Source organism: Paraburkholderia sediminicola (genome assembly GCF_046027355.1).
Classification (GTDB): domain Bacteria; phylum Pseudomonadota; class Gammaproteobacteria; order Burkholderiales; family Burkholderiaceae; genus Paraburkholderia; species Paraburkholderia sediminicola_B.
This window is the reverse complement of sequence record NZ_JAQQEK010000005.1, coordinates 1-57,671: the sequence shown is the minus strand read 5'-3', so window position 1 is coordinate 57,671 and position 57,671 is coordinate 1. Positions and strand designations below refer to the sequence as shown.

The 57,671-nt window shown below is 62.3% G+C and carries 50 protein-coding genes and 3 pseudogenes (1 of these 53 running past the window's edge); 23 read left to right on the top strand and 30 right to left on the bottom strand.

Annotation, left to right across the window (positions count from 1 at the left end; genetic code table 11):
- Positions 1-466, bottom strand: partial view of a sigma-70 family RNA polymerase sigma factor gene (locus PQR42_RS10450; protein WP_408391443.1) — the start only. 521 nt of this gene lie to the left of the window's left edge; only the first 466 of its 987 coding nucleotides appear in the window; it begins with the start codon at positions 464-466; its stop codon lies beyond the left edge, outside the window.
- A 300-nt stretch (positions 467-766) separates the two neighbouring features.
- On the opposite strand from PQR42_RS10450, the gene clpP reads away from it, so the two are divergent.
- Both clpP and PQR42_RS10440 read left to right on the top strand, forming a co-directional pair.
- Complete coding sequence (gene clpP / locus PQR42_RS10445; protein WP_408213826.1) at positions 767-1,414, top strand: ATP-dependent Clp endopeptidase proteolytic subunit ClpP; 648 nt, start codon at positions 767-769, stop codon at positions 1,412-1,414.
- A 243-nt stretch (positions 1,415-1,657) separates the two neighbouring features.
- Positions 1,658-3,100 carry an NYN domain-containing protein gene (locus PQR42_RS10440; protein ID WP_408391441.1) on the top strand — a complete coding sequence of 481 codons (1,443 nt, stop codon included), beginning with the start codon at positions 1,658-1,660 and terminating at the stop codon, positions 3,098-3,100.
- A gap of 289 nt (positions 3,101-3,389) precedes the next feature.
- On the opposite strand, the gene PQR42_RS10435 is transcribed toward PQR42_RS10440, so the two are convergent.
- Both PQR42_RS10435 and PQR42_RS10430 read right to left on the bottom strand, forming a co-directional pair.
- Positions 3,390-5,165, bottom strand: a complete 1,776-nt coding sequence (locus tag PQR42_RS10435) for a PQQ-binding-like beta-propeller repeat protein (RefSeq protein WP_408391439.1) — start codon at positions 5,163-5,165, stop codon at positions 3,390-3,392.
- Positions 5,166-5,425: 260 nt separating this feature from the next.
- Positions 5,426-6,001 (bottom strand): glycine zipper family protein, encoded by a 576-nt coding sequence (locus PQR42_RS10430; protein WP_408213818.1) that lies wholly within the window; start codon positions 5,999-6,001, stop codon positions 5,426-5,428.
- A 757-nt stretch (positions 6,002-6,758) separates the two neighbouring features.
- Between PQR42_RS10430 and PQR42_RS10425 the strand changes: the two genes are divergently transcribed.
- Positions 6,759-7,295, top strand: a complete 537-nt coding sequence (locus PQR42_RS10425) for a hypothetical protein (RefSeq protein WP_408391436.1) — start codon at positions 6,759-6,761, stop codon at positions 7,293-7,295.
- Positions 7,296-7,782: 487 nt separating this feature from the next.
- Here PQR42_RS10425 and PQR42_RS10420 read toward each other — a convergent pair whose 3' ends face one another.
- The 6 genes from PQR42_RS10420 to PQR42_RS10395 all read right to left on the bottom strand — a co-directional run bounded on the left by PQR42_RS10420 (position 7,783) and on the right by PQR42_RS10395 (position 15,106).
- A complete protein-coding gene (locus tag PQR42_RS10420) occupies positions 7,783-9,363 on the bottom strand; it encodes an aldehyde dehydrogenase (NADP(+)) (protein WP_408391457.1) in 1,581 nt (526 codons plus the stop codon).
- Entirely contained in the window at positions 9,363-10,361 is a 999-nt protein-coding gene (locus PQR42_RS10415; RefSeq protein ID WP_408391433.1) for an amidohydrolase family protein, read from the bottom strand. The genes PQR42_RS10420 and PQR42_RS10415 overlap by 1 nt, the downstream gene beginning before the upstream one ends.
- Complete coding sequence (locus tag PQR42_RS10410) at positions 10,339-11,286, bottom strand: YncE family protein (protein ID WP_408391431.1); 948 nt, start codon at positions 11,284-11,286, stop codon at positions 10,339-10,341. The genes PQR42_RS10415 and PQR42_RS10410 overlap by 23 nt, the downstream gene beginning before the upstream one ends.
- 93 nt (positions 11,287-11,379) lie before the next feature.
- The gene (locus PQR42_RS10405) at positions 11,380-12,672 is read right to left on the bottom strand and encodes an MFS transporter (protein WP_408213807.1); all 1,293 of its coding nucleotides are present in this window, start codon (positions 12,670-12,672) and stop codon (positions 11,380-11,382) included.
- 148 nt (positions 12,673-12,820) lie between these two features.
- Complete coding sequence (locus PQR42_RS10400; RefSeq protein WP_408213805.1) at positions 12,821-13,993, bottom strand: L-rhamnonate dehydratase; 1,173 nt, start codon at positions 13,991-13,993, stop codon at positions 12,821-12,823.
- Between the two features lie 66 nt (positions 13,994-14,059).
- Positions 14,060-15,106 (bottom strand): 4-hydroxythreonine-4-phosphate dehydrogenase PdxA, encoded by a 1,047-nt coding sequence (locus PQR42_RS10395; RefSeq protein WP_408213803.1) that lies wholly within the window; start codon positions 15,104-15,106, stop codon positions 14,060-14,062.
- A gap of 172 nt (positions 15,107-15,278) precedes the next feature.
- On the opposite strand from PQR42_RS10395, the gene PQR42_RS10390 reads away from it, so the two are divergent.
- From PQR42_RS10390 to PQR42_RS10350, 9 genes and pseudogenes are all read left to right on the top strand, one after another.
- Positions 15,279-16,226: a LysR family transcriptional regulator gene (locus tag PQR42_RS10390; protein ID WP_408391429.1), complete on the top strand. Its 948-nt coding sequence runs from the start codon at positions 15,279-15,281 to the stop codon at positions 16,224-16,226.
- Between the two features lie 132 nt (positions 16,227-16,358).
- Positions 16,359-16,535, top strand: a complete 177-nt coding sequence (locus tag PQR42_RS10385; protein WP_408213799.1) for a hypothetical protein — start codon at positions 16,359-16,361, stop codon at positions 16,533-16,535.
- Positions 16,536-16,753: 218 nt separating this feature from the next.
- Entirely contained in the window at positions 16,754-16,921 is a 168-nt protein-coding gene (locus tag PQR42_RS10380) for a hypothetical protein (RefSeq protein WP_408213796.1), read from the top strand.
- Positions 16,918-17,136 carry an aldose epimerase family protein gene (locus PQR42_RS10375; protein ID WP_408213793.1) on the top strand — a complete coding sequence of 73 codons (219 nt, stop codon included), beginning with the start codon at positions 16,918-16,920 and terminating at the stop codon, positions 17,134-17,136. Before PQR42_RS10380 ends, PQR42_RS10375 begins: the two co-directional genes overlap by 4 nt.
- Positions 17,137-17,466: 330 nt before the next feature.
- The gene (locus tag PQR42_RS10370) at positions 17,467-18,780 is read left to right on the top strand and encodes a tryptophan leader peptide (RefSeq protein ID WP_408391427.1); all 1,314 of its coding nucleotides are present in this window, start codon (positions 17,467-17,469) and stop codon (positions 18,778-18,780) included.
- 464 nt (positions 18,781-19,244) lie between these two features.
- A pseudogene (locus tag PQR42_RS10365) lies at positions 19,245-19,409 on the top strand (NAD(P)/FAD-dependent oxidoreductase); the annotation flags it as partial.
- Positions 19,410-19,589: 180 nt separating this feature from the next.
- Complete coding sequence (locus PQR42_RS10360) at positions 19,590-20,756, top strand: leucine-rich repeat domain-containing protein (protein ID WP_408391424.1); 1,167 nt, start codon at positions 19,590-19,592, stop codon at positions 20,754-20,756.
- Between the two features lie 465 nt (positions 20,757-21,221).
- The gene (locus PQR42_RS10355) at positions 21,222-22,580 is read left to right on the top strand and encodes a hypothetical protein (protein WP_408391422.1); all 1,359 of its coding nucleotides are present in this window, start codon (positions 21,222-21,224) and stop codon (positions 22,578-22,580) included.
- A 392-nt stretch (positions 22,581-22,972) separates the two neighbouring features.
- Complete coding sequence (locus PQR42_RS10350) at positions 22,973-23,143, top strand: hypothetical protein (RefSeq protein WP_408391420.1); 171 nt, start codon at positions 22,973-22,975, stop codon at positions 23,141-23,143.
- A gap of 91 nt (positions 23,144-23,234) precedes the next feature.
- Here PQR42_RS10350 and PQR42_RS10345 read toward each other — a convergent pair whose 3' ends face one another.
- Positions 23,235-26,066, bottom strand: a complete 2,832-nt coding sequence (locus PQR42_RS10345; protein WP_408391417.1) for an ATP-binding protein — start codon at positions 26,064-26,066, stop codon at positions 23,235-23,237.
- Entirely contained in the window at positions 26,063-27,193 is a 1,131-nt protein-coding gene (locus tag PQR42_RS10340) for a substrate-binding domain-containing protein (RefSeq protein WP_408391414.1), read from the bottom strand. Before PQR42_RS10340 ends, PQR42_RS10345 begins: the two co-directional genes overlap by 4 nt.
- Before the next feature lie 108 nt (positions 27,194-27,301).
- Here PQR42_RS10340 and PQR42_RS10335 point away from each other — a divergent pair, with 108 nt between their 5' ends.
- Entirely contained in the window at positions 27,302-27,601 is a 300-nt protein-coding gene (locus tag PQR42_RS10335) for a 3-hydroxyacyl-CoA dehydrogenase family protein (RefSeq protein WP_408391412.1), read from the top strand.
- A gap of 132 nt (positions 27,602-27,733) precedes the next feature.
- Positions 27,734-27,964, top strand: a complete 231-nt coding sequence (locus PQR42_RS10330; RefSeq protein ID WP_408391409.1) for a hypothetical protein — start codon at positions 27,734-27,736, stop codon at positions 27,962-27,964.
- Here PQR42_RS10330 and PQR42_RS10325 read toward each other — a convergent pair.
- Complete coding sequence (locus tag PQR42_RS10325; protein ID WP_408391407.1) at positions 27,957-29,177, bottom strand: NHL repeat-containing protein; 1,221 nt, start codon at positions 29,175-29,177, stop codon at positions 27,957-27,959. The genes PQR42_RS10330 and PQR42_RS10325 overlap by 8 nt on opposite strands.
- Before the next feature lie 373 nt (positions 29,178-29,550).
- Complete coding sequence (locus PQR42_RS10320) at positions 29,551-30,060, bottom strand: DUF1269 domain-containing protein (RefSeq protein WP_408213769.1); 510 nt, start codon at positions 30,058-30,060, stop codon at positions 29,551-29,553.
- A gap of 383 nt (positions 30,061-30,443) precedes the next feature.
- Here PQR42_RS10320 and PQR42_RS10315 point away from each other — a divergent pair, with 383 nt between their 5' ends.
- Positions 30,444-33,194, top strand: a complete 2,751-nt coding sequence (locus tag PQR42_RS10315; protein WP_408391405.1) for a UPF0182 family membrane protein — start codon at positions 30,444-30,446, stop codon at positions 33,192-33,194.
- 551 nt (positions 33,195-33,745) lie between these two features.
- On the opposite strand, the gene dhaK is transcribed toward PQR42_RS10315, so the two are convergent.
- The 14 genes and pseudogenes from dhaK to xseA all read right to left on the bottom strand — a co-directional run bounded on the left by dhaK (position 33,746) and on the right by xseA (position 46,246).
- Complete coding sequence (dhaK, locus tag PQR42_RS10310) at positions 33,746-34,735, bottom strand: dihydroxyacetone kinase subunit DhaK (protein ID WP_408220700.1); 990 nt, start codon at positions 34,733-34,735, stop codon at positions 33,746-33,748.
- Between the two features lie 14 nt (positions 34,736-34,749).
- Complete coding sequence (gene dhaL, locus PQR42_RS10305) at positions 34,750-35,388, bottom strand: dihydroxyacetone kinase subunit DhaL (protein WP_408391403.1); 639 nt, start codon at positions 35,386-35,388, stop codon at positions 34,750-34,752.
- Complete coding sequence (locus PQR42_RS10300) at positions 35,385-36,431, bottom strand: ABC transporter ATP-binding protein (protein WP_408220696.1); 1,047 nt, start codon at positions 36,429-36,431, stop codon at positions 35,385-35,387. Before PQR42_RS10300 ends, dhaL begins: the two co-directional genes overlap by 4 nt.
- On the bottom strand, positions 36,424-37,527 hold the full coding sequence (locus PQR42_RS10295; RefSeq protein ID WP_408391401.1) for an ABC transporter ATP-binding protein: 1,104 nt from the start codon (positions 37,525-37,527) through the stop codon (positions 36,424-36,426). Before PQR42_RS10295 ends, PQR42_RS10300 begins: the two co-directional genes overlap by 8 nt.
- 3 nt (positions 37,528-37,530) lie before the next feature.
- Positions 37,531-37,725, bottom strand: coding sequence for a hypothetical protein (locus PQR42_RS10290; protein ID WP_408220692.1), 195 nt, complete (start codon positions 37,723-37,725; stop codon positions 37,531-37,533).
- Entirely contained in the window at positions 37,722-38,675 is a 954-nt protein-coding gene (locus PQR42_RS10285; RefSeq protein ID WP_408391399.1) for a carbohydrate ABC transporter permease, read from the bottom strand. The genes PQR42_RS10290 and PQR42_RS10285 overlap by 4 nt, the downstream gene beginning before the upstream one ends.
- Positions 38,672-39,628: a carbohydrate ABC transporter permease gene (locus PQR42_RS10280; protein WP_408391397.1), complete on the bottom strand. Its 957-nt coding sequence runs from the start codon at positions 39,626-39,628 to the stop codon at positions 38,672-38,674. The genes PQR42_RS10285 and PQR42_RS10280 overlap by 4 nt, the downstream gene beginning before the upstream one ends.
- A gap of 71 nt (positions 39,629-39,699) precedes the next feature.
- A complete protein-coding gene (locus tag PQR42_RS10275; RefSeq protein ID WP_408391395.1) occupies positions 39,700-41,031 on the bottom strand; it encodes an ABC transporter substrate-binding protein in 1,332 nt (443 codons plus the stop codon).
- A gap of 113 nt (positions 41,032-41,144) precedes the next feature.
- Positions 41,145-42,164: a LacI family DNA-binding transcriptional regulator gene (locus PQR42_RS10270; protein ID WP_408391454.1), complete on the bottom strand. Its 1,020-nt coding sequence runs from the start codon at positions 42,162-42,164 to the stop codon at positions 41,145-41,147.
- A 461-nt stretch (positions 42,165-42,625) separates the two neighbouring features.
- Complete coding sequence (locus PQR42_RS10265) at positions 42,626-42,835, bottom strand: hypothetical protein (protein ID WP_408493628.1); 210 nt, start codon at positions 42,833-42,835, stop codon at positions 42,626-42,628.
- 104 nt (positions 42,836-42,939) lie between these two features.
- A pseudogene (locus PQR42_RS10260) lies at positions 42,940-43,412 on the bottom strand (helix-turn-helix transcriptional regulator); the annotation flags it as partial.
- Positions 43,413-43,445: 33 nt separating this feature from the next.
- Positions 43,446-43,595 (bottom strand): annotated as a pseudogene (locus tag PQR42_RS45830) (hypothetical protein); the annotation flags it as partial.
- A 473-nt stretch (positions 43,596-44,068) separates the two neighbouring features.
- Entirely contained in the window at positions 44,069-44,647 is a 579-nt protein-coding gene (sodB, locus tag PQR42_RS10255) for a superoxide dismutase [Fe] (protein ID WP_408220684.1), read from the bottom strand.
- A 219-nt stretch (positions 44,648-44,866) separates the two neighbouring features.
- Positions 44,867-46,246 carry an exodeoxyribonuclease VII large subunit gene (gene xseA / locus PQR42_RS10250; RefSeq protein WP_408220682.1) on the bottom strand — a complete coding sequence of 460 codons (1,380 nt, stop codon included), beginning with the start codon at positions 46,244-46,246 and terminating at the stop codon, positions 44,867-44,869.
- 567 nt (positions 46,247-46,813) lie between these two features.
- On the opposite strand from xseA, the gene lpxK reads away from it, so the two are divergent.
- The 5 genes from lpxK (at position 46,814) to PQR42_RS10225 (ending at position 50,878) form a co-directional block, all read left to right on the top strand.
- Complete coding sequence (gene lpxK, locus PQR42_RS10245) at positions 46,814-47,830, top strand: tetraacyldisaccharide 4'-kinase (RefSeq protein ID WP_408391393.1); 1,017 nt, start codon at positions 46,814-46,816, stop codon at positions 47,828-47,830.
- Positions 47,811-48,014 (top strand): Trm112 family protein, encoded by a 204-nt coding sequence (locus PQR42_RS10240; RefSeq protein ID WP_007180583.1) that lies wholly within the window; start codon positions 47,811-47,813, stop codon positions 48,012-48,014. The genes lpxK and PQR42_RS10240 overlap by 20 nt, the downstream gene beginning before the upstream one ends.
- Positions 48,015-48,163: 149 nt before the next feature.
- A complete protein-coding gene (gene kdsB / locus PQR42_RS10235; RefSeq protein WP_408391391.1) occupies positions 48,164-48,964 on the top strand; it encodes a 3-deoxy-manno-octulosonate cytidylyltransferase in 801 nt (266 codons plus the stop codon).
- Between the two features lie 214 nt (positions 48,965-49,178).
- On the top strand, positions 49,179-49,844 hold the full coding sequence (adk, locus tag PQR42_RS10230) for an adenylate kinase (RefSeq protein WP_134457969.1): 666 nt from the start codon (positions 49,179-49,181) through the stop codon (positions 49,842-49,844).
- 275 nt (positions 49,845-50,119) lie between these two features.
- Entirely contained in the window at positions 50,120-50,878 is a 759-nt protein-coding gene (locus tag PQR42_RS10225; protein ID WP_408391389.1) for a 3-hydroxyacyl-CoA dehydrogenase, read from the top strand.
- Positions 50,879-50,988: 110 nt separating this feature from the next.
- Here the strand turns inward: PQR42_RS10225 and PQR42_RS10220 are convergent, their stop codons facing one another.
- Complete coding sequence (locus tag PQR42_RS10220; RefSeq protein WP_408220674.1) at positions 50,989-51,831, bottom strand: SirB1 family protein; 843 nt, start codon at positions 51,829-51,831, stop codon at positions 50,989-50,991.
- 5 nt (positions 51,832-51,836) lie between these two features.
- Positions 51,837-53,387 (bottom strand): murein biosynthesis integral membrane protein MurJ, encoded by a 1,551-nt coding sequence (gene murJ / locus PQR42_RS10215; RefSeq protein ID WP_408220672.1) that lies wholly within the window; start codon positions 53,385-53,387, stop codon positions 51,837-51,839.
- Between the two features lie 524 nt (positions 53,388-53,911).
- Between murJ and rpsT the strand changes: the two genes are divergently transcribed.
- Positions 53,912-54,190: a 30S ribosomal protein S20 gene (rpsT, locus tag PQR42_RS10210; protein ID WP_012434165.1), complete on the top strand. Its 279-nt coding sequence runs from the start codon at positions 53,912-53,914 to the stop codon at positions 54,188-54,190.
- A gap of 212 nt (positions 54,191-54,402) precedes the next feature.
- Here rpsT and PQR42_RS10205 read toward each other — a convergent pair whose 3' ends face one another.
- Positions 54,403-54,747 carry a DUF3579 domain-containing protein gene (locus tag PQR42_RS10205; RefSeq protein ID WP_408220670.1) on the bottom strand — a complete coding sequence of 115 codons (345 nt, stop codon included), beginning with the start codon at positions 54,745-54,747 and terminating at the stop codon, positions 54,403-54,405.
- Positions 54,748-55,197: 450 nt separating this feature from the next.
- On the opposite strand from PQR42_RS10205, the gene argF reads away from it, so the two are divergent.
- The gene (gene argF, locus PQR42_RS10200) at positions 55,198-56,127 is read left to right on the top strand and encodes an ornithine carbamoyltransferase (protein WP_132373351.1); all 930 of its coding nucleotides are present in this window, start codon (positions 55,198-55,200) and stop codon (positions 56,125-56,127) included.
- Between the two features lie 250 nt (positions 56,128-56,377).
- Positions 56,378-57,604, top strand: coding sequence for an argininosuccinate synthase (locus PQR42_RS10195; RefSeq protein ID WP_408220666.1), 1,227 nt, complete (start codon positions 56,378-56,380; stop codon positions 57,602-57,604).
- Positions 57,605-57,671 lie beyond the last annotated feature (67 nt).

Below are 57,671 nucleotides of genomic sequence, written 5' to 3'. Positions count from 1 at the left end.
GGACGATCTGCCGGCACGCCGCCGGCGTTCGCTCGAGAATGGCCGCGATCTCCGCGTAGTCACAATCAAAGGCTTCGTGCAGGACGAACGCCGCCCGTTCGTCCGGTTTCAGGCGCTCGAGCAGCAGCATCACACCGTAGGACATTTCCGCCGCACGCAAGGCCAGTTCCTCCGCCGATGGCGCCACCTCGTCGAGCCACGGCTCAGGCAACCAGCCGGTGGCCTGCGACGCGCGTTCGCGCTGCACACGCCGCAGCCGGTCGATTGCCACGCGCGTGGTGATCGTGGTGAGCCAGGCGACAGGTATCTGTACCTCCTGCGTGTCCGCGAGGTGCCATTTCAAGCCGACGTCCTGCACCACGTCTTCCGCTTCGGCGCGGCTGCCGAGCATCCGGTACGCCAGCGCGAGCAGGCGGGCGCGCACGGCCTCGAAGCTGGATGCCTTGTCGATTCCTTGTTCCGTCATACGTAGACCTCCAGATCGTGCGTGGTGAAAAGCGCGCGGCGCCCTGCCTGCGAAATGATCCGGGCGCGCGCCGACATCCTGACTCTTTTCGTCTTGACGGCTGGGCATCGAACGATGTGACAGCCTCGCCAAAAAATATTTCTGTCACGTCGCCCGGTGTCGCGTCGTCATAGGGACAACAACCGGCGCAATGGATGCGCGGGTTCCGGATCGGCCAAGGCGCAGCCTTGAGGCTTCGTGCCATGAAACCACGCGCTCCGCACACATCACGGTCACCCAGACCGCATACACGAGGTCAACATGCATTCGAGCTATCCAAACATCACCGGCTTGGGCCTCGTGCCCACCGTGATCGAACAGTCCGGCCGCGGCGAGCGCGCCTACGACATCTATTCGCGCTTGCTGCGCGAACGCATCGTGTTTCTGGTCGGGCCCGTGAACGAGCAATCGGCCAGTGTGATTGTCGCGCAGTTGCTGTTTCTGGAATCCGAGAATCCCGACAAGGATATTTCTTTTTACATCAATTCGCCGGGCGGTTCGGTGTACGACGGCCTCGCGATCTACGACACCATGCAATTCATCAAACCGGAGGTATCGACCTTGTGCACCGGCTTCGCCGCGAGCATGGGCACCTTTCTGCTGACAGCCGGTCAGCGCGGCAAACGGTACGCGCTGCCGAACGCGCGCATCATGATTCACCAGCCGTCGGGCGGCAGCCAAGGCACGGCGGCGGATGTCGAAATTCAGGCGAAGGAAGTGCTCTATCTGCGAGAGCGCCTGAATGCCATAACGGCCGAGCGCACCGGGCGCAGCATCGAGGAAATCGCCCGCGATACCGACCGCGACAACTTCATGTCAGCACAGGCCGCGAAGACGTACGGTCTCGTCGATGAGGTGCTGGAAACACGTGCGGCGCTGAATGTCGCGCCGTATCACCAGGATAGGTAGCACGGTGGCCTGCGTGGTCGATCCACCGCGAACCAACACCGAAGGGCTGTGACCCTGAAACTGTTCAGGCACAGCGTCGACGAGCCTGCAAAGCCTTGGAGGACGTCACAAAAAGCGCGCGCCGTCGCGGGTTCGCGCCGCCCGCATCGGTGCGCCCGGAACACAAAAGCTGATCACCTCCGCTGGAATCGCTATCATGGTCGCGATTCGTCGAATTCGACGATCGCTTCAATGGAGATACACATGGCGTCATCCAACGAAACCGTCAGCATGGCGCTATTCTGCGACTTCGAAAACGTCGCGCTCGGCGTGCGCGACGCGAAGTACGACAAGTTCGATATCAAGCTGGTGCTCGAACGTCTGCTGCTCAAGGGCAGCATCGTCGTGAAGAAAGCGTATTGCGACTGGGACCGCTACAAGAGTTTCAAAGGCGCGATGCACGAAGCCAATTTCGAATTGATCGAAATCCCGCACGTGCGCCAATCGGGCAAGAATTCCGCCGACATCCGGCTCGTGGTCGACGCGCTCGACCTCTGCTACACGAAATCGCACGTCAATACGTTCGTGATTATCAGCGGCGACTCGGATTTTTCACCGCTGGTGTCGAAGCTGCGTGAGAACGCCAAGCAGGTGATCGGCGTCGGCGTGCAGCAATCCACGTCCGATCTGCTGATCGCGAACTGCGACGAGTTCTTCTTTTACGACGACCTGGTGCGGGAGAGTCAGCGCACGGTCGCCAAGCGCGAGTCGTCGCGCCCGCAACAGTCCGCTCAGCCGGCGGCCAAACGCGCGCCCGACGAGGAGAAGACGCGCAACAAGGAAGACCTCGAAAAGCGCCGCACCAAGGCGGTCGAGATCGCGGTGCAAACGTTCGACGCGCTCGCGTCCGAACGCGGCGACAGCGGCAAGATCTGGGCGTCGGTGCTGAAGAACGCGATCAAGCGCCGCAAGCCGGATTTCAACGAGACGTACTACGGCTTTCGCGCTTTCGGCAATCTGCTCGAGGAAGCGCATGCTCGCGGGCTGCTCGAGTTCGGCCGCGACGAGAAGTCAGGCGCGTATGTGTATCGAAGCACGGCCGCGAATGTGGCCGGCGACAACACGGGCGAAGCTGTCGAAGTCGTGGAGTCGGCGGAACAATTGTATGAGGCGCAGGTCGCCGAAACGGTGATCGCCGAGTCGGGCGGCAAACACGAGTCGCGCCGTCGAGGACGAGGCAATCGCAAAGCAGGACGCGGCCAACAGGAGACCGTTCACGAAGGGCGTACGACCGTCGAGCAGGGCGGCGGCGCGCAGGCTCAAACGGACGACCTGCGCGCGCAAGCGCCGGAAAATGCCGAGTTCGTTTTTGAAGTGCCGCAAGCGCCTTTCGCGGAGCCTGAAACCGCGATCGCTGAAGAATCCGGTGGCTCGGAGAACCCAGCGGAAGCAGACGAACGAGATACGAGCGGCAAGCAGCCCAAGCGCCGCAGCGAACGCGCGCCGCGCAAGACGGCTGCAAAGCGAGCAAAGAAAGCTGCGCCGCGAAGCATCGATGACATTCCGGAAATCGCAGCGCCTGCTGAACCGCCGGTCGCGTCCGCCACAGCGGAAGAAGCGCCCGCGCCGGCAAAAAAGGCCGCACGCAAAACTGCGCCGCGCAGTCGCCGTCCGCGTAAGACGGCCGCGACGAGCGACGCGGAGTGAGCGTGATATCTGGCGTGATGTGTAGCGGTGCCGATGTGGCTGCCGCTGCACCAGCCCAGCGGCAAACAGAAAACCATCGCTCCCAAAGCGCGAAATAAGCGTCTGGTCCGGCGCGATGCGAGCGTCGCACTACAACCCGCAAGCCAAACAGAAAGCCCTTGCTCCCAAGAAGGAGCAAGGGCTTTTTCATACCGCGATCCGGATAACCTGCAAGCCAACCACCGGCACCCACACGAGCACACTCACCGACAGCCGCCCCCCACCCAACGCGAAACCATCCCTCTTCCGCTCACAACAACCCAAACACCGCCACGCCATTAGTCGCGCCGACATACACCTTGCCGCGCGCGATCATCGGCGTGATGAATTTGTTGCCCGCACCCCATTGATCGCGCGTGCCGACCTGGTTGCTGTTGTACAACTCGACGGCGAGATTGCCCGCGTTGTACGCATGCAAAGCGCCGGTCGTGCCGTTTTCCGCCGCCCAGACAATGCCGTTACTCGCGCCGTTCGCCGACACGGCCGGCGTCGCGCCCGGATACGGGAAAGTGGTCGGACTCCTCGACGCCGCGGTGGTCGCAAGGAACGCCCCCGAGACCGGCAACGCCTTCAGGTTGTCGTTCAGCCCGCCGTAATAGACCACGCCGTTGTAGTAAGCCGGCGATCCCCAGATGCCACCCGCCAGCGTGCCGATCAACTCCTGCCAGATGTTGTTGGCCGTCGGATTGAATTTGCCCATCGAGTCGCGATCGACGACGTAGATGTGGTTGTCCTTGCCTGCCGCCACGGCGAGATGCTTGACGACGCCGCCTGCCGTGGTCTGATCTGGCAACACCATGGCGCCGCCCGAGCCAAAATCGTTGTCGGTGGCCGCTTGCGTGACCACGTCTGACATCGCGAAGTAATCGGTGACCTGCAGGGAGCCCAAGGAGAGCTTCATCATCGAGTCGCCGAAGTCGCCGTCGGCGGGAAAGCCCGCCGCATTCAGCGTGGTGCCGAACGTGCCGTTGCCGTCCACGACATAGAGCGACGTGCCGTCCGACGCCATACCCGAGCCGGCCATCCAGATCGAGCCCTGGCTGCCGTTCGGTGTGATGTTGAGCACGCTGGTCTGTTTCAGCGTGTCGGCGCTATAGGCCATCATCCAACCGGTGTACGAGCCCGACATGCAGTGCGCGGTCCAACCCATGTAGATGTTGCCGCCGACCAGCGTGAGCGCCGCGCGCTCCGTATGCAGCGACGGGTTGAACGTAATCACGCCGTTGACGCTGCCCGCGCCGTTGCCCGGATAAGTGGCCGCGATTTCCGTCGGACCGCCGAGCACTTCCGCGCCGGTCGCCAGATCGAGCGCATGCAGCCGGTGATGGTAGCCGCCGCCACTATCTTTCGTCATCGCCACGGCATACAGCACGCCATTCGTGCCGCGACTGCGATCGATGACTGGCGTCGACGTAATGCCGATCTCCGGGGTGATGTCCTGGCATCCACGGTCGTCGCTGGGCGTTTCACCGCTGCCGATCAGCGAGACTTTCCACAGCTGCGCGAAAGAGGAGGCGTCGTAGGCGTAGACGCTGTCGTGTTCGGTGACCACGTACACCACGTCGTGCGCCGTGCCGCCGATCGACAGGCTGGTGACGAAGAGCGGCTGTCCATCGACCTTGCCGTCCGCGGCAAGAAACGCGACCTTGCCGAAGCTTGCCGAGTTGACGTTGGCCGGCGTGAGCGTGGTTTCGGCGAGCATCTGACCGGTGCGGCCGAGATCGTTGTGATGCATGAGAACGTCGGTGGCGTAGGCCGTCACCGCTGCCGGTGTGTTGCCCGAGCCGGTCGAGCCGCTGCCGGTACTGCCGGTGCCCGAACCCGTACCGCTGCTCCCCGTGCTACCCGAACCAGAATCCGAGCCGCTGCCGCTCGCAGAGCCAGACGCCACACCGGACGTGCCGCCTGAACCACCGCCACCGCACGAGGCGAAACAGGAGGCGACGGCGATCAGCGCTACGACCGTGCCCCGACGGGTCCATGCGCCGAGCCCGGATGTCTCAGCGCCAGCTTGCGAGATTCGCATTTTCGCCTCGTCTCTTGAACGACGCGACGGTCAGCTCCGCACAACGAACGGTGCGCGCCGTGACTCACGTCGCGTGCCGTAAGAGAAGAGTCCGCCACGCGCGTCTCCCGCTCGCTGAATACATTCATCGCCCTTACGGCTGATTAACCGTACGCTGTTTGCAAAGGCGTTTATCGCCATCCTGTCGCCTCTCTCCGCCATACGAGGCAATACATGACGGCGACGGGATCCATTGGATGCGGACGCTCGACGGAATTCGATCAGTAGTACGGATAGGGCGCATACATTACCGGCGGCGGCCCGTAATAACGGGGCGGCGGAGCAACATATACCGGTTGCGGCGCGTACACCGGCTGCGGTGCATAGACCCGCATCTGCGGTTGCGAAATCGTATTGCCCTTGGATGTCATGCACTGCGCGTACGCCGCGTCGTACTGCGCCTGGAGGCTGCCAGCCGCATACTGTGTACCGTTCGCGCCGGCCGCGCCGCCGACCAGCAAGCCGCTGCCGGCACCGATGGCCGCACCCGCGCCGGGATTGCCTGCCGCTGCGCCAATGAGCGCACCGACAGCGGCACCGCCTAGCGTGCCGATCGCCGCGCTATTGACGCCGTTCGCGGTTGCGGCCTGCGAGGCGCCGGTCGCGTTGGTCGAGCGATATGCGTAGTCGCGGCAGCTGTAGTCGTCCTGCTGGAACTGATTGAGCGGCTCGCCGCTGCGCGGCAGCGCGACGATGGAAGGACCGCTCGGCGGCACCACCGCGCAACCGCCGAGGAGCGCCAGTGCGACCGCAGCCACAGGCAGTGCGACGCGTATCGATTTAGGACTTGAGATCATGGTGGCGCACGTTTCTTCATAGGGAAAACATACGTTAGGCTAATTTGCGAGCGCTTTGTTTACGAGATAGTTACCGTATTTTTTCCGCCCGCATCTGGACGCGCCGTCGGCAGGCTGAATGCGAATTGGAAGCCGGCGTGCCGTTACCAACTGTGACAAAGATTCATGCGCCACGCCGTGTCAAAAGCAATCCTATGCATCTCGGGCGCGAGACCCGTCGATACCCCTCGACGCACTGACGCGCGACAGCAAGCCACGCCAGAAAAAAGAAAAGCCCTCACATTCGAGGGCTTTCTTTCCTGCAATCGCTACGGAGTTTGATGATCAACGCCGCGACCGGATCACCCAGCCAGCAGCGCCGCACTCAAACTCACTGGCTGTCTCGTGACAATAAAGTGTGGAACATAACGCAATAAAGTTCGGAAAATCAACGCCTCCCGGCTGCACCGTTCGCGCGCAAAACCGGCGCCCGCTATATCAAATTCGATAACATGACCGCGTCGGCCATAGTTCCGAGCGCATATTCCAGCGCTGGTCCGACCGGGAAAAGTCAGCCGAAATGACCATGAAAGGCCAATTCTTGACTTTATTGTCGGATGCCCTCACCCATGGCAAATAGTCCCAACTACCGCACGAGATAAAATGCTACCGGCGTCTCGCAGCAGCCGCGCTGTCGACATTTTTTGTAATTCCATGTGTGACCAGCTTAGGCCAACCAGCGCAAATTTTTCCGCGGCCGGAACCCAAGGGATTCATCATGTTGTTGTTTCTTGATACCGAGTACACAGGCTTCGGGCAAGTTCCACCGCGGCTGATAAGCCTGGGAATCGTTGCCGAAGACGCTAGCCGTGAGTTTTATGTTGAACTGGCGGACACGTGGCGTATGGAACATTGCTCGGACTTTGTTAAAAGAGAAGTTTTGCCATTACTCGCGGGGAAGTCTCTCACGTTCCCGCATAGTCGAGTTCGACTGCGCGAGTGGTTTCTCACTGTTCCACGTGCCGTCCGAATCGCGTGCGACTCGGGCACAGATTTTCGGTTCCTACTTGATTTGCTGGGCGATCCGCTTCCGGAAAACTTGGCGACCACTTATTTTGACTTGCGACCGTTAATTGACACTGCGGTCTACGATCGGACAGTGTCGAACTACTATCGACAAGACCATCGCGTCCACCACGCTCTTGTCGACGCGCGGGCCTACCGCAAAGGTTGGCTAGCGTGGATGGATGCACGCAAATCGAGAGGAAAAGACACCGGCACGCGAGCCGGTGTTTCGATAACAGGCAAACTCTGACAGGCCACTAGGTGGGTTGAGAGAGGCAATATTAGACCCGACAGTTTGAGGAGACAAAGCGCGTAACGCCGCTTTGGATTGTCGAAGGTCGTCGGCCGGTCAACGCGTGTTTTGCGAACGCCCGGTGGTTCGAAGCGCCGACCGATGCAATTGCGCCCTCTCCGTGTTGACGCCCGCAAGCCGACCGAAGAAGCAGCGGATGGCCGGACTCGGAAGTCCGATGAGAGGCAGTGGTCGACTCTATCCCGCCGTCCGGTCCCGGGTGTCTCCGGTCGCTGCTTCCGGCAGTTTAACGACCATGTCCCTATTTCGCTCGATCGCAGCATTTAGGAACGCCAGGCGGGAGGTTCGACGACGGTCGATTGGCAGGCACTCATCATAGTCGACGACGCGCGGGCGACGCCGCAGGACAAAATCCCGCGCTAACGCCGCGACGCGCTGATCGCGCGCGCATGCGGCGCGATCAGCGATTGCATCGTGTGCCAGGTTAGCCGTGGCCGAGCCGGCCGTCACGCACCCGCCAGAGATCGAGCGGGTTGTCGTCTTGCAGCGCGAGCGGCAGCAGTTCCGCAGGTAGATCCTGATAGCAAACCGGCCGCAGAAAACGCTCGATCGCCATCGCGCCGACCGATGTCGTGCGCGGATCGGACGTCGCTGGGAACGGCCCGCCATGCACCATCGCATGCGACACCTCGACGCCGGTCGGATAGCCGTTCGCGAGAATCCGTCCCGCCTTGCGCTCGAGCGTCGGCAGCAGGCGTCGCGCGAGCGCAACGTCGTCCCCCTCGACGTGCAGCGTCACCGTGAGCTGCCCTTCGACGTGCTCCGCGAGCGCGATCATCTCGTCGACGTTCTTGCAGGTCACGATCAGCGACGTCGGCCCGAAGATTTCGTCCTCGAGTTGCGGGGCCGACACGAACGCTTGCTGCGTCGTCGCGAACAACGCCGGGCACGCGGCGCTTTTCGCGTCCGTGTCGGCGCCGCGCGCGAGCGCACGCACGTCCGCGCCCGCCGCACGCTCGGCGATGCCGCTCGCATACGCGGCCGCCATGCCGGCGGTCAGCATCGTCTGCGCGCCCTTCTGCCCGAGCGCCTGCGCGGCCGCATCGACAAACGCCTGCGTATCTGGCCCGTCGAGCACGACAACGAGCCCCGGATTCGTGCAGAACTGCCCGACGCCGAGCGTCAGCGAATCGACGAACCCGCGCGCGACCTCCGCACCGCGCTTCGCGAGCGCGCCCGGCAGCACGAAGAACGGATTGATGCTGCTCATCTCCGCATACACCGGAATCGGCTCGCGACGCTTCGCGGCGATGTCCATCAGCGCGAGGCCGCCGCCGCGCGAGCCGGTGAAGCCGACCGCCTTGATCGCCGGATGAGCGACGAGCACCTCGCCGATCGCGTTGCCCGCGCCGATCACGAGCGAGAACGTGCCTTCCGGCAGCCCGCACGCGCGCACCGCCTGCTGGATCGCGCGCCCGACGAGCTCCGACGTGCCGAGATGCGCGGGATGCGCCTTCACGACGACTGGGCACCCGGCTGCGAACGCGGACGCGGTATCGCCGCCCGCGACCGAGAACGCAAGCGGGAAATTGCTCGCGCCGAACACCGCGACCGGCCCGACCGGAATCTTCTGCAGGCGCAGATCCGCGCGCGGCAGCGGCTTACGCTCAGGCTGCGCGGGATCGATCGTCGCGGCGAGCCAGCGCCCGTCGCGTATATGCGACGCAAAGAGCCGCAATTGCCCGACCGTCCGCCCGCGCTCGCCTTCGAGCCGCGCGACCGGCAGCGCCGATTCCTGATGCGCGCGCTCGATCAGCGCGTCGCCGAGCGCGAGAATGTTCTCGGCGATCGTCTCGAGAAAGCGCGCGCGCGTTTCGAACGGCGCCGCCCGGAACACATCGAACGCCGCGTGCGCGAGCCGGCACGCGCGATCGACGTCGTCCGCGCTGCTCGCGCCGAACGGCGGCTCGAGCGCCGTGCCGTGCGCCGGGTCGAACGCGAACATCGTCCCTTCCGCGCCGCGTACCGACGCGCCGCCAATCAACATCTCTCCGGTGATCTGCATCATCGTCCTGTCTGTGTGTCCAGTTTGCGAGGTTCGTCGAGATCGATCCGGTAGATCCGGATCGCGTTGTCATGCCAGATCGCGCGGCGTGCCGCGTCGCTCAGCTGCCGGTCCCCCATCGCGGCCGCGAACGTCCGCACCAGCGTCGGATACGCGATCCGCAATCCGGCGACCGGGAAGTTGCTCGCGAACATGCAGCGTTCGGCGCCGAAGATCGCGACCGCGTCGCCGATGATCCGGCGATTCTCCGCGTCGTTCCATGCGGCGTCGCGCAGCCCGAATTCGGACAGCTTCACCGACACCCGCGGCTGTTCGGCGAGCGCCTCCATCCCGCGCCGCCAGCGCGCGAGGCCTGTGTCCGAACGGTCCCACGGCAGCCCCGCGTGTTCGAGCACGACGTCGACGGCCGGCGCATCAGCGAGCCGCGCGGCCGTTTCGTCGAGATGCCAGAACGGCACGCGTAGATCCCAGCGCAGCTCATGCGCGGCGAGCCGTTCGAGCGCGCGCGGCCAGCGCGGGTCGCTCAACGTGCCAGGGCCGTCGACCGTGGCGTCCGGCGTCGCCGACGTGTGCGGCTTGAAGCGCACGCCGCGCACGAGCGGATACGCGGCCTGCTCGGCGAGGCGTTCGTCGGCATCGTCGGCGAGCAGGTCGACCCACGCGACGACGGCCGACGGAATCGGATGACGCGCCACGATGTCATGCAGCCAGCGCGTTTCCGCGAGCGCGTCGTCGCGCAGGCACTCCGCCTCGACGTGCACGCTCGCGACGACCGGCGCGCCGCCGGCCGCACGCCGGAATTCGTCGACGCCGAAGTCGTTGCACAGGTCCGCGTAGTCGCCGAGGATGAAGTGCTCGGGATCGTACGCGTCCTGCAGCCATGGATAGCGGATGTCGCCGTTCAGGCGCCACAAGTGATGGTGCGCGTCGACGATCGCATCGGGCAGCGCGAGCGCCACGTCGTCCGCGCGCGGATCAGCGGCCGCCCGCGAGCACATAGGATGCGTCCGGCTCGCGCAGCGTTGGCATCTCGTCGACGAAGCACCAGGTAGTCAGGTCGAGCTCGCGCACGTGATCATCCTGGAACGATACGTAGGCGGCGGGCCGCGACGGATGGAACGACAGCGCGGTCGGATTCGCCGGCAGCGCGATGCGCTCGACTTCCTCGAGCCGCTCCGCGTCGAACACCGAGATCGACCGTTCGCCCGAATTCGTCAGCAGCAGCAGATCGCGGCCGTCGGCCGAGCTCGTCCGGTAGATGCGGTTCGGATCGTTGCGCGTCTTCACGCGGCGGCCGCAGGTCATCGTCGCGGTGTCGATCGCGACGAGCGTGTCGTCGCCGCGGTTCGCGACGAACAGCGTCTTCTCGTCGCTCGACAGCGCGTTGCCTTCGGGGCGCGGCCCCGGCATCACCGCGCGCGGCGTCACCGTCGCGTCGCGCGGATCGAACTGCGTGACCGTGTTCGACAGCAGATGCACGCCGTACGCGCGGCTCGCGTCGCGCGTCAGCGTGACGAGGTGCGTCTTCACGCCGCCAGACGGCACCGCCAGGTTCGGCACCGTCTGCTCGCGCGGACGATCGAACACGAGCAGCATGTCGTTCGCCTCGCTCATCGCGTACAGGCGCCCGTCGTCGTCGCTTGCCATCCCGTGCGGCCGGTAGTACGGCCACAGGTCGAGCATCCGCGTGAGCTTGCGCTCGTGCAGATCGATCTCGGCGATCCGGTGATCGCCGTCCTGGCCGCGCGTCCATGCGGTTTCGATCCCGAAGATGCCGACGTACGCGAAGCGGCGCTCCGCGTCGACGGTGAACTCGTGCGGGAAGTTCGGCAGCACGATGTGCTTGAGCGCCGCCTTCGTCTCGAGATCGTAGAAGCTGAAGGTATGGGCGCATTTCTGCACCAGCAGCAGGATGTCGTTCATTGTGAATCTCCGTCCTTCGAGGTTTCGCTGCGGCACGCATGTCGTGCGGCAGCGAGTGTGGGTTCGTTGCGTTCGCAACCGTCAGCCGGTTTCTCAGTCCTCGCAGCGCTTCGGCAGCGTCAGCGCGAGCAGGCCGGCCACCGCGAGCGTAACCGCAAGGCTGTACACGCCGGCCGCCGAGTTCACGTGCTGGGTCAGCACACCGACCGCGTACGGGCCGCAGAAGCCGCCGAGGTTGCCGAGCGCGTTAATCAGGCCGCGCGCACTGCCGGCGGTCTCAGGGCTGCAGAGCTTCGGCGGAATCGCCCAGAACACGCCGGCCGCCGCCTGCAGGAAGAAGCCGCAGCCGATCAGGAACGCGAACGACACGAGCATCGTCTCGTGCGTCAGCACTGACAGCGCGAGGCATGCGGCGAAGCCGACGAGCGGCAGCAGCACGAACAGGCGGCGCTTGCCGGTCCGGTCGGACAGATACGACGTCACGAACATGCCGACTACCATCGCGATGTAAGGCAGCATCGCGAGCAGGCCGATCTTGCCCATCCCGGTGTGCGTGAGGTTCTTCAGCAGCGTCGGCAACCACATCGTGTAGCCGTAGATGCCAACCTGGTAGCAGAAGTTGATCGCGATCAGCAGCCAGATCGTCGGGTTGCCCATCATCGCGCCGAACGACGCCGCGGTCGGCTTGCCCGACGCGCGCTTGCGCTCCTGCTCTTCGCGCAACGCGTCGAGAATGTACGCCTTCTCGCGCGGCGACACCCAGCGCGCGGTCTCGGGGCCGTCGTCGGCGAACAGCATCCAGACGATCAGGAACAGCAGCGACAGCACGCCCGTACTGAAGAACAGGTGGCGCCAGTCGTACGCAGCGAGAATGTAGCCGGACAGCGGCGCGGTGATCATCCCGGCGAGCGGCACGAACATGATGACCATCGCGTTCGCGCGCCCGCGTTCGCGATCGGGGAACCAGTTGCTGACCATCGTCAGCACGACGGGCAGCATCCCGCCTTCGGCGACGCCGAGCAGGAAGCGCAGCGTCAGCAACTCCCACGTATGTGTGACGAGGCCGGTCAGCCCCGACAGCGCGGCCCAGCTGATGAGCGACCACGCAATGAATTTCTTGCCGCTGCCGAGCGCCGCGCGCTTGCCGCCGGGAATCTGGAGGAACAAGTAGCCGAAGAAGAAGATCCCGCCGGCTAGACCGGCCATCGTCGCGTCCATGCCGAGATCGGCGTTCATCCCGCCCGGCATCGCGAACGCGATGTTCACGCGATCCATGTAAGAGATGATGCACGCGAGCAGCAGCGGCGGAATCACGCGCAGCCAGCGGCGGCGTGGAATGGCTTCGCCGGCGTCGTAAGCCGGGTTGGCCGGGGTCAGCACAGTCATGGTGTCTCCAGTTTTTGGTAGTTGGCAGCGGCGGACTTCTGATGGCCCGCCTGTCACGCCGTGACGAACCGGCACGGAGCCGGCCGCCGGCGCGGACGCCTGCCCGTCCGCGCGGCAAACGGACCTCAGCGGCGCCAGCGCAGCATGATCACTCCACGATCTCGAACTGGTCGAGGAACTCGGTCTTCAGCGTGAGGCCGAGGCCCGGCACGTCGTCGCGCAGCTGTAGGTAACCGTTCTCGGCGACCGGCTCGCCGTCGAAGATGTAATAGAACAACTCGTTGCCGACCTCGACGTCGAACATCGGGAAGTACTCGCTCATCGGAGACGCGAGCGTGCTCATCGTCAGGTGATAGTTGTGCATCTGGCCCGCATGCGGGATCACCGGCACGCTGTATGCCTCACACAGCGCGTTGATCTTGTGCGCCATCGTAATGCCGCCGACGCGGTTCGTGTCGTACTGGACCACCGACACCGCCTTGCGGTCGAGCAGCTGCTTGAAGCCGTACAGCGTGAACTCGTGCTCGCCGCCCGAGATCGGGATGCTCGTCAGCTGGTTCAGCTCCGCGTAGCCGTCGATGTCGTCGGCGATCACCGGCTCTTCCAGCCAGCGCGGCTGATACTTCTCGAGCTTCGGCAGAATCCGCTTCGCGTACTCGAGGTTCCAGCCCATGTAGCACTCGAGCATCAGGTCGTTGTCGTAGCCGATCACTTCACGGACCGCGGCGACCGACTTCAGGTTCTCGACGACGCCCTGCTGCCCGTGAGCGGGCCCGTAGCCGAACCGCATCTTGAACGCCCGGAAGCCCTGGTCGAGGAATTTCTGCGCCTCGGCCTGCATTTCCTTCAGGTCGGTGCGATAGAGCTTCGAGTAGTAGCACGGAATCTTCTCCTTCGTTCGGCCGCCGAGCAGCTTGAAGACCGGCTTGCCAACGCTCTTGCCGAGGACGTCCCAGATCGCGATGTCGACGCCCGAGATCGCGGCCATCCCGATCCCCTTGCGGCCCCATGCGTGCGTCGCGCGGTACATCCGCTGGTTAAGGTATTCGTAGTCCCACGGGTCCTGGCCGATCACGAGCGGCGCGAGGTACTGGTCGATGATCGCCTTCGCAACCTGCGGTGCGAGCGCGACGTTGCCGTAGCCGACGATCCCGTCGTCGGTCTCGACTTCGACGACCGTCCACGAATGGAAGCGGAATGTGCTCATCGTTTCCTGCGGCGCGTACAGCAGGTCCATCGCGTTCGCGCAGAAATTGCCCTGCGGCGGCACGGTCTTGCCCTTCCATTGGAATACGCGGGCGCGTACGGACTTGATCTTCATTACGGTGTCTCCTGAGATTCGATGTGTTTCGATGCGTCGTGAAACGCGCGGCCGGCTGGGCGGCCGTTACGCGGAAATCGTCTGCTGCCGGCGCGCGGCGCCCATCCGGCAGGCGATCTGCAAGGCCTGCCAGGTCGCGCCGACGTCGGCGGTGCCGCGGCCCGCGATGTCATACGCGGTGCCGTGCGCGGGCGTCGTGATCGGCACCGGCAGCCCGCCCTGCACGGTCACGCCGCGCGAGAAGCCGAGCAGCTTGATCGCGATCTGCCCCTGGTCGTGGTACATCGTGACGATCGCCTGGTAGTCGCCGGCCTGCGCCTTCAGGAAGATCGTGTCGGCCGGGAACGGGCCGTGGAACGGCGCGTCGGTCGGCCAGTCGCGCGCCTGCAGCTTCGTCACCGCGGGCCCGATGATGTCGATCTCTTCGCGGCCGCAACTGCCGCCGTCGCCGCCGTGCGGATTGAACGCAGCGATCGCGACCTTCGGCGCCGCGATGCCGTTCGCGAGCAGCGACCGGTAGATCAGCTCCGACGCCTGCTCGATCCGCTCGACGCTTAGGTAGCCCGGCGCGTCCTTCAGCGGCACGTGCGACGAGATGCGCGACGTCCACAGCTCGCCGAGCGTGTTGAATTCGCAGAAGTAGCCGGTCACGCCGAGGTATTCGGCGAAGTGGTGGAGCTCGTCCTCGTGCTTCAGGCCGCCGAGCTTCATCGCGTGCTTGTTCAGCGGCGCGAAGCAGATCGCGTCGACCTCGCCGGCGAGCGTGGCGTCCATGCACAGGTTCAGCACGGTCAGCACCGAGCGGCCGCCGGCCGCGCAGACCTCGCCGACCTTCACTTGTGCCGGGTCGATCGTGTCGACTTCGACGAGCGCGGGACGCGCGATCGACGGCCGGTTGCGCGCGGCGGCGAGCGACGCGATCGGCTCGACGTCGACTTGCACGCCGGCGACGCGCTGGCCGGCTTCCCACAGCCAGCGGTCGCCGACCAGCACCAGGTTCGCGCGGGACGTCGCATCGGGGCGCGCGAGCAGTTTCGCGATCAGCTCGGCACCTATGCCGGCGGGATCGCCGAGCGTCAGCGCGACGACGGGCAAGGTCGACGGGGCCGTCATGCCGGTTCTCCCGCGTGCGCCGCGCGGTGCGCGACCGTTGACTTCGTCTGCATAATGCGTCTCCGTTTTCGCCGGAATCCGGCTGTTCCTGATATGGGGTTCATGCTAGGTAGACGGACCGTGCCCGTAAATTGAAAACTCTTGATGAATCGATAACCTGAGGTAATCAAATATGGGCTCAATCGACAAACGCGACTCGACGCCGCAGCTGCTGAACCGGCTGCGGATGCGTCAGATCGCGCTGTTGCTCGCGGTCGACGAATGCTCGACGCTGCGCGCGGCGGCCGCCCGGCTCGGCCTTACGCAGCCGGCCGCCACGAAGATGCTGCACGAGCTCGAGAACGCGCTCGGCCAGCGGCTGTTCGATCGCGTCGGGCGGGGCCTCGTGTTGAATCCGGCCGGCGAGCGCGTGCTCGGTTATTTCCGCGGGATCCGCGGCAGCATGGAGGCGCTGAACCGCGAGCTCGCGGAGCTGCAGCTCGGCAGCGCCGGGCGGCTCGCGATCGGCAGCATCATGGCCGCGTCGCCGGGGCGGCTCACCGAGGCGCTCGTGCAGTTGAAGGCGCGCTATCCGCTGCTCGCGATCGACATCGCCGTCGACACCAGCGATCAGCTGATGCCGCAATTGCAGGAAGGCGTGCTCGAGGTCGTGATCGGCCGCAACGCCGGCAGCGACTGCGTGTTCCGCGCGGTCGACGACGAGGCGCTCGCGATCGTCTCCGGCCGCAACCACCCGCTCGCGGGCGCGGGGCCGGTCGGGTTCGACGCGCTGCTCGAGTATCCGTGGATCCTGCAGCCGGGCGGCAGCCCGGCGCGCGAGGTCATCGAGTGCGAGTTCCGGATGCATCACCAGCCGATGCCGCGCGGGCTGATCGAGACCGGCTCGATGCTGACGACGATGAACCTCGTCGACCGCTCGCAGATGCTCGGCGTGATCCCGCTGACGGTCGCGCAGCGCAACGCGGAGCACGGGCTCGTCGCGATCGTCGACTACACGCTCGCGCAGAAGCTGCCGTCGTACGGCAGCCTCGTGCGGCGCGACCGGCCGCTCAGCATCCCCGCGCGGCAGTTCCTCACGCTGTTCCATCACGAGGACGACGGCGAGCCGCCGTGCACGTGACTTACTGCAAAGCGACACACGCTTGCCAAATCGGACTATCACTTTTTTCCGTGACGCGCGGGCCGCATGATGTTCGGGCGGCCCGCGTGCGGCCGTACCGAGACATTCCCAACCTCCCTCGATGAGAAGAACATGAAAAAAATCAAACTCGCCGCGCGGCTCTGTTTCCTCGGCGTGAAGTGCGCGTCCGTCGCGTTCGCGGACGAGCCGAAGAAGGTCGCGTTCGTCGATACCGGCAATACTGGCCGCAGCGTGATGGCCGAGGCGCCGGGCGGTCAGTTGCCCGGCGTCGACACCCGCAGCACGTAAGCCGGCACGTCGGTCGCGGTTACTGAGCGGCGTTGCGACGATTGATCCGCACGTTGGCGCAATGCCGATCGATAACATGCGGATATCGATATATCGCGTAATTTCAGTAGTCGGTTATCGACGATCTCCTGATACCAGGCGCTCACCGGAAGCCCGGAATGGTGCTGCCCCGGGACCGTCACGCCGGGTAAATCGACAGACAAAAACGGAGACGAACGATGTTGAAGTTACGTGCGTGCGCAGCGCTGATCCTGCTCGCCGGCCTGCCGGCCCTGGCGACGGCCTCGGCGCCCTACGTCGACGTGAAGCCGGCAGGCTATCAGCGCGTGATCGACGGCAAGCAGACCGACCTCTACACGCTGAAGAACGGCAGGGCATGGTCGTGAAGATCAGCACCTACGGCGGCAAGATAGTCGAGCTGCTGGTTCCGGACCGCAACGGCAATCTGGGCGACGTCGTGATGGGCTTCGACACGATCGAGGACGGAAACAAGTACAACCCGTCCACCGGCGCGATCATTGGCCGCTATGCGAACCGAATCGCGAAGGGCCAGTTTACGATGGACGGCAAGCTGTACCAGCTCAGCATCAACAGCCGATAGCACGGACCGTACACACGAACGGCACCATGGTTCGCAACTGCGCGACCCGATTCGGACTCTTCAGGCAACCCTTCTTGCTGCTCCTTAACTCGCTCGCCTTGTCCTTTTGCCCGGGGAGCGGGCGGAAAAGGCCTTGCTTTTGGCGGCATCAGATCAGTGATCGGTGTCGCATTTGCAGATATCGCCGTTCCCCCTAAAGGCCCCACACGCGCCGCGAGGACTGCTTCGAACTGTCCCGGAAGAACAAGGACAGTCTTCGGTTTACGGCCCCGGCCGAGTGTGCAAGTATCGTTGCCGAGGCGTATACCGCATCCCTTTTCGAGGTTCAGGATGGCTTGGAGACTCTGGAAGACCGAGAAGCGGCAAGATGGGACGCAAAGCTGGCCCAGCGATACGAATCAGTCGATAAAGCAGCTTCTGGGCATGTACCTCGCCAGCAATGCAGCACCGTTCGCAGGGTGGGCCGCACCGGGAATCAAATTCACGCCAGATGTCGAACCGGTCCTGCGAAACGGAGTTCGTGGATATCAGCTCGCCCTCTGGTTCTGGCTCTTTGCCGAGAAGCACGGCCCGATCGCGGCACGAATGGTACGCGAGTCCTTCTGCTTGCTCGCTGAGGAAGCGCAACCGTCGTCCAGTGACAGGATTGATGCGCTCCTCGACTTCGAAAGCCGCCTCGCGCACTCTATCGAGGGGATTTCCTCCGAGGCGCGCACGTTCCGGCTGGAGAGCCTGTCGGTAGAGCTACCGATGGAATTCTTTCTGGCCACAGGCTTCCTCCGACTTGCACCCGAATCCCCTTATGCCGGAGGAAATGAGAGCGCCAGTCTGCAAGGCAATGATTACAAGCTCGCTGACTGCTTTGGCCATGCAACCGAGGAGGCGCTGGCGGTATTCCGGGCGATGATAGACAAGGTCGACTTTGATGCGAAATCGCTATCGAACTGGAAATGGAGCGCCCATCCTGGCGCTGCCGAGCGACATCTGCAACGACGCTACAGCAATCCCCTGTTTCCCCTGCACCGCCAGATGGTGACGGCTCATGAGGTCTATGAAGCACGTCTTGCCGACGCCCAGTCCCTTCACGAAATCAGCAACGAGCTTGGTGAGCTTAGCCTCTCGTTCTCGCAGACGACCGAACTACCGCTGAACTGGCAATCGTTCCTGGAAGGATATCGGGACTACGTCGACCGACTCGATGAACGCCGCCTCGCGGCAGGTGGGCAGAACGCGCCGCTCGGTGACGCAATTGAAAGACTGCGCACTGACATCCTCACAACCTGGCGCACTTCCCTTCACAGGAACCGGCACAGCCTTGCCACACTGGACCAGGAAGAAGCGCAAAGGGCCGAGCGACGCGCGCTTCTGTACGGATGCGACTGGACCGCGCAGATTCTAAGTAACGGCTCTCTGATACCGCCAGAAGAGGTCGTTCCTGCACTTCTGAGTGAGTCCCCGTCTGAGCTGGAAAGAGTGGTGACCGCCCTTCAGGCCGAACCCCGACTGCATGAGACGCTTATTCAATGTCGCGCAACCGCGCATCGACTTGACAACGAATCCCGCTCGGGCGGCCGCAATATTCCTGACATTGGCGACAAGCTCCGTATCCTTGACGGTCCGCCCGGACAGGTGCCGGCCGCCTGACGTCGTCCGCTCGAAGTCAAAGGTCCGGCCGTCCAATGCCGGAGCTGGCAGCGTCCAGGGCAGATCTGCGTACCGCCTTCGGCGGCGAATCTGTCGATGAGGCGGTCCCGCACGGCAAATTCGGGGAGTCGGACCTACCGGGCTTCTTCGAGATCGACATGGTCGAACACCGCGGCGCCTCGAAAATGGACCGTGAGTTCGTCTGCACCCTCACGCTGACTGATATCGCCAGCGGCTGGACGAGGCAATCGTTCGAATCGTGCAAATGCTGGCGGTCTCTACGGAACATAGCCACTACATCAATGACGTCGACCATGCGATTGTCGAAGACGAACGCTCCTTCATCGGCCAATACCGACGTTCAAGCGTTGGCTTTCGCGAGGCAGCTTCCGGTCGCTCCGCTACCATTCAGGCGCCACGACGTACCGACTAGCGTCGGGCCCATCCACTCAACGTGATAAGGAGCGGGCTATCCGAACAAGCAGAAGCTGACCCTCTCCGGATTTCACAAGGCTTCGCTCGCCCTTCGCCAAGCCAACGACTACGCGTTCCTGGAAACGAAGCGCGTGCACATTCATTCGAGCTACGACGCCAAGCTGGCAGAACGTGTCGCTGGCTCTCACGCGTAGCGCGACGAGCGACGTTGCCTGGGCGGAATGCGCCCCGCTCTTCGTGTATAAAGGAGGAAGCCCGCACTACGGGAGCCCGCCGTGCCCGAAACCCCGCCGTCAACCACGAACTCGGCCGCTGAAGGTCCGAACCCGTCCTTGCCGCGAATCATCAAGCCGTGGGCCATCGGCGGCGCAATCGTGCTGTTGCTCGGCATTTTGCTGCTGATCTTCAACCCGTTCCACAAGAGCCCGGATGAACGGGCGCTGAGCGAATTGGGATTCATCAAAGGCACCTGCAACGACAGCGACGCGTCGACAGCCACGCCCGACTCGGAATGCCTGGCATTGCGGGCGAAACCGACAATGACGGCATCTCAGGTCGCGGCCGCTTTGCCACATCTAAAGAATTCCGACCGCAAGATCGAACTGAATCTGGGAGGCACCCAGATCGATAACCTCGATTCGCTGAAGGGACTGGACGATCTGGAATCGCTTGACCTGACGGACACGCCTGTCTGGAACATCGACGCCCTGAAGGAAATGCACTCGCTAAAAAGGCTCGTGCTCCATCGCACCGAAGTCGACAACATCGCCGCGCTAAAAGGGCTGACCAATCTGCAATCGCTGAACCTTTGGGATACCCGCGTCTCGAATCTCGACGCGCTCAAGAACCTGCGCGATCTGCGAGAACTCGACCTGCGGGATACACAGGTTCGCGATCTCGATCCGCTCGAAGATTTGCCTCATCTGGAAACGCTCAAGCTCGGGGGCGCGAGGAACGTCCGGAACGTCGACGCGCTCAGCCAGCTCGCCTCCTTGCAGACGCTCGACCTCAACGAAACCCAGGTCGACAGCATCAGTGAGTTGAAAAAGCTCCGCGGTCTGCAAGCGCTCTATCTAGCGAACACGCCGCTGCGAGACATCGACGCACTAAAAGGAATGTCCTCGCTCAGGACGCTCGTGCTGGACGGCTCGAAGGTCGATGATATCGACGCGGCGCAGGGCATGCTCCAGCTGGACACGCTGGTGCTCGCTCGCACGCAAGTGACGAACATCGATGCATTGAAGGGGCTCACCCGTCTGCAAAGGCTCAATCTCGCCGACACCCGGGTCGAGAACGTCAAGGCGCTGACAGACCTGAAAAGCCTGCGAATGCTCAATCTCTTTCGCACCAGAGTTCGAAACATCGATCCACTGCGAGGCTTGACCGGTTTGCAGGAACTCTACCTTGCGAACACCCCTGTCGAAGACGTCGACCCGCTGAAAGGGCTCACTGGCCTGCGAGAGCTCGTTCTGTATGGCACCCAGGCCAGGAACGTCGGCGATCTCAAAGCGGCGCTTCCAAAAACGCGAATCGTTTGGTGATCATTCGACTTTTTTTCAACAGGTGCGCCAGGTCATACAGCAGCGTCCCAGATTTTGATAGTCCTTATCCGACGGCACGCGATAACTGACGTGCGCTTGCAGCGAGACTGAATCTCAAGCTCACGGCAGCGCAGTAGCGTCTGGGGAAACCGGTTTTGCGTGCACGAGGCGCTGACCGAATCACCGGTCAACGTCGCCTAGGCCCATGACTTTCCCTCGATCGATGGAGCGCAATGACTGTTGAACTCCGACACCCGCCTCTGCACGCTCATCAGCATGAGCGCTCTCGTTGACTTCTCTTGCCGCATGCTGTCCTCCCGATCTTGCGATAAAGGTCGCCGGGCACAAGGCAGTCAGCATCCGTGTCGTCAGAACGACTCATTGGATGACAAGTCCGACGTCAGTATCCCCTCCCTTATAATCGCCGATTGACAGTGATTTCACCGGCGGAGAGCCCCCCTTTTTATGAGTCAGCCACATGGGCGATATCCGGGATCTCGAGACAAGGGTCCGCGTCAGTCGCGCCAACCTTCAAATACGACATCCCACCGACATAACAAGCCATACGTAAAAACGCCGCCCGCGCGAGACCCGGCCCAGACGGCGTCCATTTTCAAAACGCGTTCGTTTAAATGGCTTGTCGACGCGGTGGGCGCGGAGAACATCGCACTGGGACTCGATTCCAACCTGGCGCGCGTGGCCGAGTTGATCAACGGCGAGAGATTCACACCCGAGACGGCTTTCCACATCGAAACGACGCTCGGTCTACCCGACGGTTTTTTCGATCAACCCAATCCTGCGCTCACATCCGAAACGATCAGTCGCTTGAGGGCGCCGCTCAACTCTATTCGCGCGAATGCTGAGCCGGAATTGGCGGACGGGCAGTCAATGGAACTAGCTCCTGCAATACTGGCGAATCACCGCCCTACTCTCACTGACCGTTTGCCCAGGGAATCAGAAATGCCAAAGAGAACCGATGGCGACTCGCCACAGCCCGTCGCGAAGCGCAACCCTACAGCGGCAAGAACTGGCACGGCTCCCTCGTCGAAACCGGCGTCAGCGAAAGCCAAAACGTCCATGAAGTCGGGGGCCCAGCAATCCTTGCCGTTGACCGACGTGGCGGCTCTGCAAAACATTCGTCGCGCCAACCTGCACGTACTCACCTCCCGTAAGGGATCGAAGGTGCGACTCAGCGCAGTAGTGAATATCAGCGCCTCCAACCTGGACAATCGTCTGTATGGACAGAAGCGCATGGACGACGCTGAAGCCAACCGTTTCACCGAGCGCCTTGGGTTGCCGACTGCCTGGCTGGACGTTCCGCGTTCAGTCTCAGACATTCCTGAGTCTGTATCGGCTCTGCTTGATCCACTGTCGGGTCGACCTGCATCTGATCAGCAGGAGCTTCCAGCCGCGAAAAGGCCGGAAGCGGCGGTGGCAAGAAAATCCGCGGGAAGAAAGGCAAAAGCCGCGAGCGACCGACACGCCCAACCGTCTGGGGCGGATCACCCCAGCGGCACCGTCGTTAAGAAGGCAGTCGTGGAGCAACAGGATCCGGGACTTCCGCATGCCTCCGATCCGGCAATCCGGCCAACTGTTGACAGCGATTTCCCACCGTCTTCCTCCCACCAGCAGCCTGCGCCGGCTTCCATCACAGAGGTCATCGCGGAGCCGCGCCGTTCTGCTCCCGTGACCAGCCTGGGCGATCTGATCGGTATTGAACCGATCGCAGAGGCGCTGATCAAGACGCTCGCAGGTAAGGCACGAACCGGTCGTCTTGACGAAATGAAAGCGCTGGAACTATTGCGACAGATCGTGTCGCTCTGACCTGAACGAGAGTTGACCGGAATTTTGTGGCGGCCGTGCTGCCAGGTCCCTCTTGATTTCAATGCATTTTGCGGCGGCAGGTTGATCCTGGCTTGATGCGGGTTTGCGAGGCGGCCCCGCTAAAATACCTCACCCAATCAGGCGCTTCCTGTCTGCCGTCTGCCCGCTTCCCGTTTTGCTCGCCCCGCCGAAGTTTTCGCACGCCGGAGCGACGCCTGCCCTGCGCTCGACGGGCGGAACTCTAGTCGCGGCGAGTCGATGGACATCACTGCCGTTCAAGCTAACCGCCGTTGCTTCGCACATCGTCAAACGCGAGTGGATCCTGTTTGGCGGTGCTCGCATTCGCGAGGACCGTGAGCGCCGCGATCGCACCAGGGTTCAAGAGTTTCGACATGAGTCGCATCAATCATTCCATTCAAGAGGCGTTACCAATTCTTCGTCCGCTGGTGCTTTATCGGAACGTTAGCGAAAACCTTGAGGTTGCCCGGCTCGGCCGCCCAGACGTCGGCGCCACTCAGCAAACGGCCATTCGATTGGTGAAGACAAATGGCCACCCGCACTAGATGTAATCCACACGTTCACCCTGGACGGCAAGATAACCACAGGTCGGGACAACCTGCGTCATTCCTCAAGACGCGGCTTCTGCGGTCCCAATCATGGGACCTGCCTCCTTTCCAGATATTGCTCGACGAAGCTGAGGATTGCCTTGGACTGGTAATCCTTCGCCAGCCGGCAAAGGTGGTCGGCGAAAGGACGATAGCGCTCGTCAAGCCTGGTAAGGTGCGTGGCCTGCTGCACGATGGCACGCATGTCGCCCAGTCGCGCCAGGTGGTGCAGCGCTTCGATTTCACCCGGCGGCGGCACGCTCAAGGTCCGCATGGCGGGATCGTCGGCGCGTACAGCCGTTCGGTCGGCTCCAGCGGCTTGCGTCTGCGGAACTTCGTCGCGCCACTCGATATGCAGGAGGGTCGCGATCTGTGACAACAGCCCACCGAAGTCAACCGGTTTTGACAGAAAAGCGTTTGCACCAGCCGCCAGGCTTTTCGCCGCATCACTCCCAGAGGCGCCAGCGGAAACCGCAACGATGGGCAGATCCTCGAACTCCGGCATTTCGCGCAGGCGCCGCGTGGCTTCGAGCCCATCCATCCCGGGCATGACGACATCCATCAGGACGAGCGCCGGCCGTACCGCTTTGGCTTTCTCCAAAGCCTCAAGTCCGTTGACGGCCTCCACGGCGTCGAATCCGAGCTGGCCGAGCATATCGACCGCCACTCCACGGTTTGCCGCTACGTCATCCACGACGAGAATGGTCTTGCGCGGCCCCTTATAGCCGCTCACCGCCCATTCGGGCGGGACGACAGCTGCCTGAGGCGCTACCACCGGGACGTTCAGCTCGAACGAGAAGACGCTGCCAGCACCGCGACGGCTGTCAACGTGGATCTCGTCACCCATCAAGCGCACAAGCTGCCGGCTGATGGCCAGGCCCAGCCCCGTGCCTCCAACCCGGTGCCGAGCATCGCTCACTTGCTCGAAAGGCAGGAAGATCGCCTCCAGACGCGCGTCGTCTATGCCAATGCCGGTGTCCTCCACTTCGAAACGCAGCCGCATGGGCGGCAGGTAACCGACGCGCAGGCGCACGCTCCCCTTTTCCGTAAACTTGATTGCGTTGGAGAGCAGGTTGAGCAGCACCTGGCGCAGCCGTTTTTCGTCGACCCGCACGCCCGCGGGCAGATCGGGTGCCATCTCGCACGCGAAGGCCAAGCCCTTCTCCGTTGCCTTCACCCGGATCGTCTCGGCGATGAAGTAGATGAACCGGTCCAGCGGAACGTCGGATAGGTTGAGCTCCGCCCTTCCGGCCTCGATTTTGGCCATATCCAGGATGTCATTGATGATCGCAAGCAGATGTTCGCCGCTGCGCTGGATCACCGTGATGCCATCGACCTGGCGTTGATCGAGGCTCTTATCACGCTTCAGGATCTGCGCGTAGCCCAGTATCCCGTTCAACGGCGTGCGCAACTCGTGGCTCATATGCGCAAGAAAGTCGCTCTTGGCCTGATTGGCCGCATCGGCGTGTTCCTTGGCGACGGCCAGTTCAGCTGTTCGCTCGCGAATCATATCCTCGAGGTGCTCGCGATAGCGCCGCAGTTCCTCTTCGGCACGCCTCTGCTCTGTGATGTCGCGTGAGATGCCGAGCAGGAACTGCGGCTCGCCGCGCACGTCGACGATCGGGATTTTCATTGTGTGCATCAGGCGCGGCCCGTGACGTGTGAAAACCGGCTCCTCCGGCACGTCGACCAGCTGCTGCGACTCCAGCACATCACGATCCTTCAGCGCGAAGAAATCTGCCTCCTGCGCGGGAAACAGGTCGTGGACGGACTTGCCGATGAGTTCCTCGCGCCGGTAGCCGAGCAGTTGCTCTCCCGCCTTGTTAAAACGCACAAAGCGCAGCGTCGCCGCATCCTTGACGAAGATCATGTCGGGGATGTTCTCGATGATGCTGTCCAGGAAGTGCTCGCTCGCTCGCGCAGCCTCTTCGGCGTGCTGTCGTTCAACGATCTCAGCCGTCTGGCCCGCAAGCGCCGTGCTGAGTTCGGCCGTGCGCTGTGTCACGCGCGCCTCCAGTTCGGCGTTAAGCTCCTTCAGCGCATCCTCGGCCTGCCTGCGCTGGCGCCGGTCTTCGAGGAATTGCTCGACTGCGCGCGCCATATCGGCAATCTCATCGCCGCCGTGAACGGGGACGCCGGCTTGCACGCCGTCGACATCACCGTGCCGCAGAAAGTGGCTGACCCGGCGCAGCCGTGCCACGACATGGCGACCGAGGAATGCGCGGGCGATCAGCCAGGCAAGCAGCAGGCTCACCGCAACTTCGACGGCCACCCACCTGCGCGTGCGGCCCAGATCTTCGGCCAGATCCTGAACCGCTTTGCGGTAGTCGCGCGTGAAATAAACCGACTGCTGGCGCGCTGCGGCGGCCAGAGCGTCGGCCTGGCGGCGCAGATCGTCGTCCAGGCTGGCCAATGACGCGCCGGGCCGCGGCGCGGACGCCGGCGCGGCTCCGGCGCCCAGCGCGGTCTCGCGCACCTGCGCCTCGATGTTGACCGTGTTTCGGAAGCGCTGGCTCGATCGATGCAGCGCCAGCGCGTCGACACCGAGGTTGTCGCTCGTGGTCGCGGAGGCCAGGCGGTCCACCAGACGGTCGAAGGATTCCAGCTGTTCGATGACATGCCGATGCGTCTCGCGCACAGACTCCACTGTATCGTCACTGGACAACTGCAATGCCAGGCGTTCGATCATCAGAGTGCGCTGCGCCAGGTCCTGTGCGTCCTCCTGGCGAGCCAGCCGCTCTTCGGCCAACTGGCGGATCGCGTGGGCAGAACCGACCAACGAATAAATGGTCGTGGCACCGACCGCGACTACCAGGGCGGCCAGGCACAAAACCACGAGCGTGAACTGCGCGGTGAGCGACCGCGGAAGCGGGAGTTTCACGGGCGTTGCCAGATGCGGCGATAGACGTCGCGATAGCCGTTGGCCGGATCGTAGAGCAGACGATCGCCCCCGTCCGCAGCAATGTTGTCCGCCGTCACGAGATGCACCGGAAACACGTAACCCGTGACGCCTCCCCCGGCGAGGAGCCGGTTCATCTCGTCGACCAACTGCCAGCCGTGCAGATTCAGGGGTTCGGCCACGGTGCCCGTCTGGAAGCTGCCCGTGCGAATTCGCAGAAAGGCGGACTCGCTGCCGTCCCCTGCGGACAGCATGGCCATGGCAGCGTTCGGCATTCCGGCCTGGGTCAGCACCGGGGCGGCGTAGTCGAAGTAGATGTCGTTGACGGCCAACGCATACGTCCAGCGGTTGCCGTACCGCGCGAGCAAGGCGCGTGTCGTGCGCGGCATCAGGTCCTGGCTTTGCGAGATCGCCACGTCGCGCACTTCGAGCAAGGTGCAGCCGCTGCACGCGCGCACAACTGCAGCCATTTCATCCGCCTTGCCTTGCGCAATTCGGAAATTGGAGTCGGTAAAGATAACGACTTCCGCACGCCCGTCGGACTGCACGACGGCCGCCAGCGCGGTCACCCGCGCGACCTCGAACGGATCCGTCGCCACGTTCATCGCCACGGGCGTGCCCGGCACCGGTCCGGCCTGGGCCGCGACATGCCAGCCGACAATCGGAATGCTCCGCTCGGCAAACGGCAGCAGCCCGGGCAGCAGGGCGCGTGCGTCGCCGCCGACGATGATCAGACCGTCCGGACGACTTGCCAGCGCATTCGCCAGCATCTTCAGGCGCAGGTCCGGCGTGCCGCCGGAGTCGAATATCTGCATGCTCCAGCCGATGACCTTGGCCGCCTCCAGCACGCCATCGACCACGCCGACGATGCCGCCGTTGCGCAAATCCTCGGCGACGATGGCGACGCGTTTCCCAGCTTGGGCGCGCGGCCCGTTGCGCGGCCCGTTCCAGGGTGCAGCGGGTTGCGCCGCGGCATCGACGACGCGCTTCGCTCCTGCCAGGTAGTCGTGCGCGGCGGTGGTCCCGGGCGCTGGGACAATCGGCATACCGTGCGCCGCGGCAACCGCCAGCGTACATGCGCATTCCAATGCCACCAGCAAGCCCCTCATGCTGTTCCCCAAGCGCCCCATCGCGATTGATTGACCGCCATTGACGACGTACCCAGATGCCGCGCGCAGGGTGATCCTGCGAATAAGATGGTACACCCCGATGACCGCGTGTCATCAGACAGCGCGCTGCCCCTGCGCTGGTCGGTGATTGGTCCGTTCGAGACCGTCGATCTGAACACACGTGACGGCATAGCCTCGCATGCGCAGAAGATGGGGCCGTCTTATGCGCGCATGGGTGCCGAGCGCGGCCAGCATGACCCTTGGACGCCCGAACTGGTTGAACAGGTGGAGGAGGCGCGGCGCAGCGCGCTGCCGCTCGATCAGTGGGACAAGCGCGTGGCCTGGCGCGACCGTCAGTTGATGCAACTCGCGCGTCATCGCAAACAACAGGCACGTGACACGACCTGATATCAGCGCTCGATATTCACGCGCGGCCGGCACGCCGCGCGTCGTGAGGTTCCACTTCAATTCTCTACAAGCGAGGCCGGTGACGCGTCAGGCCGGTTGTGAAGTCCAGCTTTGCAATGGAATGTCCGGAAGATGAACGACGTCTCCCGTGCGTACGTAGGTGTTGGCTTCACCGCGACCGATCAGACGGTTACCGCCAAACTGGATGCCGCAGCTGATCGCGCGCTTAGGACGATCAACGATGAAACGCGTGGCGTGGCCCGCTTCGACGACCTACCGGGGCGGCCTGAAGGCCGGCGGGAGCCGCGCGGTCAGCCTGGAAGGAAAGGGCTTGCGGGAGTTTCTGCGCTGCATTTCATTTGACTGGTCCGAATGGACTCGCCAACGAATTTGTTGGCGGTGCGGCAACAAAGCCCGCGTCGTTGGCGTTTTCTGGCACAACCGCAATTTCAAAGATCCATACGAACGACGGTCCTTGTTTCGGATCACTTGAATTACTAAGCAAAGTCCGTTGCCCGGTGTGCGGGTCAATCCGGAAGAGCAAGGTTGGGTCGGCCACCCTGTTCGCTGGGTTACCGGCGCCGACAATTATTCCTCCCGCCCCCGCCTGCTCCAGGGCGATGCCGGAAAGGCGCCATCCCAGCGGTCCTTGCGCAGCATTGTCGAAATCGCTGAGGACAGCACGATTCCCGGTATTCGGATCAATTCGCAGAAGTAGATTTCTGGGGACGGGCGCGGTTGCCGACCCGTGCGAATTGACCAGGATCTGCCCGGAGGTCTCGATGGCAATGCCGGTTGAAGGTACCGAGTCGGTGGCACCCTGTGCCGCGTTCGTGAAATCGCTGAGCAGCGATCGTTGACCCGTAAGCGGATCGATCCGGTACATGTCCCCTACGTCCCGGCTGGGGCCGACGGGGACGAACCACGTGACGCTTGCGACGAGCGTCCCGGTTTTCTCCAGCGCGAGGTCGGTAAAGTACGCGACACAACAATTGAACACGTCGCCCTGAGCGGGGTTCGTGAGATCGCTGACCACAACGCGAGTGCCCGTCAGTGTATCGATGCGAACAATTGACCTCGGAGCGCCACCGAATTGCGGTTGCGCCCAATTTGTCATGAGACGTCCGGACGCATCCACTGTCGAGCCAAAGACGTCTCCACGAAATACCCCAGTGGTGAAGTCGCTCACAAGGGTTCGGTTACCGGTACGCGGATCAACCGCGTAAATGCCGGCAGTGGCCGCGGTGACGAATATCCGCCCCCGTCCTATGGCGACACCCGCGAGAAACGATCTGTCCACGGGCCCTTGTGACGGATCCAGAAAGTCGCTGATGACAGTACGGGTACCGGTCCTGGAATCTACAAGAAACAGCTTGCTCGCACGAGCGTCGACAACCAGGATATCGCCTCCATGGATAGTCGCAGCCTCGGCGAGGTTGCCCGCCAGCAGAAGCGCGCAGAGCACCCCGAGCCAGGCGCGGAGGAAGCGCCGACAAGAAACGCGACTTACTGTTTTTCGACTTGAACCGGCAATGCAGTGGCTTGGGACCGTGGTCCACTTCGTCGCGTTTGCCATCACCATTCTCCTTTTGAAGCGTGTCGCGTGAAAGCCCAGGAGGTCGAACAACGTTAGGCGCACCTCTAGCGTATGAAACTGGCGGTCAATTGCAAAGTTGTACCCGCCACTGCAATGTCGGTGCCATAGCGGAATACGTGTTCGGGCGGCCGCCCGCAGTGGAGACGCGCCTCCCTCCGCGCCGCACGCAGCGAGCAGGATCGAAAGAGCTCCGGCTGCAGCCAGGCGATTTTCCCGTGATGCTTTGCACGCTGTTGAGCGCGTGGTGGATGCCGATGTACAGGCCGGGTTAACCGATGAACGGCCGGTTGCACAGAGGACTTTGCGCTTGGTGGGGAGAAGGGGGCGCCGATGGCCTCGCCTCGATTGCTTCTCAGGGGAAGATCGGTGTCGTGGGCTCCGCGCCTTCGAGATCGGCTTTCGGAAAATGCTGCGCGACCATCTGCTCGATCTCCTGTTCTCGCGATCCAGGCACGTCGGCCATGATCAAGAGCTGGCCGTCACGTATGGCGCCACGAAAGCGCTCGAGTCGTGCATTCGGTTCGTCGACGCCGATCATCGCGGCCGTCCAGGCTCCGAAGCCGGCACCCGCCAACGTCAATGCGACGACCGCTCCGCCGGCAATAGTAAGCTCCGCGGCAGGAACCACCAGCGCCACGAGCCCTAGAAGCGCGCCGGTCGCACCGCCGAGCGCCACGCCGCGTTCGAGCGAGTGCACGACGTCGCTGCTTTGCAGCAAGGATGCCTGGGGTAACTGTTCGAGTACCACGCTGTGATTCGCAAGGACATGGATATGTCGCCATGTGATCCGCGCCCGCAGCAAGTCGTCTACGATCGCCTTCGCCGTCGTCGTATCAGGTACGAGGAAATAAAGACGTCTCATGTTGGCCCTCCATCAATCAAGCATTCGCCCAACGGGACGATACTGTTTATCGTACGCCTGCCGCAGGCAATCAGAGGGCGTAGGCTCACACGAGCAGAGGTGTCTGCCCACTTTGTGCCCGGAACGGCCGTCCAAATGTCCACCTCCTGGCACGAGTGGCCGTTTACGCGCGGTGCAGAAGTCAATAGCCACACCGAACTACAATCACTTAACCGGTCTGAACCCGCTTCATCCGAACTCGCGTCGCACAGGTCATGGGGTGGCTAAGCGCGGACTATCCGGGCTGCGTTGACAGGCCGTTCAGCCGCGCTCCGGGCAGATCGGCAATGCGCGATTGATCCGATCGCAACAGGGCATAGGCGACGGCCAGCACAGGAGGGACTATGCGGTCGGAAGTGAAGTCCGGCGTGCGCCTGAGACGTTATGCAATCGCGGCGATGGCTGTCATCGCCGGCCTGATCGTCGTCGGACGCATCACCGGCATCCTGGTCGACTGGCTGTGGTTCTCTTCGATCGGCTATGGTAGTGTTTTCTGGACCATCCTTTCCGCGAGAGCGCTGCTGTTTGCCTCCGTGTTCGCAGTCTCGGCGTGCGCGGTATGGCTGTCGGGAATTTTGGCGCATCGTTACGCGAGGGTCGATACCTCGCGAGCGAAAGCAGCCGGTCCGTCGGGTGTGACGGAAGTCACCGGCGATCTTGCCGAACTGGTCGCGCCGCGCGTTCCCTGGCGCGCCAGTATTGCCTGCGCCGCGGTCGTCTCCGGGCTGGTTATCGCCGCCAGCGAAATCTCGAGCTGGGACATCGCGCTTCGCTTCATTTATCAGGTGCCTGTTGGCGAGCGCGATCCGATCTTTGAGAGGGACATCGGCTTTTATCTCTTCTCGCTCCCCGCGTATGTCGCGCTCAAGAACTGGCTGCTGCAACTGGTCTTCTGCAGCGCGATCGTGGCAGGTGCTATCTACGGGTTGCGCGGTGACATCGCGCTGGAGCGGCCACCACGGACACTCTCGCCCGCCGCCATCACTCATGGTTCGGCACTGCTCGGTTTGTTCTTTGCGGTGAAGGCCTGGTCGTGGTGGCTCGACCGCTTTCTGCTGCTCTATGGCGACAACGGTGTCGTGGTCGGCGCCAGCTATACCGATGTCCACGTCGAGTTGCCGGTCCTGTGGATGCTTGTCGGCCTTGCCGCGGCCTCATCCGTCGCCCTTTGGATCAACATGCGCCGGCGCAGCTATCTGCAGCCTGCCGCTCTCGCGCTGCTCGTATTCGGCAGTTCGCTCGTGTTCGCCGTGATCTATCCGTCGCTGTTTCAGCGCTTCTTTGTCAAACCGAGCGAACTGAGACTGGAAACACCCTATATCGAGCACACTATCGCGCTGACGCGACAGGCTTACGGTCTCGCAAAGATTGAAGTTAAACCGTTTGAGGCCGAGCAGAGACTGACTCTCGACTCGCTGCAGGCCAATCGGGCGACCATCGACAACATCCGGCTATGGGATGTGCAACCGCTGATGGATACCTACGCACAGTTGCAGGAGATCCGGACTTACTACAAATTTCTCTCGGTGGACATCGATCGCTATCAGCTTGAGGCCGGATACAGGCAGGTGATGCTGTCGGCGCGTGAACTGGACCCGGCGATGCTTCCGCCCAACGCCCAAACCTGGGTGAACCTGCACCTTATCTTCACTCACGGCATCGGCGTCGTGATGTCGCCGGTCACCGAGAAATCCACCGAAGGCTTACCCTTCTTCTATCTGCGTGATATTCCGCCCGTCTCCAGCGACGGCCCGGCCATTCGCGAACCACGTCTCTACTTCAGTGAAGGCCGGCAGGACTACGTCATCGTGAACGGCAATGTAGCTGAATTCGACTATCCCAAAGGGGCGGGCAATGCCTACACGATGTATAGCGGGCGCGACGGCGTAAGCATCGGTACTATGGCGCGACGTAGTCTCGTCGCCTGGCAGCTCGACGATCCCAACATTTTGCTGAGCGGCTATATCACAGATCAAAGCCGGATCCTGCTTCACCGTAACATTCAGGACCGCGTGCGTACGATCGCGCCGTTCCTGAGTCTCGACCACGACCCCTATGTCGTCGCGAGCAACGGGCGCCTGTTCTGGATACAGGACGCCTATACCGTCAGCAAGTGGTTTCCGTACTCCCGGCCGGGTTTCGGCGACGGCGCCAATTACATCCGCAACGCGGTCAAGGTCGTGGTCGACGCGTACAACGGCACGGTCGATTTCTACGTCAGCGATCCCGCCGATCCCCTCCTGCGCACATACGAGCGCACCTTCCCGGGTTTGTTCAAGCCTTTGGACGCGATGCCACCGGAGCTTCGGCAGCATATCCGCTACCCCGAAGACCTATTCCTGATCCAGGCGCAGCTTTACCGCGCTTATCATATGGATGCGCCGGAGGTCTTCTACAACCGCGAGGATCTGTGGCAGTTTCCCCGGGAGCTGGTCGGCATGGATGGCGGGGGCGCTGCCAGCACGATGCCGCCGTACTACACGATCATGCGGCTCCCCGGCGACGCACGCGCCGAGTTCATTCTCATGCTGCCGATGGTGCCGAGCCAGCGGGAGAACATGATTGCCTGGCTGGCGGCGCGCTGCGATCCGTCCGGGTACGGCAAGCTCATCGTCTATACGTTTCCCAAGGACAAGCTGGTCTATGGGCCGTTTCAGATCGAAGCGCGTATTCAGCAGAATACCGAGATCTCGCAGCAGATCTCGCTGTGGAACCAGATGGGCTCACGCGTCATTCGCGGTCATCTTGTAGTCGTGCCGATCGAGAACTCGATCCTCTACGTTTCTCCGCTCTATTTGCGCGCGGCGTCCGGTCAGTTGCCGGAGCTGAAGCGGGTGATTGCCGCCTATGGTGACCGCGTGGTGATGGAGGACAGCCTGGGTGAAGCCCTGGCGGCGCTTTTCAAGGAGACCGCGCAAGCGGCATCGCCTCCCCGAGGCACCGTGGATGCGCGCGCACGCGAGGCACTTGCCCACTATGACCGCGCCATCGAACGACTGAAGGCGGGAGACTGGAGCGGCTTCGGCGCGGAACTGGATGCCCTCCGGCCGTTGCTCGAGGCACTCGGTGCCGGCCGTTCCGATGGTCGGAAATGACCAAGGGGAAATTTAAAGGGCGTCTGCGCTTGCAGAACGAAAACAGCCGTGCCTATGCCTTGTAACCGATGGCGCGCAACAAATCCTTTCGCCCTGAACGTCCTCCCAGTACTGCGGCGTCGATCGCCGCACTGTCGCCCCGTCGCGCCGCGTCGCATTTCAAGGTACAACGTCACAGCGCAAACAGCCGCCCAAGATGAGGCTCGCAATCTCACAAGCCGGCGAGCCGCAACGCGTGCCAGGCCATGCTGATAGTATGGCTGGACGAATGCCGCGACTTTGCGCCAGGCGGAAAGTCGGTCATGGAAGCCAGTTGCCTCTTTGCATCGAGGGTGGCAAGTCGCTCACAACGGCGTAGGCCCCGCGTTACGAGTCAGCATTTCGCGCCGCCTCACGATCCCATCTCCGCCGGATGGGCGCACGTGGAATTGACGCCAACTGCATACTGCTGCTCCGGGCACGAAACACCGACCACGCCGGTGGTGTGACCGAACCGCCGCCGTAGAGACGGTCCATCACGGCACCAGCGCGTTTCCCGCAGCCAGCGCGCCCTACATCCCCCAACGCAACGACGGCGTATGGACCGGGCTGTCCCAGTGGCGTGCCATTTCGTCGTCCAGCACACATAATGTAATCGACGCGCCCGCCATCTCCAGCGAAGTCGTCAGCGCACCCACCTGTGCCCGGCCGACCTTCAGGTCGCGTTGCTGAAGCCACGCGCGCGTCGAGTTGAAGAGCAGGTAAAGCTCGCCAAGCGGTGTTCCGCCAAGGCCGTTGATGAGCACCAGCAATTCAGCTCCGGCTTGGGGCTTGAGGTCATCGACGATCGCTTTGAGCAACTCTCCCGCAATCGCATCGGCGCCCGCGAACTTTGCGCGGCGCCGGCCCGGCTCACCGTGAATGCCCACGCCTACTTCGATCTCATCATCGCCAATCTTGAACGTCAGCGTTCCCGCAGCCGGCACGGTGCAACTGCTGAACGCCACACCCATCGAAGCGGTGCGCTTGTTGATCCGGTCGCCGAACGCCTTGCACTGTTGAAGGTCGGCGCCGCTTTCGGCCATGCTGCCTACCAGCTTCTCAACGATCACCGCACCAGCTACACCACGCCGTCCGGTGGTGTAGCTGGAGTTTTCCACCGCCACGTCATCGTTGATCAGCACCATCGCGTTTGCGACCTCGGACATCTCCGATGCCATTTCGAAGTTCATCAGGTCACCCGAATAATTCTTCACGATGAATACCACGCCCGCGCCGGTATCGACAGCGTCGGCAGCGGCCATCATCTGATCCGGCGTAGGTGACGTGAAGACTTGACCGGGACAGGCTGCGTCGAGCATTCCATAGCCCACAAAACCGGAGTGCAACGGCTCATGTCCCGAACCGCCGCCCGATATCAATGCCACTTTGCCCGGTTTAAGCGTCTTGCGACGCACATACACCGGTTCGTTGTTGAGTACGACCAGGTCGCTATGCGCGGATGCAAATCCCGCCAGACTTTCAGCGAGGAAATCGTCGACGTGGTTGATGAATTTTTTCATGGCCTGGCCTCCTTTCACGCCCGGCGGCGCGCCAGATGCGCGCACACGGCGGTGATCATGATCTGACTGGAACGCGCCCCAGGGTCGATATGACCGCGCGAGCGTTCGCCCAGAAACGATGCCCTCCCTTTGGTCGCAAGCATATCGCGGGTGGCGAGCATGTTCTGCTCGGCCACCTGCGGCAATTCCTCCAGCACTGTTTTTCGCAACGTAGGTGATTCGATAGTCGCAAGCTCCTTAAAACGCGCGGCAACGGGAATCAGCACGTCCATCATGGTCTTGCTGCCTACGCCCGTCTTACCCCGGTGTCCGACCGCTTCGACGCCCGCCGCGAACATGAGCGCGGTGTCCGCAACATTCTGCGGATTGTTCGCCGATGATTTCGCCATCCCGTTCAGCAGCGAAAAGAACAGCGGCCCGGATGATCCGCCGACCGTCGACAGCACCTTGTTCGCCGCGAGTTCCAACGCGGCTCCCAAGGCTTCCGCTTCGATATCCGCACGCACTGCAAGCAAGGCCTCCATGCCGCGCAGCAGATTGAAGATGTGATCGCCATCGCCGATCTGCTGGTCGAGTACGGCGATTTCGTCCGTGTGTTCTTTCAGCGCTGCGTATGCGGCGTCGATACACTCCATGACCGTTTTGCCGTTCATGTCGGGATCCTCCTGCCGTCTGCACGGAAATATAAGAGGCTGCGAGCGGGCAGCGACACGACCACCGACTGCCCAGGGCTGAAATTGCGTTCGGCCATCGTGGTCGCCACAACCGCAGTTCCGGCGCGCTCCAGAATTAGCAGATGACGCAGCGGTGAGTATTCGAGCACCTTCAGGTCGAGTGCGTCGCGTGCACGATGGGTGCCGGGTGCATCACGCGCGTCGCCCTCGTGCAGCACCACGTCTTCAGGACGAATCGCCACGGTCGCGGTGCCGGTCGGCACCGCTGCTGAATCGAACAGCGTTGGTGGCAGCAGGTTGATCGGCGGCGAGCCTAGCCGTTGCGCCGCGCTCAATGAAACCGGACTACCGTAGACCTCGCGCGGCGTGCCGAGCTGCACCAGACGCCCGTGTTCAAGAATGCCGATGCGGTCGGCCAATGTGGTGGCTTCCACCTGATCGTGCGTGACATAGAGAATGGTCGCGCCAATCGTACGATGCAGCCGCTTCAGCTCGATACGCAATTCCTCACGCAGTTTTGCGTCCAGCGATGACAGCGGTTCGTCCATCAGAAACACTTTCGGCTCGCGCACAAGCGCACGCCCGATCGCGACGCGCTGCATTTCGCCGCCCGACAAATGCGTTGCCATGTTGTCGAGCTTCGCTTCCATATGCAGCATCTGCGCGACCGCATGCACGCGCGCGCGGACCTGTTGCTCGCTGCTTCGACGACGTGGCGAACGCAGCGGAAACGCAAGATTGCCGAACACAGTCAGATGCGGATACAACGAGTATTGCTGAAAGATAAACGCGACATCGCGATCGGAAGGATGCACACCGGTGGCGACCGCGCCGTCGATTAGCACGTCGCCGGCATCGGGACGTTCCAGCCCCGCGATCAGGCGCAGCGTAGTGGTTTTGCCCGCGCCGCTCGGTCCGAGCAACACGACGAATTCGCCGTCTTTCACGTCGATCGACAGGTCGTCCACCGCAACGATGTTGCCGAAGCGCTTCGATACATTGCGTAGCTGGACCTCAGCCATGACCTTCTCCGTTGACAGAAAGCGTGGAAGCAGCGCCCGGCAGCAGGCGTTCTGTAGCGGCGTCATAAAGCAACGTGCGTTCTTTCCGAAACGACAGACCGACGATCGTGCCCGCGGCAACACCATCGTCTTTGCTTGCCCGCACGCGCACGACGCCGAGCGCGGTTTCAACCGCCAATACCTGGTGCGAGCCGAGGTATTCGTCGGCGATCACCTGACCGCGCAGCGGACCGTGCTCGTCGATCACGACGTGCTCTGGTCTGATTCCCAGTAACACGCGCGCGGCAGCGGCATCGCAACGCGGCACAGACACCGCCGCGCCATGCAGACTCACCTGCTCCTGCCCCGCCATAACCGCCTCGTCAACGGGCAAGAAATTCATAGGCGGACTGCCTATGAAGTTGCCGACGAACACTGTCGCGGGGAAGTGATAAATCTCATGGGGCGAGCCCGCCTGCAACACTTCACCCTGATTCATCACGACGATATCGTCCGCCATGGCCATCGCCTCACTCTGATCGTGTGTGACGTACACCGTGGTGGCGGCGAGCGCGTTGTGCAGTTTGCGCAATTCCAGGCACATCAGTTCCCGAAAGTCCGCATCGAGCGTGCCGAGCGGTTCGTCCATCAAGAATGCTTTCGGTTGCCGCACGATCGCGCGGCCGAGCGCCACGCGTTGCCGGTCGCCACCGGACAGGCCGCCAGTCTTACGATCGAGAATGTTCTCGATGCGCAGCATATGCGCCGCTGCATTGACCCGGGCGGCAATCTCGCTGCGTGACACGTGTTCGTTCTTCAGCGGAAACGCGATGTTATTGCGCACCGTCATATGTGGATACAACGCAAACATCTGGAACACGAAGGCAATATCGCGTTGCCGCGCGCGCAATGCGGTGACGTCCTCACCATCGATCAGGATCTGCCCGGAAGTCGGTAGCTCCAGCCCCGCAATCATCCGCAGCGTTGTGGTCTTGCCGCAGCCTGACGGTCCGAGCAGCACGACGAAGCGTCCCGCGCCGATGGTCAGGCTGGTGTCGCGCACCGCGACAAAATCGTCGAAGCGCTTGTGAAGATGAGCGAGAACGATCGTCGACATGATTCAGTCAGGAAAGTGGCTGGTGACGACGAACGCGAGCGCGCCCACCAGAAGGACCGGAAACGACCAGGTGAAAAGCGCCAACGAAAACGGCTGCACGAGCATGGCCACACCTAAGCCGATCAGTACCGTCGACGCACCCTCGCTGTAGCTGCGACGTAACAGCCAGCGGTGCGGCGGAATGACTTCGTGTTTCATTTGCGCACGGCTCCGAAGGTGATGCCCCGCAACAGATGCTTGCGCAGCAGAACGGTGAAGAAGAGGATTGGCAGCACGAATAATGTTGTTGCAGCTGCAACGGCCGGCCAGTCCTGACCGCCTTCTCCGATGATGAATGGAATGAATGGCGGCATGGTCTGCGCCTCGCCGCTTGTCAGCAGCGAAGCAAATGCGTATTCGTTCCATGCAAAGATCAGGCAAAAGATCGCTGTAGCGGCAATGCCCGTCATCGCTTGCGGCAATACCACCTTCACGAAGGCCTGCAAACGCGTGTAGCCGTCCACCAGCGCAGCTTCTTCATACTCGCGCGGGATCTCATCCATGAAACCTTTGAGCAGCCACACCGCTAGCGAGACATTCACCGCCGTGTACAGCACAATCATGCCGACATAGCTGTCGCTCAAGCCCAGCGCGCGATACATCAGGTAGATCGGAATGGCGACTGCGATGGGCGGCATCATCCGTGTCGAGAGAATGAAGAACATCAGATCGTCGGACAGCGGAACCTTGAAACGCGAAAACGCGTATGCCGCCAGCGTGCCGAGAAATACCGCAAGAAACGTCGAACCGAATCCAATGACAAGCGAATTCATGAAGCGCGGCAAAACCTTCGAAGGTCCGGCGATCACCATGTTGCGCTTGCGCACCTCCCGCTCATACCAGGTCCGCGCAGGCGGCAGGCTCGCAATGAACTCAGGTGTCTGCCGCGAGCGGATCGTGAACAGGTTCACATAGCCTTCCATGGAAGGCTGAAACAGCACGACGGGCGGATACGCGATCGCATCTTCCTGCGTCTTGAAGCTCGTCAGGAAGATCCAGACCATCGGTAACGTAGCAATCAGCGCATATGCGATAACGACCGCAGCCGCGAAGCGCTTGGCGCGCGGAGATGACGCCACCACGGAATGTTGTGTCGTAGTCGGTCTCATCGCTGTTTGATCCGGTTAAGTGCCTTCACGTAAATATTCGCCGCACCGAATACCGTCACGAACAGGATGATTGCGAGCGCGGACGAATAACCTGTCTGCCACTTTTCGAAAGCCGCACGCTTGAGCGTGATCGATACCGTTTCGGTAACCGAGCCCGGACCGCCCGATGTCAGCAGGTTCACCATATCGAACATCTTGAAGTTTTCGATGCCGCGAAACAATACCGCCAGCATCAGGAACGGCATGGTCATGGGCAACGTGATCGACCAGAACTGACGCCACGGCGTCGCGCGGTCCACTTCCGCCGCTTCGTAGATATAGTCGGGAATTGAACGCAGGCCCGCCAGGCAGATGAGCATGACGTACGGTGTCCACATCCACGTATCGACCATCACAATGGTCCACGGCGCGAGCGCCACGTCGCCGATCATCTGGAACGACCCCGGCGCGATGCCAGTGAAGAAGCTGACGATATCGTTGAAAAGGCCCGTCTGCGGTTGCAGCAGAAACGTCCAGAAGTTGCCCACTACAGCAGGCGAGAGCATCATCGGCAGCAGGATTAATGTGGTCCAGAAGCTATGTCCGCGGAACTGCCGGTTGATCAGCAATGCAAGACCGAAACCCAGCAACACCTCCAACCCGACCGACCAGAACACGAAATGCGCGGTCACCTGCATCGCGTACCAGATATCTTCGTCGGTCAGGATGTCGACATAATTGTCGATACCGACAAAACGCGCCGGCACGCTCGGCATGTTCGACTTGAAGTTGGTGAACGACAGTCGAAGCGCCCAGATCAACGGGAAGATGTTGATCGCGAGCAGCAGCAGAATGGTCGGAAGAATGAAGATCCACGCGATGGCCCGATCCGACAGGCCGCTTAGCCGCTTCGCGATGCGCGTTGACGCTCCCGCTTCGAGACTCGTGGGAGAAAAAGGCTTATCTGCCAACATGCCTGGCTCCTTCAAGCGGACCAGAGACAGGCCGTTCAGCCGTCGCCGGTCCAGTCAAGTCCAGCTAAAAGCTAATACTTCCCTTCTTGCTTAAAGACCTTGGTCCAGTCTTTCACCAGCAGATCCAACGCATCTTTGGCCGTGCCCTTATCGGCCACGACGTAGTCGTGCACACGCTTCTGCATGTCGAGCAACAGTTCGGCATAAGCGGGCTCTGCCCAGAAGTCTTTGACGATTGCCATCGACTTCAGGAAGGCGGGTGCGAACGGCGCGCTCTTCGGAAAGTCCGGTGCGTCGACCACTGATTTGGCCGCCGAATAGCCGCCCAGTTGCCACCATTTCTTCTGCACGTCAGGTTGCGCAAACCACTTGATATATTCGAGCGCGTCTTCTTTATGGTCCGAGTACGAGACGACCGAGATGCCCTGCCCGCCCAACTGCGTGTATTGCTTCAGCTCACGCGGATTGACGAAAAAGCCGATCTTGTCGCCACCGACATTCGGGTCTTTATAAAGCCCTGGAAAGAACGCAAACCAGTTCATCTGCATCGCCACCTGACCCGACTTGAACGCGTCGAGCCCTTCCTGCATGTAGGCGTTGGTCATGCCCGGCGCCGTGCAGCACTTATAGAGCGCCTTATAGTATTCGAGCCCCTTCACCGCGCCTGGCGAATTCACGAAACCATCGAGGTGATAGGGCTTCTTGGGATCCTGATACTCGAAGCCGAAGTTGTACATGGCGTTGGTCACGCCCATCGTGATCCCCTCGGAGCCACGCTCCGTGAAGATATACACGCCATAGACCGTCTTGCCGTCGATCTTGCGGCCCTGAAAGAATTGCGCAGTCTGCTTGAGTTCATCGAGCGTGGTGGGCGGCGCGAGCTCACGGTTGTATTTCTGCTTGAATTCTGCGCGTAGCTCCGGGCGCGCGAACCAGTCCTTGCGGTAAGTCCATCCGACCGCGTCAGCCATCGCAGGTAAGGCCCAATAGTTCGGCGTATTCTTTGGCCACTCCGAATATCCCACCACCGTTGCCGGCACGAAGTCGTCCATAGAAATCTTGTTCTTGGTAAAGAAGTCGTTGAGCTTGACGTAATGCCCATTGACTGCCGCACCGCCGATCCACTGACTGTCGCCAATGATCAGATCACATAGCTTGCCGTGCGAATTGAGTTCATTGATGAAGCGGTCGGCATAACTGGTCCACGGCACGAACTCGAACTTCATTTTGATGCCGGTCTTGGAAGTGAAATCCTTCGACAATTCGACCAGTGCATTGGCCGGATCCCATGCCGCCCAGCAGAGTGTCAACTGCTTGTCCTGTGCCTGCGCGCCCGTTGCAATGCCGAGCCCCAGCGATATGAGGGTTGCCGCCACTACCCTCGCTGACGTTAGACGTAACATGTCTCTTCTCCTTGTCTTTCTCGGGTCTCCAACCTGATGATATTCAGCGCCCATGCGCCGGGCACCGTATTTCGGCTCTGGCAGATCAGAAGTCGATCCGCGTGTCGCGAGCGTCAGGCATGCGCATTCTCACGAAGATAAATCCGGGTTTCCGGCGTGGGGATGGCAAGCGCCCCCCGGACGTCGTTAAGAAAATTGATCGCGGCGAGCCCGGCCCAATGAACAATGCCGCGCACATCCTGATCGAGTATCACGTCGATCGCACGTTCCGACAGTTGGGTGCGGGTCTCCGCAGTGCATTCGTGGCCGATCAGGACTAAGTGAACCTTGTCACCGGACTCCTGCAATGCCGCTGCAATGCCGGAGATGCCGCCGCCCGTCACATACACGCCGACCAGGTCCGCATGGCGCGCACTTAAGCCCTGTACGGCAAGACCGGCGCCATCGTCGTCTTCGGCGAAGTCCGGTTCGGCGATCCAGCGCAGGTTGCGGAAGTCCTCCTCCAGCACTTGCGAAAAGCCGGTGCGCCGTTCCACCTGATCATGCAGACGCGACGATCCCGATAGCACGGCAACAGTGCCGAGTTTCGCGCAAAGGAAGCGCCCCATCAGTAGTCCTGCCGTGCGTCCGGCAATCCTGTTGTCGACACCCACATACGCGGCGCGCCGACTCGCGGGTAAATCGGAGAACACTGTGACGACCGGCACGTGAGCGTCGCTCATCTCTTCGATGAAACGCTCAACCCACGGATAGTCGAGAGGTGCGAGAACCAGCGCGTCGTAGTCGATCACTTCAGCGGCGAACGCCGCGGTCTCGCGTTGGCTGGAAAAATCGCAGCGGTAAAACGAAGGGGTTATGCGGTGCTCGCGAAAGAAGCTGGCTGACAGTGCAATATCGCGCTCGACGTAATCGAGGAAGCGAGAGTTCACTTGCGGCAGCACGAACGCGACTCGGAATGAGCTGACCTTTGCCGGCCGGCCGCGGCTCGCCCGCTCATCACGCAGATTTGCGAGTGCAAGATGCACGCGTTCAGCAGTTTCCGGACGCACAGCCTGATCGTCGCGCAGGACACGATCGACCGTGGCCACGCTGACGCCAGCCCGACGCGCAATCATCGTACGAGTAGCCGGCATGGGTCTCCTCCGGTGCCGAGCAAAGGATTGTTTTGTTTTACTGAAGGTAGTTTTTTCTAGAAAAAATGCAAGCTTTTTCTCCAAGGAAAAAGCGTCATTGTTTTGATGAACAGACTGGCCCCTAATAGGGCCCGCAAGCAAACGGACGGCGCTGCGGGCCCGAAGATCTCGAATCGTTGGGGAGAGTCGATGGCGTGCGGCGGCCTGACTACGGTCCGCGGTTTGTAGTTGATCTCAGCAGGCGTACAAGACGCTTGGACGGTGACGTGAACGAGGAATTTGAAGTTATCGTTTACTGCGTCGAAAGTAATGACTTCAAGGAGATTGGGGATGATGTCGGGCGGCGAGCAAGCTTGAATCAATTGTGAAGTGTTCGCGTGTGCTTTTGGCCGCGCTATCGAGTACGGCACTCTGCGCATGGGTCGGGACGTGACTCACCGACGAAGCGCACGCCCCCTCGATCACCGCGCCGCGATATCAAGCTCGTCCTCGAGTTGATGCGGCCGCGTCAAGTCGCGGTTGCCGTAACTCATGACGATTTCAACCGAGTGCCCTCGACGACACTGTCGGCCCAACCGGGACTCGGAAAAACGAGGAACAGAAAAGGCATGCTGCATCGGATCGGTAACAGAAGTTTCATAGGTTTGCGGCCATTCGATCATCAATCTCATTTCCGTCTCTGCGTCGCGCGTCCGGTTGTTTGCAGTTGCAGGCTTTCGGTGATTCGATGAGTGTCTGCGATCGAAAAGTTCGAAACGCCTAAGGCGCACCGCGATCACTTCAAATGGCTGCTGCGCCAGTCACGCGGCGTGACGCCAAAGCGTGAGCTAAACCAGTTGGTGAAGGAACCTTGCTGTGAATAGCGCAGCAGTGCTGAGACCCGCCCGATGGGATAGCGTGGGTTGCTCATATAGCGCACGGCAAGTTCGCCCCTGACCTCCTCCACCAGACGCGAAAAGCTGGTATGCGCCAGTTCAAGCTGGCGCTGCATGGTGCGAACGCTCAGACGCAAATGGGCGGCAACCCGCTCGACGGTGGCCTGCTCGAGCGGCAGCAGCAGGTAAATCGCCTTGCGCACTTCCAGCGGCATTGAATCGGCACCCGTCACGTTGAGTGAATCGGCGAGGCTCTCGGCATATCGCACCAGTTCCGGGTCAGCGGCGGAATTCGGGTAGTCGAGATCGGCGGCCGCGCACACGAAGCCGTTGAGTCGCTGCCGAATTCCAACGGACACCCGAAGAGGTTCTGTTGCAATAGCGGAGGCTGGTATGCTGCGGGACCTTACAGAATGATGTGAACGACAATGAAAGCGCTGAGTCCGGCGGTATCGGTTTGATTGATCGAGGCCTCATCTCGCGTCAGGATCTCCTTCGGAGTCAAAATGACGTAATCGCCATTGGCGACAGGCAGCTCGAAATAATTGGCCTGCCATCGGTAAGAAGGGGAGTGCTCGACTGACGAGCGATGCGAGTTGACGGTTCCTCACAAGCAAACATCTGCTCGGGGCCCCAAATCGACTTTAACGACGCTTTGGCGAGTGGTAGCTATGGCCGAATCGCGGACGACCATCTGCGGGACATCTCGTCGCTCATATCGAATCACATCGGTTCGCAAGGGTCCGGGCCTGTAGGCTCCGATGAGTGTCGGACAGCCCGAGCAACTATCTGAATTGTTATATGAGCCCAATGACGTGGGCGCCCACTGCTTTGGAGCGGCACACATGAAAACTGGATCACGCTCAACAGACAACCTTGTCGCTTGACCAGACACCAGAAAGCAGAAAGCCCTCACTCGGAGGGCTTTCATTCTCACTACCGTTTCCAGACTTTATTGCACTGCCTAGTTCGGATTTTCCAATCTTTATTGCACTTTCCAAACTATATTGTCACGGAACACCGGCAACCTCACGCGAAGTTCTTCGACGCGAATTCCCAGTTGACGATGTTCCAGTATGCTTCGACGAACTTCGGACGCGCATTGCGGTAATCGATGTAGTAAGCGTGTTCCCACACGTCGATCGTCAGCAGTGCCTTGGCATCCGTGGTCAGCGGCGTTGCGGCGTTGCTCGTGGACACCAGGTCGAGCGAACCGTCGGCCTTCTTCACCAGCCATGCCCAGCCCGAGCCGAAGGTGCCGACCGCGGTCTTGGCGAACTCTTCCTTGAACTTGTCGAACGAACCCCACTTGGCGTTGATCGCGTCAGCGAGCGCGCCGGTCGGTGCACCGCCACCTTGCGGCGACAGGCTGTTCCAGAAGAACGTGTGGTTCCACACCTGAGCTGCGTTGTTGAACACGCCGCCCGATGCCTTCTTGACGATTTCCTCGAGCGACAGGTTCTCGAACTCCGTGCCCTTGATCAGATTGTTCAGGTTGGTCACATAGGTCTGGTGATGCTTGCCGTAGTGATATTCGAGCGTCTCTTCCGACATGTGCGGAACGAGTGCGTTTTTCGCGAACGGCAGCGGCGGGAGCGTATGTTCCATGGTGCTTTCCTTCTGTCTGTATCTGTTGTGGGGGAGTCTGCGGATAACGCTTTAGAGCACTCGATTGTAGGCGAGTTGGAATAACCCCGCAAACCAACGGACTTTATGCCCGGCATCGGTGAACATGCCGCACATGCAGCGTAAATAGTGCTTCCTCGCAGCGTGTGCCCGGCCCTCGCAACAGTCAAAAGTACGGCAGCTCATGCCGTCGGCGAAGTGTCAGAAACCGTCGGTCAGGCGCGGCTGCACATCGGCCAGCGCGATGTCCGCGGCGCCTTCCGCGAGATGCACCGTGAGGCGCCGTCCCGGCTTCAACGACGACGGCGCGCGCACCGCCCGCCCGCTCTGGGCATCGAGCACGGCGGCATAACCACGCTCAAGCGTACGCTGCGGACTCAGCACCTCGAGACGCGCGGCGAGCGTGTCGATGCGTGCGGTCTGACGTTCATGCTGGCGTAACAAAGCCGCGTCCAGACGTTGCGAGAGATTACCGAGTTTCGCCTGATGCCCGGCGAGGTCCGGACGCCAACGCTGCCAGCGCATCTGCAGCAGCGAAAACCGCGCTCGTGCGTCACGCACCGGACGCGCGCCGGCCGACGCGAGCCGCACGCTCAGTTGCTGCAGATGCGTGCGTTGCCGCGCGAGCCGCTCGACCGGCGATACCAGACGGCGCGCGAGCCAGTCGAGTTGCTGGGCGCGCCGCTCCATCATGCGACCGAAGCCGCGCGCGAGCGTCGCGTGGCGATGATCCAACTCGCGCAACAGCAGCACGCGCTGCGGACTGACGAGTTCGGCGGCGCCAGTGGGCGTCGGCGCGCGCACGTCCGCGGCAAAGTCGGCGATCGTGAAATCGGTTTCGTGGCCCACGCCGCTCACCACGGGAATCGCGCTTTCCGCGATCGCGCGCGCCAGCACTTCTTCGTTGAACGCCCACAGGTCTTCGATCGAGCCGCCGCCGCGGCACACGATCAGCACATCGACTTCGCGCCGCGCGTTGGCGGCGTCGACCATCGCGGCAAGCTTGCCGCTCACACCCACGCCCTGCACGGGCGCCGGATAGACAATTACCGGAATGTGCGGCGCGCGCCGCGACAGCGTGGTCAGGACGTCGCGCAACGCCGCGGCCTGCAACGACGTCACGATGCCGATCGCTCGCGGGTGCGTCGGCAACGCGCGTTTTCGCTCGGCGGCAAAGAGACCCTCCGCTTCGAGCTGCGCTTTCAGCCGGAGGAACGCCTCATAGAGACGCCCCTGTCCAGTGCGCCGCACCGCTTCCACATTCAGTTGCAGCTCGCCGCGCGGCTCGTACATCGTCACCAGGGCGCGCACTTCGATGCGATCGCCTTCGCGCGGCGTGAATTCGGCGTATTGCGCCCGCCCGCGGAACATCACGCAACGCATCTGCGCTTGCGCGTCCTTGATCGAGAAATACCAATGGCCGCTCGCGGCGCGCGTGAAGTTCGACACTTCGCCGGCGACCCAGACAAGCGGAAACGAACGTTCGAGCATCGTGCCGATCGCGCGATTGAGCGCCGAAACGGGAACGACGACCTCACCGCCGGGCGTCGCCGACGAGGAAAAAGGACTTTCGGGATTCATGCGAGGAATATGTGTGGCTGGCCGGACAGACGATAGACCGACCGGCCATCCGCGTCCAGCGCGGCGCTCGAATTGTTAAAAGTGTCCACATGGCGGGACCCGCCAGACGGATCCCGCCAGATTGCCCACGCCGCCGCATGATTTTTAGGCATGTCGTTGATTTATATGGTGTTTACATCTCGCTAAAGAGAATGATTGCCGATACCGGGCGCGCGGAACGGCCTTCTTCGCCCATCGGACGGCAGGTTCTCCACAAAGTTATCCACAGGCTCACAGCAACACCGGAAGCGCCGTTTCGTCGCGCGGCGCATGGCGCACGACTTGCCGTTCAGGACGCCCGCGCGCTAGAGTGGCGGGTTCGACGGCATGCCGAACGTCCCGCGGCGTCCAGCATTGGGGCACACTGCGCAAGTGCGCCGGTTGCCGCCCTGCTTCATTTTTTGCCTCACTTTCGATAGTCCGGAGAACCGCGTTGATGCTTGCCCCGCGTATTGCGCCTAGCTCCTTCACGCCGCCGTCCCGGCGCCTTCCCGCGAGCGGCGCGCCGCTCGTCTCCGCGACGTGCCCATGAGCGAAGTGAGCAACCGTCTCGAAGCACGCCTCGCGCGCGAATGGCAACAGCGCGGCCCGCTCGCCTGGGCGCTGTCGCCGCTCGCCGGCGTGTTCGGCGCGATCGCCGCCGCGCGCCGCGCCGCCTTTTCGTTCGGCTGGTTGAAATCGGTGCGCATTGGCGTGCCCGTGGTGGTGGTCGGCAATGTGACCGTCGGCGGCACCGGCAAGACGCCGACCGTGATCGCGCTGGTCGAGGCGTTGCGCGCAGCGGGCTTCAAACCCGGCGTGGTGTCGCGCGGCTACGGCGCGCGCGTGAAGACGCCGACGCGGGTCACGTCCACCTCGGCGGCGAGTGTCGGCGGCGACGAGCCGCTCCTGATCGCGCGGCGCACCGGTGCGCCGGTGTGGGTCTGTCCGGATCGCGTGGCCGCCGCGCAGGCGCTGTGCGCCGCGCATCGCGAAGTCGACGTGATCGTGAGCGACGACGGCTTGCAGCATTACCGGCTTAAGCGCGACGCCGAACTGGTGGTTTTCGATCACCGGCTCGGCGGCAACGGCTTCCTGCTGCCGGCTGGCCCGCTGCGCGAGCCGCTGTCGCGCCGCCGCGACGCGACGCTCATCAACGATCCGTACGCGCGCACGCTGCCGGCGTGGCCGAACACCTTCGCGCTACAGCTCGCGCCCGCCGACGCGTGGCATCTGGACAATCCCGCGTTGCGCCGGCCGCTCGCGCAATTCAGCGGCGATCGCGTGCTGGCCGCGGCCGGCATCGGCGCGCCGGAGCGCTTTTTCGCGACGCTGCGCGCCGCCGGTCTCACACCCGCCACCCGCGCGCTGCCGGATCACTACGCGTTCGAGCGCAATCCATTTACCGATGTGGACGCCGACGCCATCCTGATAACGGAAAAGGATGCGGTAAAATTAGGGTCCTGGCACGACGCGCGCATCTGGGTTGTCCCGGTCGAAGCCGCGCTCGATCATCGCCTCATTGCATTAGTTGTGGAGAAAGTCCGTGGACGCTCGCCTGCTTGAAATTCTCGTCTGCCCAATCTGCAAGGGCCCGCTCAGCTACGACCGCGCAGCACAGGAGCTGATCTGCAACGCGGACAAGCTGGCCTATCCGATTCGCGACGGCATTCCCGTCATGCTCGTCGACGAAGCGCGGCAGACCGTGGAAGGCACGCCGGTCGATCTGAATCCGGGCTCCGTGGCCTGAGTGAGACCGCGCTCGCACGGGGCGGCCGCCGTAGAGGCGTCCCTCGTGTTGCGGTCCGTGTCCGTCGTCTTGCCCGTCCGCGGCCGCGCTGCATGCGCGGCTGCTTTCTTCCGGCTTCATCGCCGCCCGTCTTTGCGCTTGCCCTGCCGATGACCCACGCCAACACCACCACTCCCCCGTTCATCGCCGTCGTGCCGGCCCGGCTCGCCTCGACGCGTCTGCCCAACAAGCCGCTCGCCGACATCGGCGGCAAGCCGATGGTGGTGCGGGTCGCTGAACGCGCGCGCGAATCGGGCGCGCAGCAGGTGCTGGTCGCCTCGGACGCGCAAGCGGTGCTCGACGCCGCCCGCGATCACGGCTTCGAAGCGGTGTTGACGCGCGCGGACCATCCGTCCGGCACGGACCGTCTCGCGGAAGTCGCGGCGCAGTTCGGCTGGAGCGACGACACGATCGTGGTCAACGTGCAGGGCGACGAACCGCTGATCGATCCGGCGCTGGTGTGCGGCGTTGCGTCGCACCTTGCGGCGAGCCACGGCTGCGCGATCGCCACCGCCGCGCACCCGATCAACGACCCCGCCGAAATTTTCAACCCGAACGTCGTCAAGGTGGTGCTCGACGCACGCGGCGTCGCGCTGTACTTTTCGCGCGCGCCGATTCCGTGGGCACGCGACGCCTATCAGCCGCACTGGCCCGATGTCGCGTCGATGCCCGTGCCGCCCGCGCCCGCGGTAGTTCATCGGCATATCGGCTTGTATGCCTATCGCGCGCAATTCCTGCGCACGTATCCCAGCCTCGCGATCTCGCCGATCGAACAGGTCGAAGCGCTCGAACAACTGCGCGCAATGTGGCACGGCGAGCGCATCGCGGTGCTCGTCACGCACGACGTGCCGCTGCCCGGCGTGGACACGCCCGCCGATCTCGCGCGCGTGCAGGCTTTATTCGGGTCTTGAGCGGAAAAACCCATGGCATAATCGGGCGGTTGTGCGCGCCTCCCGCTACACGCGAGAGTCAGGGTTTGCCCGGTCGCGCCGTCGCCGTCTTGCAGCGCCGTCGTCTTCGATGTGCAGCGCGAGACCTGGAACGGCAGCCGATGCGGGTCCCCTCGACGCATCGTGGGATGTCCGCAGCGCCACCAAAGAATTCACATAGATCTGGAGATATCACATGCGTTTGATCCTTTTGGGTGCGCCCGGCGCGGGCAAGGGCACTCAGGCAAACTTCATCAAGGAAAAGTTCGGCATTCCGCAAATTTCCACCGGCGACATGCTGCGTGCGGCCGTCAAGGCAGGCACGCCGCTCGGCCTCGAAGCCAAACGCTTCATGGATGCCGGCGAACTGGTCACGGACGAACTGATCATCAACTTGGTGAAAGAGCGGCTGCAGCAGCCGGACTGCGCGAACGGCTATCTGTTCGACGGTTTCCCGCGCACCATTCCGCAAGCTGAAGCCATGAAGCAGGCCGGCGTCCCGATCGACTACGTGCTGGAAATCGACGTGCCGTTCGACGAGATCATCGTGCGCATGAGTGGCCGCCGCTCGCACGCGGCGTCGGGCCGTACGTATCACGTCAAGTTCAATCCGCCGAAGGTCGAAGGCGTGGACGACGTGACCGGCGAACCGCTGATCCAGCGCGACGACGACAAGGAAGAAACCGTCAAGAAGCGCCTGGAAGTGTACGAGGCGCAAACCAAGCCGCTGATCGAGTACTACAACACCTGGGCGAAGAATGGCGATTCGTCGACCCCGTTGACCGCGCCGCAGTATCGACGCATTTCGGGCCTCGGCAGCGTCGACGAAATTCGCGACCGCGCGTTCGAGGCGTTGAAGTAAGCTCGTTTGCGTCTGTGGTTGCTTCAGGAGAAGACCCGCCCTTGCCGGCGGGTTTTTTTATGCAACGCCCGGCTCGAGTGCCGTCTGGTTTCGCTATTTATCCGCGTTCAATATTAATTAGCCATCCGTAACGGTTTGCTCTGCCTAAGCCCTTCCAAGGCGTAAGAATCACGCTCCTGCCCGCTTCACTTTCCGCATTGCAGCATAGCCGTTACAATCGATCATCGAAAAGATATTCGATCTAGACATTACTGAACCGTAGCAAAGGAGAAGACATGGAGATTCGTGACAACGTTTTCCTGATCACCGGTGGTGCATCGGGTCTGGGCGCAGCCACGGCGCGCCTGTTCGTCGAAAACGGCGGCAAGGTCGTGCTCGCCGACCTGAATGTGGATGCCGGCGAGGCGCTCGCGAAGGAACTCGGCGGCGTGTTCGTCAAGTGCGACGTGAGCCGTGAAGACGACGCTACCCAGGCCGTCGAAGCGGCCACCAAGCTCGGCACGCTGCGCGGCCTCGTCAATTGCGCGGGCGTCGCGCCTGCTGTCAAAACGGTCGGCAAGGACGGCCCGCATCCGCTCGACTCGTTCGCGCGCACCGTCTCGATCAATCTGATCGGTACCTTCAACATGATCCGGCTCGCCGCCGCGGCCATGTCGAAGAACGAACCGAACGCCAATGGCGAGCGCGGCGTGATCATCAACACGGCGTCGGTGGCCGCGTTTGACGGCCAGATCGGCCAGGCGGCTTATGCGGCATCCAAGGCCGGCGTGGCCGGCATGACGCTGCCCATCGCACGCGACCTGTCGCGCAACGCGATCCGCGTGATGACGATCGCACCGGGCATTTTCGAAACGCCCATGCTGCTCGGCATGCCGCAGGAAGTGCAGGACGCCCTCGGCGCGATGGTGCCGTTCCCGCCGCGTCTCGGCAAACCGGCGGAGTACGCAATGCTCGCCAAGCAAATCTTCGACAATCCGATGCTCAACGGCGAAGTGATTCGTCTGGACGGCGCGATTCGGATGCAGCCGAAGTAAGCCTGCATGCGGCGTGCGGTTTCGTATAGCCCGCGCCAATGAAAAACGCCTGCACAGAAACCTGTGCAGGCGTTTTGTTTTCGGTGGTTCTGGTCCGCGGGGCCGCTGGTCTATTCGCGGTCGTCGTGCTGGGTGCGCTGACGCAGTTCGTGCAATTGCGACTCCACTACGGTCGCGTCCTCGGCATCCGGCCGGTCGCCGAGATAGCGCTCCAAGTCTTCGAGCGCGGGCCGCAGATAATCGAGCCGCGCATAAGCGAAGCCGCGATCGCGCACTTCCTCGATACTTTCCGGCAGCAGGATCACGAGACGCTGCTGCACCGCGAGCAAACGCTGCCAGCGTTCCGTCTGAAGATACGTGGACTTCAGATTGCGCAGCATACGCGCGATGATCTCGCGCCGCGTGGCCGGTTGCAGCAGCATGCGCAGCGCCCTGCTCACCGATTCGCCCGCCGACGCCACATATGGCTCCAGCATCTCCACCATCTCCGATTCGGACAGCGAGTGTCCGCTGGTCGGATCGAGCATGACGTCGCCGTCGGGCGTCGTCACGCGTAACAGGAAGTGGCCAGGAAACGACACGCCGCGCGCCGGAACGCCGATCTGTTCGGCCATTTCCAGATACAACACCGCCAGCGAAATCGGAATGCCGCGGCGACGTTTGAGCACCGCATTCAGGTGACTGTTGTCGGGGTCGTAATAGTCGTTGAGATTGCTGGCGAAACCCAGCTCGCGAAAGAAGAACCGGTTCAGAATGCCGACCTTCTGCTTGATGTCGGCGTCGTCCGGCATGCGCCGCTGCAGGCGCAGCACCAACTCGTCGATCTCGGCGAGCGTGCCTTGTAGATCGAGATCGGGATAGGCGTCCTGCGCGAGCGAGAGCGCCGCCTCGGTCAGCGGAAGACTGTCGTCTTCGGCGACGAGCGTGCTGAAATAGTCGAGAACTCGCGTCATCGTGATCACTTCACTCGCCTTTTGAAATACGCGTACTTGAAGCCCATCAGCCAAAGCATACCGAAATATAGCGCGGCGAACAGAACGAGGCACGCTGCGAGCAACACCATGCGATCGACCGGGCGGCTGTGCATGCCGATCCAGTCGAAGCTGATGGCCAGCCAGTGCATCGTGCCGGCCAGCACCAGACAGGCGCCGAACAACTGCACGAAAAATTTGAGCCAGCCGCTCGACGGCGTATAGATGCCGCGCTTGCGCAGCCCAAGAAACAGCAGCAGCGCATTACCGCAAGCACCGAGCCCGACGCTCAGCGTCAAACCGGCATGCGCGAAAATCGGCACGAACAGGTAGTTGCTCAACTGCGTAAGGATCAGCACGCCGACACCGATCTTCACCGGCGTCTTGATGTCCTGCTTCGCGTAGAAACCCGGCGCGAGGATCTTGATGAGAATCAGGCCGATCAGGCCGACGCCATACGCCGACAGTGCGCGGGCAACCATCACCACGGAATTGCCGTCGAACTTGCCGTAGTGGAACAGCGTGGCCGTCAGCGGCTGCGCGAAGAAAAACAGCGCGACGGCGCTCGGCGCGGCCAGCAGAAAGGTGACACGCAAGCCCCAGTCGAGCAGCGACGAATATTCGTGCGGATCGGCATCGACGTGCGCTTTGGAAAGACTCGGCAGCAGGATCGTGCCGAGCGCGACGCCCAGCAGCGCGGTCGGAAACTCCATCAGCCGGTCGGCGTAATTGATCCACGACACGGCGCCCGGGCCGATGCGCGATGCGATATTCGTGTTGATGATCAGGCTGATCTGCGCGACCGAGACGGCGAACATCGCGGGCACCATCTTGGACAGCACGCGCTTGACGCCGCGATGCGCGAGCGCCTTCACCGGGTTCAGGCCGATGCGCGGAATCATGTCGATCTTCTTCAGACCCGGCAACTGCACGATGAATTGCAGCACGCCGCCGGCGATCACCGCCCACGCGAGCGCATAGACCGGCGTTTGCAGACGCGGCGCGACGAACACCGCGGCGACGATGAACGCGACGTTCAGCAGAACCGGCGCGAACGCGGGCAGCGAGAAGTTCTTGTACGTATTCAGCACGCCCGACGCCAGCGACGTCAGCGAAATGAAAATGATGTACGGGAACATGATGCGCGTCATGGTGACCGCGAGGGCGTAGGCCTGACCTTCGTGCGCGAGGCCCGAGGCGACGATGAACACCACGCCCGACGCGCCCACCACGCCGATCAGCGAAAGGACCGCGAGCGCCCAGGCGAGCACCGTCGACGTGGCGTCGACCAGCGCCTTGGTGGCGTCGTGGCCTTGCTGGTTCTTGAACTCGGCGAGAATCGGCACGAAGGCCTGCGAGAACGCGCCTTCGGCGGAAATGCGGCGCAGCAGGTTCGGAATGCGGAAGGCGACGTAAAACGCGTCAGTGTATTGACTGGCACCGAACGCGCGTGCGATCAGCGTTTCGCGGGCCAGTCCGGTCACGCGCGACAGCAGCGTGAAGCCGCTGACCGTCAGCAGGGCTCGGAATAGATTCATGGGGCGCTTATTATACGGGTGCCGCGAGTGCGGACGATGAGCCGGAACGCGATTCGGACCGATTTGCCGCGCGGACGTTCGATCCGATGGGTGGATCGGCGCGTTTTTTGCGGCCCGGACGCGCGGCCTTGGGCCCGCTGGACACGGCCCGCGCCTGCCTTGTGCCCGGGGCGCGACACGCTCGCCCATATGCGCCGTCGACTGGGCGCCGGACTTTACGCAACAGGGCGGCCCAGTGTCGTAGTGCTTTCCCGTTGCCACGTGCCTGATTTTGTTGCTATAATCGCCGGTTTCGACGCTCGCTCAATTTTCGGACGGGGTTCAGGTCGCTTAAACGCTAACCGCGCGCCATCTGCCAGCACCCTTGAGTAGCCCGAAAACACGGCCTGCCTTCGCGTAGTCCGATCGATTTTTTTCGACACTTTTGCGCTCTTGGGCAATCGCTTCCAAGAGTTCGATCTAAAAGCAGCACCTCACCACTTGAAGGTCAGGTACTGGAAACAGGAACAGGATAAGGAACCGTCATGGCTAACTCCGCACAAGCACGCAAGCGCGCCCGCCAGGCCGCCAAGGCAAACTCGCACAACTCGGCACTGCGCTCGAAGTTCCGCACGGCTATCAAGGCTGTCCGCAAGGCGATCGACGCCGGCGACAAGGCTAAGGCCGCTGAAATCTTCCAGGCATCGTCGAAGACCATCGACATCATTGCCGACAAGAACATCGTCCACAAGAACAAGGCTGCTCGCCATAAGAGCCGTCTCGCTGCAGCCATCAAGGGTCTGCAAGCGTCCGCAGCACAGTAATTCCGGTCGGCCCGCTTCGGTGGGCTACCTCCTGTTTCCGCTGCACAGAAAGGCCCGCCTCGGCGGGCTTTTTTGCTTCAGACTGACAGATCCGCACTGCATCGCGCAGTTCGTCGCCCACATGACTGACGGACTGCCCATAAAAAAACCCGCTGCCAGCGGGTTTTTGCTTTTGCTTTTGCCTTTGCCTTTGCCGATCCGGCAGGCTCGCGCTAGATCACGTGCCTTTTCTCTTGCGGCGTGGCGTGCTCCAGTTGCAACTCGCACGCCTCCGTCACGACGAGGTCGTTGTCTTTCGCGAAGTTGAGGACGAAGTCGAAAGCCATGGGTTCGATGTCGCGCAACCGCGAATCGAGAATCACGCACTTGAGGTCGCCGATCATGGTCGGCCGGACATACACCGAGTACTGCATGTAGGCGTTCGGCCCCTTCCTTGCGCCGGGGCCGAAACAGGCCATGACGCCTGCGAGCCGCTCCGACCAGTCGCTCGGCCGAAACTTTTTTCCCGTCGACGTGATGCCCTGAATGAAATATTCGGTTGGAGCTGCTTCGGCCATGTAGGAATACCTGTGTGACTGCCCAGCGGGACGACGGGAAAGCGGACGGCGAAACGGCTCTGAATTGCCGGGGACTCGCCGAGCGTGCCGCGATGGCGAACCGCACCACCAGAAACCGCGAAGAGCCGGCGAAGCCGCCTTGGCGCCCGTCATGACGGCGCACCGCGAGAAGGTTGTACCGAACCGAGCGAGCCGTGTCCCACAAGCGGAATACCGGCCTGCTGGGCTTTGGGATAACCCGTGGATTATAGCGCAGCGGACCTTTTTCCGCACCGCACACAAGACATGTCTGAGCGTTCCAGGAGGGCTCCGCGAGGCTTTCAGACAGCTTTCCCAGCCTTTTGGCCGACTCGTCAAATCGGGCGAAATCCTTTATGCTGCTTTGAGTTACCACAAACGACGGCGGCGCCGTCCGGCAATCCTGCCGGGTGAGACCGCCGTATTTGTTTCATGACCGCCAAGAAAATTCGCCACTACCTGCAGTTCAAGGATTTCTCGCTGGAAGACTACGAGTACGTGCTGGAACGCGCGCGCATTCTGAAACGCAAATTCAAGAACTACGAGACTTACCATCCGCTGCACGATCGCACGCTGGCGATGATCTTCGAAAAAAATTCGACGCGCACGCGCCTGTCGTTCGAAGCCGGCATCTTCCAGTTGGGCGGCCACGCCGTCTTCATGAGCACGCGTGACACGCAACTCGGCCGCGGCGAGCCGATTGAAGACGCAGCGCAAGTGATCTCGCGCATGGTCGACATCATCATGATCCGCACGTTCGGCCAGGACATCCTCCAGCGCTTTTCCGAGAATTCGCGCGTGCCGGTGATCAACGGGCTGACCAACGAATATCACCCGTGTCAGGTGCTGGCGGACATCTTCACGTACTTCGAGCATCGCGGGCCGATTCGCGGCAAGACGGTCGCATGGGTCGGCGACGCCAACAACATGCTGTACACGTGGATCGAAGCCGCGCAGATTCTCGGCTTCAAGCTGCGCCTGTCCACGCCGCCGGGCTACAAGCTCGACCGCGCCATGGTCGCCGCCGAGAGCGCGCCGTTCTACGAAGAATTCGACGATCCGAACGAGGCCTGCTCCGGCGCCGACCTGGTGACCACCGACGTCTGGACCAGCATGGGCTTCGAGGCCGAAAACGAAGCGCGCAAGAAAGCCTTCGCCGACTGGTGCGTCGACGCCGACATGATGGCGCGCGCCAATGCCGATGCGCTCTTCATGCACTGCCTGCCCGCCCACCGCGGCGAGGAGGTCAGCGCGGAAGTGATCGACGGCCCGCAAAGCGTTGTGTGGGACGAGGCGGAAAATCGTCTCCACGTGCAAAAGGCCTTGATGGAATACCTGCTGCTCGGCAAGCTGAATCACTGAGCGAACCGCTGTTCAGCACGTTGAGCAGCATCTGCGTGAAGCGCGACGGGGCCTTGAATACGAGGCAAGGCATCCACGTTTAGCGCCACGCATCGAGCCGGCGTCCACGGCGGTAGGCGGACCCGGCTTCAGCATCGCACTGTCCCAAAAACGCGGGCAGCCGGCGGTTTAGTGTCAAAATAGTGGTTTTCCGCGCTCCGGGACCGCCGGCGCGCCTTGTTTTCCCGCTTTCTCCAGCTACGAGTTCACCATGAGCGATATCAAGAAAGTCGTGCTCGCCTATTCGGGCGGCCTCGACACCTCCGTCATCCTGAAGTGGTTGCAGGACAACTACGACGCCGAAGTCGTCACGTTCACGGCCGACATCGGCCAGGGCGAAGAGCTGGAACCGGCGCGCAAGAAAGCCCTGCAACTCGGCATCAAGCAGGAAAACATCTTTATCGAAGACCTGCGCGAAGAATTCGTGCGTGACTTCGTGTTCCCGATGTTCCGCGCCAACACGATCTATGAAGGCGAGTACCTGCTGGGCACGTCGATCGCGCGTCCGCTGATCGCCAAGCGTCAGATCGAAATCGCCCGCGCCAGCGGCGCACAGGCGGTGTCGCACGGCGCAACCGGCAAGGGTAATGACCAGGTTCGCTTCGAACTCGGTTACTACGCGCTGGAACCGGGCATCAAGGTGATCGCACCGTGGCGTGAATGGGATCTGCTGTCGCGCGAAAAGCTGCTCGCGTACGCGGAAAAGGCCGGCATTCCAATCGAAATGAAGCACAAGCAAGGCGGCGCGCCGTATTCGATGGACGCGAACCTGCTGCACATCTCGTTCGAAGGTCGCCACCTGGAAGACCCGAAGGCGGAAGCCGAGGCCGACATGTGGCGTTGGACCGTGTCGCCGGAACAGGCGCCGGACCAGGCTGAATACATCGACATCGAATACGAGCACGGCGATCCGGTCGCGATCAACGGCAAGCGTCTGTCGGCTGCGGAAATGCTCACCGAGTTGAACCGTCTGGGCGGCAAGCACGGCATCGGCCGTCTGGATCTGGTGGAAAACCGTTACGTCGGCATGAAGTCGCGCGGCTGCTATGAAACGCCGGGCGGCACGATCATGCTGAAGGCGCACCGCGGCATCGAGTCGATCACGCTCGACCGTGAAGTGGCTCACCTGAAAGACGATTTGATGGCTCGTTATGCTTCGCTGATTTATAACGGCTACTGGTGGAGCCCGGAGCGTCGCGCGATTCAGGTGCTGATCGACCATACGCAAGAGAAGGTCAACGGCTGGGTGCGTGTGAAGCTGTACAAGGGCAGCGTGTCGGTTGTCGCGCGCGATTCGAAGGAAACGCTGTTCGACAAGACGATCGCCACGTTCGACGATGACGGCGGCGCTTACAACCAGGCCGACGCTGGCGGGTTCATCAAGCTGAATGCGCTGCGTATGCGGATTGCGGAGAATGCGCGTCGTCAGCGCGGCTGATGAGGTGCTTCGGTGAAGGCTAACTTCGCGCAAACGAGTTAAGCGCCGCAAGGCGCGGCCATCGCCA

Excerpts from the sequence above, each read along its gene's own strand:
- clpP (WP_408213826.1), top strand. The coding sequence starts at position 767 with ATGCATTCGAGCTATCCAAACATCACCGGCTTGGGCCTCGTGCCCACC.
- PQR42_RS10440 (WP_408391441.1), top strand. The coding sequence starts at position 1,658 with ATGGCGTCATCCAACGAAACCGTCAGCATGGCGCTATTCTGCGACTTC.
- PQR42_RS10435 (WP_408391439.1), bottom strand. The coding sequence starts at position 5,165 with ATGCGAATCTCGCAAGCTGGCGCTGAGACATCCGGGCTCGGCGCATGG.
- PQR42_RS10430 (WP_408213818.1), bottom strand. The coding sequence starts at position 6,001 with ATGATCTCAAGTCCTAAATCGATACGCGTCGCACTGCCTGTGGCTGCG.
- PQR42_RS10425 (WP_408391436.1), top strand. The coding sequence starts at position 6,759 with ATGTTGTTGTTTCTTGATACCGAGTACACAGGCTTCGGGCAAGTTCCA.
- PQR42_RS10420 (WP_408391457.1), bottom strand. The coding sequence starts at position 9,363 with ATGCAGATCACCGGAGAGATGTTGATTGGCGGCGCGTCGGTACGCGGC.
- PQR42_RS10415 (WP_408391433.1), bottom strand. The coding sequence starts at position 10,361 with ATGTGCTCGCGGGCGGCCGCTGATCCGCGCGCGGACGACGTGGCGCTC.
- PQR42_RS10410 (WP_408391431.1), bottom strand. The coding sequence starts at position 11,286 with ATGAACGACATCCTGCTGCTGGTGCAGAAATGCGCCCATACCTTCAGC.
- PQR42_RS10405 (WP_408213807.1), bottom strand. The coding sequence starts at position 12,672 with ATGACTGTGCTGACCCCGGCCAACCCGGCTTACGACGCCGGCGAAGCC.
- PQR42_RS10400 (WP_408213805.1), bottom strand. The coding sequence starts at position 13,993 with ATGAAGATCAAGTCCGTACGCGCCCGCGTATTCCAATGGAAGGGCAAG.
- PQR42_RS10395 (WP_408213803.1), bottom strand. The coding sequence starts at position 15,106 with ATGACGGCCCCGTCGACCTTGCCCGTCGTCGCGCTGACGCTCGGCGAT.
- PQR42_RS10390 (WP_408391429.1), top strand. The coding sequence starts at position 15,279 with ATGGGCTCAATCGACAAACGCGACTCGACGCCGCAGCTGCTGAACCGG.
- PQR42_RS10385 (WP_408213799.1), top strand. The coding sequence starts at position 16,359 with ATGAAAAAAATCAAACTCGCCGCGCGGCTCTGTTTCCTCGGCGTGAAG.
- PQR42_RS10380 (WP_408213796.1), top strand. The coding sequence starts at position 16,754 with ATGTTGAAGTTACGTGCGTGCGCAGCGCTGATCCTGCTCGCCGGCCTG.
- PQR42_RS10370 (WP_408391427.1), top strand. The coding sequence starts at position 17,467 with ATGGCTTGGAGACTCTGGAAGACCGAGAAGCGGCAAGATGGGACGCAA.
- PQR42_RS10355 (WP_408391422.1), top strand. The coding sequence starts at position 21,222 with ATGAGTCAGCCACATGGGCGATATCCGGGATCTCGAGACAAGGGTCCG.
- PQR42_RS10350 (WP_408391420.1), top strand. The coding sequence starts at position 22,973 with ATGAGTCGCATCAATCATTCCATTCAAGAGGCGTTACCAATTCTTCGT.
- PQR42_RS10340 (WP_408391414.1), bottom strand. The coding sequence starts at position 27,193 with ATGAGGGGCTTGCTGGTGGCATTGGAATGCGCATGTACGCTGGCGGTT.
- PQR42_RS10330 (WP_408391409.1), top strand. The coding sequence starts at position 27,734 with ATGAACGACGTCTCCCGTGCGTACGTAGGTGTTGGCTTCACCGCGACC.
- PQR42_RS10325 (WP_408391407.1), bottom strand. The coding sequence starts at position 29,177 with ATGGCAAACGCGACGAAGTGGACCACGGTCCCAAGCCACTGCATTGCC.
- PQR42_RS10320 (WP_408213769.1), bottom strand. The coding sequence starts at position 30,060 with ATGAGACGTCTTTATTTCCTCGTACCTGATACGACGACGGCGAAGGCG.
- PQR42_RS10315 (WP_408391405.1), top strand. The coding sequence starts at position 30,444 with ATGCGGTCGGAAGTGAAGTCCGGCGTGCGCCTGAGACGTTATGCAATC.
- dhaK (WP_408220700.1), bottom strand. The coding sequence starts at position 34,735 with ATGAAAAAATTCATCAACCACGTCGACGATTTCCTCGCTGAAAGTCTG.
- dhaL (WP_408391403.1), bottom strand. The coding sequence starts at position 35,388 with ATGAACGGCAAAACGGTCATGGAGTGTATCGACGCCGCATACGCAGCG.
- PQR42_RS10300 (WP_408220696.1), bottom strand. The coding sequence starts at position 36,431 with ATGGCTGAGGTCCAGCTACGCAATGTATCGAAGCGCTTCGGCAACATC.
- PQR42_RS10295 (WP_408391401.1), bottom strand. The coding sequence starts at position 37,527 with ATGTCGACGATCGTTCTCGCTCATCTTCACAAGCGCTTCGACGATTTT.
- PQR42_RS10290 (WP_408220692.1), bottom strand. The coding sequence starts at position 37,725 with ATGAAACACGAAGTCATTCCGCCGCACCGCTGGCTGTTACGTCGCAGC.
- PQR42_RS10285 (WP_408391399.1), bottom strand. The coding sequence starts at position 38,675 with ATGAGACCGACTACGACACAACATTCCGTGGTGGCGTCATCTCCGCGC.
- PQR42_RS10280 (WP_408391397.1), bottom strand. The coding sequence starts at position 39,628 with ATGTTGGCAGATAAGCCTTTTTCTCCCACGAGTCTCGAAGCGGGAGCG.
- PQR42_RS10275 (WP_408391395.1), bottom strand. The coding sequence starts at position 41,031 with ATGTTACGTCTAACGTCAGCGAGGGTAGTGGCGGCAACCCTCATATCG.
- PQR42_RS10270 (WP_408391454.1), bottom strand. The coding sequence starts at position 42,164 with ATGCCGGCTACTCGTACGATGATTGCGCGTCGGGCTGGCGTCAGCGTG.
- PQR42_RS10265 (WP_408493628.1), bottom strand. The coding sequence starts at position 42,835 with ATGAGATTGATGATCGAATGGCCGCAAACCTATGAAACTTCTGTTACC.
- sodB (WP_408220684.1), bottom strand. The coding sequence starts at position 44,647 with ATGGAACATACGCTCCCGCCGCTGCCGTTCGCGAAAAACGCACTCGTT.
- xseA (WP_408220682.1), bottom strand. The coding sequence starts at position 46,246 with ATGAATCCCGAAAGTCCTTTTTCCTCGTCGGCGACGCCCGGCGGTGAG.
- lpxK (WP_408391393.1), top strand. The coding sequence starts at position 46,814 with ATGAGCGAAGTGAGCAACCGTCTCGAAGCACGCCTCGCGCGCGAATGG.
- kdsB (WP_408391391.1), top strand. The coding sequence starts at position 48,164 with ATGACCCACGCCAACACCACCACTCCCCCGTTCATCGCCGTCGTGCCG.
- adk (WP_134457969.1), top strand. The coding sequence starts at position 49,179 with ATGCGTTTGATCCTTTTGGGTGCGCCCGGCGCGGGCAAGGGCACTCAG.
- PQR42_RS10225 (WP_408391389.1), top strand. The coding sequence starts at position 50,120 with ATGGAGATTCGTGACAACGTTTTCCTGATCACCGGTGGTGCATCGGGT.
- PQR42_RS10220 (WP_408220674.1), bottom strand. The coding sequence starts at position 51,831 with ATGACGCGAGTTCTCGACTATTTCAGCACGCTCGTCGCCGAAGACGAC.
- murJ (WP_408220672.1), bottom strand. The coding sequence starts at position 53,387 with ATGAATCTATTCCGAGCCCTGCTGACGGTCAGCGGCTTCACGCTGCTG.
- rpsT (WP_012434165.1), top strand. The coding sequence starts at position 53,912 with ATGGCTAACTCCGCACAAGCACGCAAGCGCGCCCGCCAGGCCGCCAAG.
- PQR42_RS10205 (WP_408220670.1), bottom strand. The coding sequence starts at position 54,747 with ATGGCCGAAGCAGCTCCAACCGAATATTTCATTCAGGGCATCACGTCG.
- argF (WP_132373351.1), top strand. The coding sequence starts at position 55,198 with ATGACCGCCAAGAAAATTCGCCACTACCTGCAGTTCAAGGATTTCTCG.
- PQR42_RS10195 (WP_408220666.1), top strand. The coding sequence starts at position 56,378 with ATGAGCGATATCAAGAAAGTCGTGCTCGCCTATTCGGGCGGCCTCGAC.